Here is a 56012-nt window from a genome sequence, read left to right on the forward strand (position 1 = left end):
GCCCCATTCCGCGCGCAGACGAGCGTAGCGGGCGTCCTCGGCTTCGCCGGCGGCGCGGCGCGCGATATGCAGGCCCAGCCTCAGGCTCCAGAGCCCGATCAGGGCGGCGACCAACCATTGGCGTGCGGAAGGGGCGGCTCCGCTCACAGGGAAGAGGGCGACGCCGACGCCGGCCAGGCCCAGGCCGAAGGACCAGAAGACGTCGGCCCAGCCGCCCTGTCCGGTGCGGCGTTGAACCAGCCAGGCCGCGCTCATCACGGCGATTAAAAAGAGCGCCGCCGCGCCCCAGAGCGGCAGCAAGCCTATCACAGCCGAACGAAGGGCTGCATCAGCCGCCCCAGCCAGCCGTCGAGCTGGATCTCGCCGTCCAAGGCGACGACGCAGAGGCAAGGGATATCCGAGACGACGCGAGGCTGGTGAAGCACTTCCTGATCGGCTTCTTCCAGATCGCCGACGTCAAAACGCTCGGTTTCGGTGGCGTAGGCGCCGGACAGGACGCAGGTCAGCTCGACCCCTGCGTGGGTGTGACGCGGCGTCTCACGACCGGGATCAATCTTCAGCAGGATGACCCGGCAGGCGCCGTCACGCGGCGCGTGGACATCGCGGGCCCGAACGCCGGGACCGATCCAGCGCCAGGGACCGAGGGCGTAGCGCCGCAAGGGCTCGGGCAACTCGGGCATGTCGTTGAGCGGCGCAGGGAGCTTCACCTCGCCAGCGTCGGTCTCGATCCGCGCCAGGGCGTGCGCCAAGGCGTCGTCGGACAGGGCGGCCGGAACGGCTTCTTCGAGGAATTTCCCGCCGACCGTCTGGAGTCGGCGCACCCAGGCTTCGTTGGCCGGGCGCAGCGCCAGATGGGCGGCGACGACCACGGCCTCGGGCGGGCTCAGGGCCCCCGCCGCATAGGCGAGCAGCCGCTCTTCGGAGGGATTGCGGTGCGAGTTCATCGCGGCGCCCCCGCGGAGGCTTCGAGGATGAGGCGGAGCTTGATCATGGCGTTTCGAATGCGGGACTTGACCGTCCCCAGGGGCAGGTCCAGCCGCTGGGCGATTTCGGAATGAGGACTGTCCATGAAGAAGGCGAGGCGCAGCACCTCGACCTGATCCGCCTTGAGGCGGGAAAGGGCGTCGCGCACGCGTTCCGCATCCTGGGAGGCGGCCAGGATGTCGTCCGGTTGGGGCGTCTGGGAATCGATCAAGTCGATTTCCGGCGTCGGCAAGGGCCGGGCGTCGCGGCGCAGCATGTCAAGGCGGCGGTTGCGAGCGATGGTGAAGATCCAGGTCGCGGCCCGAGCCTTACGGGCGTCGAACAGGTCAGCCTTGCGCCAGAGCGTCAGCATGGCGTCCTGGGCGAAATCTTCTGCGGCGGCGGCGGTCGCGCCTGACTTGATCAGCCACGCCTTCAAACGGGGCGCATAATAGTTGAACAGCTCGGCGAAGGCTTCGCGATCGCGCCGCAAGGCGACCGCTTCGATCAGGCGGTCATGCGCAAAAGCGACCGACGTGGGACCTTCGGCGCTCATGCGGGCCAAGACGCGGGCTGAAGATGTGGATGAGGCGGCCTCGACATGCATGAAGCCTAATACGCTTCGGGAAAAAGTCTGGATCATTCGCAATCCGATCATGAGCGGGCTGCGTAATTCGGTCAGCCTGCAAAGCCTCGGCAGGCGTGTTCCGGAGCCGTCATGCCGCATTCCTTCGATCGCCGGTTGAAGATCGCCGTAGTCGGGTCGGGCGTCGCAGCCCTGTCTTCGGCCTGGCTTCTGTCGCAGCGGCACGCGGTGACGCTCTATGAGAAGGCGGATCGCCTCGGGGGCCATTCCAATACGGTGACTGCAGGGACCGCGACCGGCGAGAGGGCGGTGGACACCGGCTTCATCTGTTTCAACGACGCCACCTATCCCAATCTGATCGCCCTGTTCGCGCATCTGGGGGTCCAGACCCGCGCGACCGACATGTCCTTCGCCGTGTCTCTGGACCACGGGCGCTTCGAATATGCGGCGCCTGCCCTTTTCGCCCAGCGGCGCAATGTCCTGCGACCCCGATTTTGGTCCATGCTGGGCGAGATTCTGCGCTTCTACCGCGAAGCTCCGATTGATCTGGCTGGCTTGTCCGATCCCAGTCTGACGCTAGGCGAGTATTTGAAGCGCCAAGGCTTCAGCGAAGCTTTTCGGGACGACCATCTGCTGCCGATGGCCGCGGCGATCTGGTCCTCGCCCGCTCACGCCTTGGTGGACTATCCGGCGGAGGCCTTCATTCGCTTCTGCGGCAACCATGGTCTGCTCCAGCTGGCGGGCCGGCCGCTGTGGCGGACGGTGGAGGGCGGCAGCCGTGTCTATGTCGAGCGTCTGGCGCGCGAGATCGACGACGTGCGGCTGGAGCATGGCGTGACCGCGGTGCGCCGCGTCGAGCGAGGGGTCATGGTCCATGACAGCCAGGGCGGGGTCGAGCGCTTCGACCATGTCGTCATCGGCGCCCATGCGGATCAAGCCCTGGCCATGCTGGCTGAGCCGACCGAAGGGGAAAAGGAGCTTCTGGGGGCCTTCCGCTACAGCCGCAACCTGACAGTGCTGCACGCCGACGCCGGCCTGATGCCGCAACGCCGTCGCGCCTGGGCGAGCTGGAACTACATCGGCGCCGACGACGGCCTATGCGTCACCTACTGGATGAACCGGCTTCAGGGCCTTTCCGGCCAGGACCTGTTCGTCACTCTAAATCCGCCGCGTCCGCCTAGGCCGGACACCCTGCTGCGCAGCGAACTGTATGAGCATCCGATCTTCAACTCGGCCGCCATCCGGGCCCAGAAACAGTTGTGGAGCCTGCAAGGCCAGGGCGGCGTCTGGTTCTGCGGCGCCCACTTCGGCGCGGGTTTCCACGAGGACGGCCTGCAGTCGGGCCTGGCCGTGGCCGAACAACTGGGCGGCGTGCGACGTCCCTGGTCGGTCGAGAACGAGAGCGGGCGCATCCATGTGATGTCGCCCGCGCGCCCTAGGCGCGAGACGGCGTCATGACCCAGGCCTCCGCGCTGTATCGCGGCGAGGTCATGCACCGGCGACTACGACCCAAGGCGCACCGGCTGAACTATCGCGTCTTCTGGTTGTTGCTTGATCTAGCCGAGATAGAAGGTCTGGAGCGCCGACTGCGCCTGTTCTCGCGCAACCGGTTCAACCTGATCTCCTTTCACGACCGGGATCATGGCGACGGATCGGGGGCGGCCCTGCGGCCCCAGATCGAGACCTTCTTGGCTCGCGCAGACCTCGACATCGGCGACGGTCCGATCCGCCTTCTGACCATGCCGCGCGTGCTGGGTTACGTCTTCAATCCGATCAGCCTCTATTATTGCCATCACTCCGACGGACGGCTGGCGGCCATGGTCTATGAGGTGACGAGCACCTTTGGGGTTCGCCACGCCTATGTCGTTCCGGTGTCGGAGCCGGACCAGGCGGCCGGTTTGATCCGCCAGAGCGCCGCCAAGGCCCTCTATGTCTCCCCCTTTATGGGGATGGAGATGGACTATGTCTTTCGCGGCCATGCGCCCGGCGCTCGTCTGGACTTAGCGATCGACGGCGTGGACGCCGAAGGTCTGTTGATCACAGCCGCCATGTCCGGCGAGCGTCGCGCGTTGGAGGACCGGGCGTTATGGTCTGCGACAGCGGCCTTGCCCCTCATGACCCTGAAGGTCATGGCCGCCATCCATTGGGAGGCGTTGAAGCTCTGGATCAAGGGCGTGGGTCTGACCCGTCAGCCGCCGCCGGCATGGGACCCTGTCACCATCCAGCATCGAGCTCATGAAACCCGTCTCGCGCGAACCCCCGGGCCGTCCCGAACAGAAGGCCGACTGACCTCATGACCATCGCCTTTTACAACGAGCGAACCGACCAGTCGCCGGCGTCTCCGATCATGGGGCTGTTTCTGCGCCTTCTCTCGGCCAACTGGACCTGGGGGCGTCTGACCCTCGTCCTGCCCGACGGCGCACGCCATCAGCTGACAGGGCGCTTGCCCGGCCACGCCGCCCTCCTGATCATCCGCGATACCCGCTTCGCCGCCCGTGTGTTGAGGAATGGGGATATCGGCTTCGCCGAAGGCTATATGGCGGGGGAATGGGAAACGTCCGATCTGGCGGTCCTGCTGGAAACCCTGGTCAACAACTACGACCATATCCGGCGGTTGTTCGACGGCAATCCGTTGATGAACCTGATCAACTGGGTCGGCCATCGGTTGAACCGCAACAGCCGTCGGGGATCGCGCCGCAATATTCACGCCCACTATGACCTGGGCAACAGCTTCTACGGGGCCTGGCTAGACCCTTCGATGACCTATTCCTCGGCGCGGTTCGAGGCGCCGGGGCAGGCGCTTGAGGAGGCTCAGCGCGCCAAGTACGCCTCTCTTGCGCGGATGATGGACCTGCAACCAGGACATCGCGTGCTGGAGATCGGATGCGGCTGGGGCGGCTTCGCCGAGTTCGCCGCGCGCGAGATCGGGGCTTGGGTCACTGGCGTCACCATCTCACGCGAACAACATGACTATGCGCGCCGTCGTCTATTTGATGCGGGCCTGGCGGAACGCGTCGATATCCGTCTGATCGACTATCGCGACGTTGAGGGCCGGTTCGACCGTGTCGCCTCGGTCGAGATGTTCGAGGCGGTCGGGCGCGAATATTGGCCGGCCTATTTCCAAAAGGTCCACGACGTGCTGACGCCGGGCGGCCGGGCGGGTCTGCAGATAATCACCATCCAGGACGAGCTGTTCGACGAATACGACGCCCGCACCGATTTTATCCAGAAGTACGTCTTTCCCGGCGGCTCCCTGCCGTCCGAGCCGAAGATGGGGGACGTGATGGCGCAAGCCGGCCTGAGTCCGACCAGCGTCGAGCGTTTCGGCGACGACTACGCCGAAACCCTGGCTGAATGGGCGCGGCGTTTCGAAAGGGCATGGGACGGGATCGTTCGCACGGATGCGAGCTTCGATGACCGCTTCCGTCGTCTCTGGCGCTTCTATCTGGCCTATTGCGAGGCCGGCTTCCGGTCCGGCCGCACCGACGTGATCCAGATGGCGCTGGAGCGCGCCTGATCTTCAATCCTGAACATTCTGATGATCCTGAAACACGCCTCTACTGTCCTTGTCGTTGCAGCGGCTTCTATCTTGGCCCTGTCGGCCTGCGCTGCGCTGCAAGGCGGCCCCGTGGGCAACCCCGCCGTGCCCCAGCCTTCACGGTCGGTCGAGCTGAGTCGGTACGCCGGGCTCTGGTACGAGATCGGCCGCTATGAGAACGGCTTCGAGCGCGGATGCGAGGCGGTGACGGCGGAATACGCCCTGCGCGAGGATGGTTTGGTCAATGTGTTGAACACCTGCCGCCAGGGCGGCGTCGATGGTCCTGTGAAGACGGCCGAGGGGAGGGCCAAGGTGGTCGCAGAAAGCGGCGACGCCAAGCTGAAGGTCTCCTTCTTTGGACCCTTCTATATCGGCGACTACTGGATTTTGGATCATGCCGACGACTATTCCTGGTCCATCGTCGGCGAGCCTTCGGGCCGGTATCTCTGGCTTTTGAGCCGAATGGCGAAACCTTCGGACGCCCTCAGGGCGGCCATCACGTCCCGCACGGCCGCTCTCGGCTATGATCTCGCCCTGGTGCGCGAGACCCGGCATCTGCCCTGAAACTGTTTGTCGAGGTCCTCCATCGCCCCCTTTCGCGAGAGGGAGAGGCAAGGAGGGCGGGCAAGGGGTTTGGCGGTTGGGAACGGCGGCTCTGGTTACGGTCGCGGAGGCCTGCGCCACGAAGCCCTCCGTCGAGCGTCGGCGTTCTGACGCCCTATGAGGCGCGCCGCCGCGTACGGACGGGACATGCGCCTTCGTTTCGCAGCGCCCCGACTTCGCGGCTCGACCGCGGCCGCCCCAAGCGGGACGCCGCAGGGCCGGTTGTTTTAAAGGCGCTCCGACCCCTGGACGAGATTCTTGGGGGGGCTCTATGGAGCTCACCTAGAAGGCTCGCACGACGCCGAAATTCACCTGGGTGTAGTCGTAGGTGTAGCCGCTTGAGATGGGCGTATTGCTGTAGGTGAAGCCTGCGTTGATCGCCCATTCGCGGATCGGCGGGCTTACGACCTGGGCGTTGAAGTAGCGCGCGCTGCGCCAATCGCCGCCAGTCTCTTTCTGGGCTCCGACCCCTCCGGCGACGACATAGCGCCAACCGCCGTAATAGCGACGGACCTGCAGAACCGGCATGATCTCCAGATAGTTCTTGGGCGAGAAGTAGTCGTACTCGCCAGGATCGCTGCTGTGGAAGTAGCGGGTGCGAACCTGCGCTGACAGCCCCCACTCGGGTTTGACCACGTGGATGTAGTTGAGGCGCAGGTGGGTGCGGACGTTGTCGCCGGTGAAGTCCTGCACGCCCGCAACGACGGTGAAGTTGTTGCGGTCGTTGACCGGCAGATCGAAAGCGCCTCCGACGAAGGTGTAGTAGAGGCCTTCATTCAGCCCGCGCCGGGTTTCCAGTATCTCGCGCTCGATGAAATATTCTTGGCGAAAACGCGCGTCGTTGTGGACGCTTGCAGAGCCCAGCACGGTTTCGCCGTCGGTCCCGATCTGGCCCTTCCATGACCAGTCGCCGGTCTTATCGGCGAAGCGCAGATAGACGCGTTGATCCTCCGTCGTCTCCTGACCCAGGGGCTTGAAGCGGGCCGTTTCGACACGCAGGCCCATATAGTCGTCGGGCCCATGATAGCGCCAGTCGAGGTTGATCCCGGCCTTGATGACGTCAGTGTCGTCGGCGTCGGTCGAGGCGAAGACATCCAGGCCGACGGCGTGGGAAGGAAGGAAGCCGGCCGCGGTCGTGTCGGGATGTTCCGCGCGGGCTGTCTGCTGCGCGGTCTCGCCCGTCTGGGCGTGGGCTCCCCCGGCTGCGGCAAGGGCGAGCGATGCGGCAGCGCCGAGGATACGCCTCATTTGGTGTCCCATTTCTTTCTCATGCCCAGTAGTTCAGCGCCGTAGCCCCAGACGCAGACGGGCTGCATCACCAGACTGTAGCCCAGCGCGTAGAAGAGGAAGCCCCCGAAATTGCGGCGCACCTTCAGGCCTTCGCGTCGGAACATGCGACGCTGGATGCGGAAGATGAACATATTCCACAACGCCGCCAACGGCAGGACGGCCAAGGTCAGCGGACCGGCGATCCAGAAGATTCCGAACAGAGCCAAAACCAAACCGGGGATGAAGATGAAGGTGTAGACGAGGTCCAGCGGGAGGAAGCACAGGTTCCACCAGATGAAGATGGTGGTCAGGCGCGGCTTGAACAGCAGGGAGCCGTGCGCCTTGAAGGCTTCGATCAATCCGCGCGACCAGCGTTTGCGCTGCAGGGCGAACTGCCTGAATTTCGTGGGCACGTTTGTGAAGGCGAGGGCGTCCTCGGCATAGCCGATGCGGTGACCCTTTTCGAGCAAGGCCCAAGAGACCACGATGTCCTCGCCCACGCATTCGGGCCAGCCGCCCACTTCTTCCAAGGCTTCGCGGCGATAGAGAGAGAAGGCGCCTTGGGCCACGAGGGTGCCGTGATACATGGACTGCATTCGCTTCACTGCGGCGATGCCGTGGAAGTAGTCCCACTCCTGAGCGCGGGTCAGGAAGTTTTGGCGCGAGTTGCGGACCATGACGGCGCCGGCGACGGCCTGGGTGTTGGCCGGATCAGTCAGCAGGCGCTCTACAATCTGAGCGAGACCGTCGTGCCGCACCCAGGAATCGCCGTCGATCGTGATGATCAGGTCGTGCTTCGCCTCTTTCAGCCCCCGGTTCAAGACCGCTGCCTTGCCTGCGTTGACCGGATAATCAAGCACCCGAACCTCGGCGTTGGCAGGGAAGTTCAGGTCTCGGATCGCCTGTCGGGCCAGTGCGACGGTAGCGTCGGTCGAGCCGTCGTTGAGGACGAGAACCTCGTAGGAACCGGGATAGGTCTGGATGGCGAGGCTGGTCAGGGTGTCCCGAATTGCGGCCGCTTCGTTATAGGCCGCCACCAGGATGCTGACGGAAGGATAGGTTGTCGGGCGAACTCGGGGCAGACGCCGATCGAACAGCAGTGTGCCTAGCAAGAAGGCGTTCATGAAGCCGGGCACATAGGCGATGAAGCCGATGGCGAGCAGGGCGAACGCCCAGTTGGTGAGCGCGGCCAGGTCATTGAGCCAGCGCTGCGACAGCCAAACGCTCAGCGCTGTCCAGGCCACCGCCAGCAACAGGGCGAGCGTGAATTTGGCGGGGACGGTGAGATAGAGGCGGCGATAGCGGCGAGCGATATCGGCAGGCGCGGCTTCAACCGCCTTGATGGCGGGCTGCTCGCGTGTGGTCGTCTGGATCGACATGAGGACCTCGGCGACGATTCAGCGCGTCCGACGAGACGTGGAATCGTCATTTCTTAAGCGGCGAATGACGAATTGCGGCACACTTAGACGAATACACGACCCAATACCCGGTAAGTTTGCGCCAAATTTGTAAACAAATGCATAGCGGCGCGAATAATGAAAATCACTATCGTATTCATCTGGATTGTATCTTGGTGCGCGGCAGGCGCGTGGCGGCTTCTGCGGAGAGGAAATGCCTTTTGGCCTCGTTCGTCGCTGTCACGCATAACGAAGCTCTCAAGCAGGGAGGGAAGCTATGATCCGCCTGACCTTGACGCTTTCGTCCGTCTATCTCGCGGTCGTGGGATTGGCGCTTCTGTTCGTGCCGCTTCAGTTCGGCGTGGGGGCCGTTCCCGCTGACGCTTCGACAGAACTCATCGCTCTGCTCAGGCTATTGGGAGGGCCGTTTCTCGGTATAGCCGTGTTGAATTGGCTTTCGCGCGGAACGCCTTTCGTCGGCTCTTTGCGCAAGATCCTTATCGCCAACGCCGTCGGTTTCGGGGTCGTCGCGCTAAATGACGTCTGGGGCGTTGCGACCGGTGAGGCGCGAGAATCGGCGAGGCTCTTCCTCGGCGTCCACCTAGGGTTCACGCTCGCGTTTCTGATATTTTTGCGCCTCTCTGGGCGGTGATGGAGGCAATTTCCTCTAGGCGGAGGTTTGTCTTCCTCTGTGCAGATAACGCTTCGGGGTCTCCCCGGTCATCTGCCGGAAGAAGACGATAAAGGCGCTGTCGCTGGCGAAGCCGAGTTCGGATGCAATGGGAGTGACGGACAGGCCGGAGGCGAGAAGGTCTACGGCCCGCAAAAGTCTCCAGCTTTGCCGCCATGATTGATAGCCCATTCGGGTTTCGCGTCGAAAGATACGGCTAATGGTCCGCGTGCTCGCGCCGATCTCTTCGGACAGAGCCTCCAACTCTGGCGGAAGCGCCTCAAGATTCAATCCCGCAAGTCGCGGATCAGAGGGAACCGGCAGGAGCATCGGTTCATGCCGCGCAGCCGCCAGTTCATCCATACAGACCGCCAACAAGTTTCGCGCCGCTCCCTTTGACCAGTCGGTATCGAGCGACTGAAAACTGATGCGCTCGAACACCTCTCGCAACAGGGGAGTCATGGTGACGATGGCCGGCGCTGCGAAGGGAGCAGGGATGTGGTTTTGATCGAGATAGATGGACCGGTAATCGACTTCGCTGCGGATGCGGATCCGATGCGGAACGCCCGACGGAATCCACGCCACGCGGATCGGCGGCAACATCGAGATCATTCCCGGCAGCATGATGCGGATCGAGCCTGAGAAGGCGAAAAGCAGCTGACCGCGACCATGAGCGTGCCAGCCTGAATCGTGCTGCACCAGCCGCGAGGCGATACCTGCGACGGGATGAGCCAATTGGTCGACGTCAAATGGGTCAGTGGGCCTCAGCCAGGCCAAGTTAATCCCTCGTTGTCCGATTTTCTATATATTATGTCATTGTGTTTGTAATGGGCAATGCGGCAATCCGATAGAAGGGCGGGATGATTCAATGTCCCAGCCTCATGATCCGTCGTCCTCCCCTAGCCCTTGTCATTCTGCTTCTCAGCTTTCCTCAGGTTGTGGAGACCATCTACAGTCCGACCTTGCCGCTGATCGCGGCGGCCTATCATGCGACGCCCCAGGAGGCGGCGCAGACGCTGTCCTTGTGGTTTGTGGCTTTCGCCTTTGGCGTGGTGATCTGGGGGCGGCTTTGTGATGGGGTCGGTCGTCGTCCTGTGCTGCTTTGCGGATTGGCGCTTTATGCGATCGGCTCCGGCTGGGCGATGGTCGCGGGAGATTTCCCGCAACTTCTCATGGCTCGACTGATCTCGGCTTTCGGCGCCGCCGTCGGCTCCATCGTCGTCCAGACGGCGTTGCGCGACAGCTATCGCGGATCGGATCTTGCTCGCGTCTTCTCATGGCTTGGGGGCGCCCTGGCGGTAAGCCCCGCTATCGGTATGGTTCTGGGTCAGGCGATTGCGTCCTGCGCAGGCCACCAGGGCGTTTTCGGCGGGCTTGGGCTGCTTGCGACGGGTCTTCTGGCTTTGAGCTTTGCGTTCTGGCCTGAAACGCGACCGTCCGAAGTTCGGGCGGCTTCTTTTCTGTCGACCCTGCGCGACATGCTGAGGGATGGCGATATCTGGGGCAACGCCGTGTTGATCGCCGTCTTTAATCTCGCGATCTTCGGCTTCTACCAGCTTGGCCCCTTCTTGTTCGAGCGGTTGGAGACACGCTGGTTCGCGTTCGGACAAAGCGGTCTTGTTCTCGCTGCCGCTTCGCTTCTTGGGGCCTTCATCAATTCGGTGCTGCTGCAGCGTGGCGCGCGTGCCGGACAACTCGTCGAGGCTAGTGTTCTGTTGCTGGGGATCGGGGCCGGAGGCGTGATCCTGCTGGCGTCCAGTCCAGCCTTCATAATCGGCATGGCCATCGTCGCCCTGGCCTATGCCGTGGCCATCCCGAACATCCTGACCGGAGCCTTGCGAAACTACGGGGATCGGCTTGGCGCCGCAGGCGCCGTTCTGAGCATGCTCTACTATGTTCTACTTGGAGCAGGGCTGACGGCGGCAGGCTTTGGTCAGCGGCTGGACATTCTCCTCGCTGCCTGCGCCATCTTCGGGGCTCTCGCTATATATGCGAAACGGCAAGGCTTAGTGCCTAAAGCTGCTTAGCAGGCTGGAGCCGGGGTGAGTTGAGGCTAGATTTCCAAGGACCAAGCGGCGCATGGCTCGTCTTCGCCTTTGAGTTCATCGCCTCCGAGCGTCGGCCTCTATGAGAAAGGGCCGCTTGGCGCGGCCCTTTCAGTGCTCCTAGCGTGGGAGAGTTCAGCGTCGATGATCCCAGCCTTCGCGTGAAGCCCGCGAATGGCCTTCAGGATCGCCGAACCAGCCGCCGTGGCTGCGGCCTCGAGACGAACCGCGATCGTCGTCGTCACGAGAGTGGGAGCGATAGTCTTCGTTCCGACCGCCGCCGCGATGCTCCCAGCCCTCCCTGGAAGCCCGAGAGTGGCCCTGCGAATCCCCGAACCATCCGCCTTGGCCGTGATCGCGGGAACTGTAGCGGCGATCATCATCGTCACGATCATACCGGGATGATCGACTTCCACGATCATCGTCGCGGTCCCGCGCCCCGTAGCCGCGATTATCCCAGCCTTCGCGCGAGGCTCGGGAGTGGCCTTCGGAATCGCCGAACCAGCCGCCGTGGCCGCGATCACGAGAGTCACGCTCGTCGTCGCGCGACCGAGAACGATAGTCCCGATCATCATCGTCTCGGGAACGAGAGCGATAGCCGCCCCGTCCGCGATCATCGTCGTCGCTGACGAACCGTCCCTGGTCGTCGCGATCGCGTTGCTGGGCGGCGTAGGAGCGGCCGGCTCGATCGTCATTGTCGTCGTCTCGGAAGGATCGCCGTTCATAGTCTCGGCCTTCGCGCGAGTTGTACCGGCGGTCGTCATCGCTCATGAACCGTCCTTGCTCGTCGCGAGGTCTGTCTTGTCTAGCCATGTCGTTCTCCTTGCTTTGGCCGCGATCCATGGTCGCGGCATCCTGGATGGACGCCATCCGGGATGGGGTTAGCCGGTCGGCCGAGGCTAGAAGCGCCTCCTTGCGCGATCGGTATTTCTGAGCCAGTTCCGAGTTGTCCAAACCTGCAGCACCGGCCTTAGCCAAGAGGCCTTCGGTCGGGGTTTCAGCCTTGCGGATATGGCGGCGAACCTGCTCGGACAGGACCTTGAACTTGGCGTTCCGGTAGGGGTCGTCTTCCTCGGCATGGGCTAAGAGATCGCGCGCCAACAGCTGGGCGCAGTCATGCTCCACCTGGGCTTCTTTGACCGCGTCTTCGGCGTCGTCCATGCGACGGCAAGCAGCGTAGAAAACGTCTTCCTCGGCTTGCATGTGAGCCAACAGAGCGCTGCAGGTTTCTCCCACGATCCGGGCCTGTTTTGCGGCGGTGCTTTTTTCAAAGGCGTCGAAGCCGATTTCGGCCTGCCGGTGATCTTCTCTCAGAAGCTTGGAAAGCGGATTTGCGGACGCTGGCGGGGTCGTGCTCGGCGGCGAAGTTTCGCCAAGAGCGGCTACGCTGGGCGAGGCCTCGTTGGCCTCCTTCGGGGCTTCGGAATTATCTGTTGGGTCCGGCTTCGCCATGACGGCCTCCTTGCAGATGGCATGGACGACCGAAGGGGCCGCGCCTGGACGGCGCTCATCTCGCCGTGTCCGCCCCGATAACCAGCGGCTGATGCGGCGGTTTCAGCGATGCAATAAATAAACGTTGATCTGAGCTTCTGTTGTTGTCGTGGATCCGTTCATCATGCGAGATGAGCATAACAGTGAAGTTCATTCCTTACGCCAGCGCTTAATATCGGCGACGCTTCACTGTTAACGGAATTATTTTAACCTATGCGTTTGGAACGCGTGCTCGCCCCTTTTCTTCCATTAGGATGGAAAAGGAGCGAGCTATGAGCGACGCGCATAACGATAATATCCGGCGGGAGGGCGAGGATAGCCTACAAGAACAGGCCCGCCAGGAAGCCGTACAGAAGGCGGAGCAAGCCGAAGCGGCGGAGGGTGCGGATTACCTGACCGACGAAAACGGCGTATCGACAAAGATCCGCAGGGATAGGGTTTCCAGAGGAGATCCGGCGGAACTGACCCGCGGGGTGGGGCAACAACAGGTCGGCGAGCAGCAGATCCAACCTGAACGAGATTTGGAGACTGACCCTGGCTCCGCCACGCCGCAGCCCGACGAACATCCGGTCCAACGTAGAAATCTCGAGGAAGCGGCCCGAACCGTCGGCGCCGCGGATCGTGAAGACCGGACGCCTGTTCCGCCATCCCCGCCTATAGCCAATCCAGACTGAAGTGGTTGCGAACCTATGAGCGGAAAAGGCTGGAGCCTCTCTACGCTGCACGGACCGCCAAGGCGAAGTTAGACGGGCGAGCGAGAAACGGCTCGGCTCATGTCATGGGTCAAGAGCCGAGCCGTCCGCCCCTAGAAGAGACGATTGAGCCCTTTGCCCTTCAGGCGGCTCCGCTCTTCATCATGGCGTGGCGAGAACGCCATCGGACAGCACATGCTCCAACTGTCCAATTTCGGACTTCGGGGGCGGGGCGTGGCGGCTTTCCAAGCAGAGCTTGCGGAGCTGCGCCCATGTCGCTCTCCCCTCGAGCGTGAAGACGTCCGACTGAGTATAGCCCTCCTTGAAGAGGGTTTTGCGGACATCGCTTGGAATCCTGAACTGACCCGAGGCGGCCAGTTCAAACGCACGTTCAATAATAGGTTTCCTTTGCAGCATCGTACTCACCCACATCGCACATGATGAAAGCGGCCCGGCGCGCCGCCGCGGTTGGAAGCGGGCTGCACAGCCGGGCCATGCTCTCCTCCCAGAGAACGGGGGGTAAGCGCAGTCTCCGGCGCCCAGGTTCCTTGTGTCGGAAATGCGGCCCAAGGTTCGCGGGGCGAACAAGACGTCGCCCGGCTTCTGTCCTGATTCCGACAGAAGCCGGGCGGCAGGAACGCCATCTGCGCCAAGCGTCTTCCCGAACAGTTTGATCGACAGGAGCCGACGCGATGAAAAAGTACGCCTATGCGTGGATCACCTTGGCCTTCTTCACCATCTCAATCCTGCTGCATTGGGTGTTTGGATGGTTCGCCTACGTGAACGACGCCCAATCTCACGGCGAAGCGGCGCAACTCGGTCCCTATCTGGTCGAAATGGGAAGAGACACCTTCGAGAATTGGCAATCCGAGTTCCTGCAACTCCTGTGGCAGGTCGTGGGCCTGGCCTATTTCCTCTACGTCGGTTCTCCGTCCTCGAAGGAGAACGATGACCGCATGGAGGCCAAGATGGACGCCCTGCTGGAGCTCGTAGGACAAGCGCGTGGTCTGGCCTTGATCGAGGAGATCGACGCAAGTCATCTGCGCCGCCACGGACATGCCTCCATGCACCTCGATCCGCCCTATGGGGAGCGTGGGGCGGGAAACGAGTAGGCGGCGTTTCTGGAATGTCCAGGTAAACTCGATAAGTGGAGAGGCGAGTGATTGCCGCTGCGCCCTGCGCTTGAGTTCAAAAGGCGACGTCCGCAACGTCCTCCTCTCCCTCTCGCTCTGTCTTCTGGAAACGGGAGAAAATCGATGGAAATCACTGTCCGCTACAAGGGCCGAGGCACCGGCATACTGCGCACCGAAAGGATGCGTGTCGCGAACCTGAACACCGCCATCGGCCTGTTGGAACGTCGGCTGCGAAACAGCCGCACCTTTCAGAAGGCCAATGTCTTCGAGGATGGGATTCCGCGTCTCGAGGTGTCGGCGAGCGGCGGCGGCGTCACGACGACCGCCTATGGCTATGCCGGGGAAGCGGCCCATGTCTGACGACAAGAAATCGGAGGATGTGCAGGCGGAAGACGATCCGGCGCGAGCGGCGATGTCGAGCCGCCATGACACATTCGTAGGCTCCGCTGTCGGCTTCGGCAGCGTCGGGTTCAACGATCGGGGGGTTTTTACAAGCGCGGACGGCGCGTCGGACGCGAATGAGGAAGAGGGAGGCAGAGAAGAGGGCGCACGGCCGCCTGAAGAGGTCGAAGAGGCAGCCTCCCAGGCCCGCGGCGAAAGCCGCCTTCCTGAACATACGGACGCGCGAAAGATCGTCGCATTTGCAGAACGGCCGGCGCGAGAAGCATCGGCCGTCGCCATATGAGGTTACGCAGAAGATTTTCCACGGGCGCTTATGGGGTTGCATCTGGATCACTATCGCACGCCTCATCGGCGTTCGCCGCACGCACGGTGCTTCTGGCGCTGTCTCGACTATTGCTGAGGCGCGTTTCAGGGCGGCTGAAATTGCATTGAAGCGGAATCGAGGGGCTTCCGGTATCGCCCATTTCAGATTTTGGAGACTTGACTGTAGGAACTGTTTCGGAAGCCGAAGCTTCTCTTTAGACCAGTGCGGCCATTTTGTCGCATGTCGGCGCGCCGACGTCTTGCTGGTTTACCGTGGAAAACGTAATGGCTGTGCTTAACGGTTGCTTGGTCGATGGCGTTGCGTTGAGGCGTGACTCTGCCGGTTTGTCGGATCATCCGGTTTACTTGGCCTTGCCGCCCGAGGTCCGGGCGCTCTTGGCCGAGACGGCGTGTCGACATGACATGGAAACCGAAGAGGCTCCGCCAGAAGGCGCCTTGTTCTTCCTGCTGAAGGGGGTGTTGGGGTTCTTTCCTCCTCTAGGGCGGGTTTGCGTGGGCGTGGTCGCACCAGGAAGCGTGCTAGGTTGGGAAACGGCGTTGGGCGGCGCACGCGCAAGCGAGGTGCGGGCCCTATTGCCTTGCCAGGGATATGCGGCGCCGCTGGCTCCGGTCATGGAGCATCTGGGCGAGGCCTGGACCTATCGGTTTCTGGCCATGCGCGCGGTGGCCCGGGCTCGAGTTCTGGGTGTGGAAGCGGCCTGCAACGCCCGACATTCGGCTGTTCAACGCGTGGCGAAATGGATCGTGCGCCTTCAGAAGGCGACAAATGATCGGCACGGCGTGCAAATCACTCAAGGACGTCTGGCGGACTTGCTGGGGTTGCAGCGGACGAGCGTGAACGCTGCCTGCCACAAGCTTCAAGACATAGGCGCGCTTCGCCTGCGTCGAGGCCGCATGATCGTGGAGAACCCTGGGTTGCTCGGTCGCTCATCCTGCTCATGCGATCTCAACCTGGCCGATGGAGCCGTGGAGCGCCGTCGTGATCGCCATCTGAATTAGAGTCCGAGGGTAGGCCCGATGGGCGAGCAACTGGCGCGGTCGTCTAGCCGAAGTCTCGAGAGGACGCGGAAGCCTGTAGGGGAACTCGCACTAGAGGCAGAGAGCCCCGTTCCTCCCACGCTCCTCGCCCTGGAACGCGATGTTCAGGAGTGTCGGCGATGTCCGCTTTGGCGGGGCGCGACACAAGGGGTAGGAGGAGAAGGCCCTAGTCACGCGGCCCTGATGGTGGTCGGCGAGCAACCGGGCGATCAAGAGGATCTGTCCGGACGTCCGTTCGTCGGGCCCGCAGGTCGTTTGCTGGATGCGGCCTTGCGGGAAGCGGGTCTTGATCGGCGCGACCTGTACCTGACCAATGCGGTCAAGCACTTCAAGCATGAGATGCGCGGCAAGCGCCGTCTTCACAAGACGCCGAACACCGGCGAGGTGCGAGCCTGCCGGTGGTGGTTGGATCATGAGAGGCGATTGATCAAACCCCGTCTGATCCTTGCGCTGGGCGCTACCGCAGGCTCGACGCTGCTCGGCCGAACGCCTGTCGTGAAGATCGAACGAGGCCGCGTTCAGACGGCGCTGGATGGAAGCCGCATCGTCCTGACGGTCCATCCGTCCTATCTTTTGCGTCTTCGAGACCGGAGCGCACGCGCCTCGGAACGCCGCCGTTTCCTGGCTGATTTGGAAACGGCGGCGGCGAACCAGTGAGGTTCCTCCGAACCTGAGATCTCTCGTCGTCAGGCCGCAGGCTGCAGGGCTTCTGCATTGACCGCCGTATCGGCGATGGCGGTCAGAGCTTCGTCTGTCTGGCTCTCTTCATTCAGGGTTTCGTCGAGGAGGGAGGCGGCGTCCTCAAGACCCAGCACCTGAGCCCAACGTTTCAAGGTGCCGTAGCGGGTGATCTCATAGTGTTCCACCGCCTGGGCGGCCGCCAGGAGGCCAGCGTCGAGAGCGGCCGTTCCCTTGTACTCCTCCATGATCTCGTCGCCCTCGGCGAGGATGCCTTCAATGGCGTCGCAGGTCTTGCCTCGAGCCGGCTTGCCGATGATGTCGAACACCTGCTGCAATCTCTCGATCTGGCCTTCGGTCTCGTCCTTGTGCTTCTCGAAAGCGGCCTTGAGCTCCGCAGCCTGCGCGGCCCGGGCCATCTTGGGCAGGGATTTCAAAATCTTGCGTTCCGCATAATAGATGTCCCGCAGCGTGTCGTGGAACAGGGTCTGCAACGTCTTCTCCGGCATGGGGTCTCTCCGATGAACGGGGGGGGGAGACGAGGTAGCGAGAGGGCGCAGATACCGTTCCAACTGTCCTGATCCGGACAGGAAGGGAGGAGAAGCGCATCCGCCTCTCATGCAGGTCCTGTACGGATTTCTTTCGGGCCTGCCTCAGCGACCGATATCGATGGTGCGCGAAGGTCCAGGAGGGCTGGAAAGCTCAGGGGGCGAGCTTATGATCCTCCACCGCTCTCCGATGGGTCCGGCCGATGAAATCAACTGTCCTCGCTCTGTTCGCCTGCACGCTTGCGTCTTGTTCGGAATCCGAAGCGCCGTACCACCCCATGAACGATGCGTATCTGGTCAATGCATTCTTTGATGCGGGATCTGACGTTCAGGCTGTTGACGTAGGACCGGCGATCATAACTCTCGCGGATCCTATGATTTACATCGCGTCGTCTGAAGACGTCTTCGCCGGTTCACTCAAAGCGACGCCGCAAGGATGGGCGGTGGAACTGCGTCCCCAATGCACGGCGAACTGCGCGGGCGGTAGGGAACGTCTTCAAGCGATGGTTCATGACGGCGCGACCATCACGATCGGCGAGGATGGGATACTGGTGGTGCGAACTGCCGATGGACGCCGCGCTACAGGCGCGCCTACGCCCCGCAGCTTGTTAGACTAGTGGTCCGCAGGTCGGTTCCTCTGCGGCCTCATGAATGCTCTTGAAGTGAACTGGAGGCCGAATCCCAAAGCCCTGACTCCCTATTGCGCGCTGTTCTGCGACTCGGTGGGGGGCGGGAGGGCGTCAATCCGTGGCGGCTGAAGCCTGTCTGAAGAGCGACTTGAGCTGGCGTCGGACGGCTTGCCCCGCCTCGTAGTCAGTCGATGTGGCGACCAGCCCGCCGCATGATCCTATGTCGCTGTAGCGGCGGGCGTCTTGTTCGCATCGTTTGACCCAGGAAGCGGCGCTCGCTTCTCCTCGCTGAAGCAAGGTGCGGGCCTCCTCGCAGACCGTTTCGGCATCGTCCGTGCAGCCCTGCGCGAACGAGAGATAGGCCAGATAGTCTGCGTCAGCCTCACCTTGACGGGTTCGGCCACGCTTCGCGAAAATCGCCTGGCCTAAGAAGTGGCAGCCTTCGCCGTCGATCAGGATGGCGTCGTTGTGCAGAAAACAGGCCTGCGCAAGCGCCCCGATGGCCCGGTTAAGATCACGCTCGACGCCAGTCCCCGTGAGATACATCCAGCCGAGGTATTTGCAGGCATAGGGTCCTTGTCCCGGATCGTCGCTCTCGCAGGTGCGCTCCAAACTTTCCCTTGCGCGTGCGTAGTCGCGCAGTTGCCGGTTCTGGAGATACAGCTTGCCCGCCTCATAACATCCCGCAGTCATGATGCGGGCCGCGCAGGACTTGTCATAGTGTTCGAGCGCGGCGCGCAGATCGCCGCCGCGCGCCGCGCTGACGCCCCGGCTCCAACAGGTGTCCACATTGTTTTCGACCTCGCAGGGCGGTGACTCCCCCGCCGCCATTCGGGGATGAATGGCGTAGTTCGGAAATGAGACGCCGTCCGACGCGCGCTCCCGCCCTATATCGCGCATGCGCGCCAGCAAGCGGTCCGGGGAGCGCTGAATGCTGTCAGGACGGCAGGGCAGCCGGGCGAGTTCTCTGCCGTTGCGACTAACGCTCAGCAGCCCGAAAGGACGAAGGGCTGACGGATCGGGCTGCATTCCGTTACGAAAGCCGGCGGCAAAGCTGTAGGTTGTGTCGCCATTGGCGAAGGTCACGATCTCGTCGACGGTGCCTGCCGCCCCGTTGTTGCGGCGATAGTCGAGATCGACCAGGGAATTCGACAGGCTCAGTTCCGGTTCGCGCTCTGGCGGCCCGAATCGATAGGTCGCGCTGGTTTCGGTAAGGGAGATGGAAGCCTCCTTGGCCTGTCCATCAATACGGCAAGCGAGCACGATCTCTTCTTCGGGGCGGTCCGGGGCGGCGACGGCGTTCGTCGTCCAGGCGCCGGCCATGATCAAACTGCACGCCACGGCGCGCAGCGCCCCCGAGCCCGCCGTCTTCATTCCGAACGCTCGTTTCGTGCTCGCCATCACGCTCGCCTCCGCCCTTATATAAGGTGAGATGCTGCACGCATGAGATGAAAACACCAACCGTCAATAGAGTGCATTGGGCGTCCGATCACCTTAGCTCGCCGCAATATTCTACTGCGCATCGGCTGACCTCCATGCCGGCGAGCCAGGAGGACCCCTGGGACAATGAGGCTCGGCCTCGGCGGCAGTCTTGGTCTGTGAAGGAGGCGTCTTTGCCTTCCAGCCAGAGGATGCGGGAAGGGATGTCCGCTCAACCTTCGGTCAGGGAGCTCGTACGAGGGCTGCGCCGCCGAAGCTTAACTAAATAATCTCGTTATATTTTAACCCTTTTCAGCGAAGGTCTTCGTTTCTGCTTGAAAAGTTCCGTGGATAAGGAGTTCGCGCTTGCGTGAAGCCCATGGGAAGACGCCGGGCTCGACGCCCGGCCTTGGTTTCGACAATGCGCGGAAGAAGGCGCTCTTGAGTTCAACCTGTCGTCACCGCGCCGTCTGGGCTGCGGCGGCTGCGGTCTTGCTGCCCTCCACGCAAGCCTTCGCTCAATGCGTTGATGCGCCGGCGACGCTCAGTATTTCTTCAGGCAGTTGCGTCGATCCGGCGTTCACCGAGCGGGAAAGCGCAGACGCCGTTCCCGTGGTCGAGGTCTCCGGCTCCGGAAGCTACAGCGGCGTTTCCGTCAGTCTTTTCGCCTTCGGCAGCGGCCACGGCGTGCGGGCGACCGGCGACGGTACGATTTCGTTGCTCGGCACGTCGTCGGACGGCGCCGCGGTCAGCACCTATGGCGACGGGGGTCATGGCCTCTATGCGGAGAACGGGGGGCGGATCATCGGCAGCTATACCTCAGTTTATACCAATGGCGTCGGCGCTCATGGTCTCGAGGCGATCAGGTCAGGAAGCAATGTCACATTGATTGACAGCGGGGTGAACACGGCGCTCGACCACGCGCACGGAGCCTACGCGTCGGGGGGCGGAACGATCGCCCTGACCCGGACCAGCGTCACGACTTCCGGCGCGGGGGCCTCCGCCGTTTTTGCGGACGCCGGCGGCTCGATCACGCTCAACGACCTGAGCACCTACACCTCTGGCGACGAGGCTCCCGGCGCGGTCGCCTCAGGCGCTGACAGCAGTCTGACCCTGAACAACACCTACGTAAACGTCTACGGCGACAACAGCGCCGGGCTGCTCGCGGCCGATGGCGGACTGATCACCATGAGCGGCGGCGCGATCGCGGCCGGCGATTATTATGGCGGCACGATCATTGCGGATTCCCCGGGCATGCTGGCCCGCGGCGCCGGCAGCCGAATTCTTGTCGTCAATGGCGCGAGTTCCGCCACCTATGGCGCAAACAGCCTGGGCATATGGGCCGACGCTGGCGGCAGGATCGACTTCGCCGGCTACGGCGTCTTCACCTATCAATCCAATTCCGCCGGCGCAGCCGCGAGCGGGTCGGGCAGCGCGGTCGTCTTGACCGACACCAGGGTCCGCACGTCCGGTCCTGCGAGCGCCGGCCTGCTCGTCACCGCCGGCGGCGCGGTCGCCGCGAGCAACACGGAGATCACCACCGGTTACGGAAGGACCGGAGGCGCTCTTCCGGCTCTCCAGTTTCCGAGATCTGAGATAGGCTTGGAGGCCCACGGTGCGGATGTGGTCGGGATCGGCAGCCGGCTGCAGGCGGAGAACGCCCGCATCACCACAAACGGCGACGGCGCCGTCGGCGTGAAGGTCAGCCAGGGCGCCTCCGCCGTGATCGTGGGCGGATCGATCACGACCAAGGGGGCCGGTACGGCTGCGAGCGGGGGCGCCGACGCCGTCCGGGCGACTGACGACAGCAGCGTCATCTTGTCCGAAACGTCCATCAGCACGACCAACATCAAGGCGGTGGGGCTGCATGCGACGACGGGCGGCGCGATCGCCGCGACGGACGCCAATGTGGCTACGCAGGGGCAAAGCGCCTTCGGCGTGGCTGCACAGGGCGCGGGGAGCAGCACCACCCTGACCCGCACTGCCGTCGCTACGGTGGGCGATGCTGCGTTCGGCGTCCGGGCCGGCGATGCAGGGACGGTGCAGATCACGGGCGGTTCGGCCGAAACCACCGGTAACGCCGCGCATGGCGTCGGAGCCGTCAATGGCGGCCGCCTCGCTGTTTCCGGCGCCAAGGTCGCGGTGAGCGGGGCGGGATCGTCGGCCATCTATCTCGCCGGCGGCGCGTCGAGCGCCGTGTCGATCACCGGCGGAAGCCTGAGCGCCGCCAACGGTGCGATCGTCCTCGCCGAGGGCGGGACGGGGGTGATCTCGATCAGCGGCGGCGCCGTGCTCAATCCCGCCGTCGTCAACGGCCGGCGGCTGTTGGCGCAAGTGACCGACGACGCCGGAGGCGTGGCGAGCGATCTGACGCTGAACATCACCGACGCGCCGTCGCTGACAGGCGACATCGTCGTCGACGCATCGACCCTCGCCTATAACCTGAGCAACAGCAGTTGGACCGGCGATCAGCGCCTGATCGGATCCGGAAGCACGGCCAGCGCCAGCCTGACCGCTTCGCGATGGACGGGCGACCTGCTCGCCGATCCTGGCAATACCGCCGATGTATCTCTGGCGCAGGGCAGCCTGTGGACCGGCCTGGCGCGGAATGCGGCCGATATCGCGATCGACGCCGGCAGCGCCTGGAACCTGACCGGCGATTCCAGCGCGACCGGTGCGATGACCAACTCCGGGCTGATCCAGTTCCTGGCGCGGCCGAATGCCTACAGTACGCTGACGGTCGGCAGCTACACGGGCGGCCCCGGCAGCCGCATCGCCTTCAACACCTATCTCGGCGGCGACGCCTCGCCCACCAACGTGATGGTGATCAATGGCGGCCAGGCCAGCGGCGCAACCACCATCCTGGTCAACAATACCGGTGGTCCAGGGGCGCAAACCGTCGGGGACGGCATTCGCCTGGTGCAGGCTGTCGGCGGGGGCGCGACGACGGCGGACGCTTTCAAGCTGGACCAGCGCGTCGTGGCCGGCGCCTATGAGTACCAACTCTTCCGCGGCGGCGTCGCCGGTCCGAACGACTGGTTCCTCCGGTCTCACGTCGAGAGCACCGATCCGGGCGGGCCCGACATTCCGATCTATCGTCCCGAGACGCCGCTCTATGCGCCCATCCCCGCAATCGCGCGACAGATGGCCCTTTCAACCTTAGGGACGCTGCACGAGCGTGTCGGCGACGAGGAAAACCTGCGGGGTTCGGCGGAGCCGCGAACCTATGTGAACGGGGCCTGGGGGCGACTGTTCGGGACGCAGTTGGACAACCGGTGGGGCGGAACGGCCGAGGCGCGCGCCGAGGGCGATCTGGTTGGGTTCCAGACGGGACTCGACCTCTTCCGGCGGACGACGGACAGCGGCCGTCGCGACCACGTCGGCCTATATGTCGCCTATTCCGAACTCGACACTTCGATGCGCGGCCTTGCGCGCGGGATGCGTGACCTGGAGTTGGGCCGCCTGCAAACGGACGGTTCGTCAGTCGGGGCCTATTGGACGCATTTCGGCCCGAGTGGCTGGTATGTCGATACGGTCCTGCAACAGAGCTGGTACGACGTGGAGGCGACGACCCTTTATGGCTCCGGCGCCTCGACCGAAGCGACTGGATACGCGGCGTCGCTTGAGATCGGCTATCCCATCAGCCTTCAAGAGAACTGGCTGATCGAGCCGCAGGCGCAGATCGTTTACCAGGATGTGCGGGTGGACGGGACGCAGGACCAGTACGCGACTGTGGATTGGGACGAGGGAACCGCCTGGACCGGACGGCTCGGGGCGCGTCTGCAATACACCCGGCGTGACGCCCGCGGGAGGCTTTGGCAGCCCTATGGGCGGGTCAATCTCTGGCACGCCTTCTCCGGCGAGGAAGGCGTGATCTTGGGACAGTCTTCCGCCATCGAGAATCGGTTCGGCCATACGGCGCTGGAAGTCGGCGGCGGCCTTACTGCACGTGTGAGTAAGAACCTGAGCATTTACGGCCAGGCGAGCCATCGCTGGACAATCGACGGCGACCGCAGCCGCCAGACGGCTACCGAAGCCGCCTTGGGTCTTCGTATGAACTGGTGAAACGGCGGAGGCAGGACGACGCCGGGCGACGGGGAGCGTTGGTTGGCACGTGATTCGCAAGCGCCCCGCGAAGGCCCCCAGCGGCTCAGCGGCGTTACCCGGACGGAGAGGGACTATCCGCCGATCGACCTCCGCGCTTGTCATCGTGGACGAGTGGTCGTGCGTGTGCGCCAATCCCAGGTTCCGGCTCGCTGCGAGCGCCAAGCCGCCGGCTCCGGCGACCGGCTCTCCATTTCACGATCCGGCTATTCCGCCGCGGCGGAAAGGCGACGATGACAGCCGCTTGAAACGCTCGACTTGAAGCCTTGCAATGTGATCGTCTAGGCCGACGCAAGGGTGGGGACACGCGTGGCTTCTGTCCAAGGCCCGTCCTGTCCTCGCGAGCGCGGCGCGGAATGAACCATGGTTGAAGCTGAGCCTATTCCATTCGATCCCAGACCTCCGGCTATGAGTCTCGCCGCGTTGTTCTTGCGCTTCCTGAAATTTGGCATGCTCGCTTTCGGCGGGCCTGTCGCTCAGATCGCCTTGCTGCGGCGCGAGTTGGTTGAGGAGGAACGCTGGATCTCCTCGGCTAGGTTCAACCGTTTGCTGGCCGTGATGCAGATCTTGCCGGGGCCGGAGGCTCATGAGTTATGCGTGCACCTGGGCATGAGGGCGCGGGGGCGATTGGGCGGCTTGCTGGCGGGGCTCGGTTTCATGCTGCCGGGCTTTGTGCTGATGCTCGCGCTATCCTGGCTCTACTTCCAACTCGACTTCGACCGGAGCTGGCTCGGAGCCGCATTGTTGGGCGTGCAGGCGGGCGTGGCGGCGTTGATCGTTCGAGCCGTGCACCGCATCGGTGAACATGTGCTGGTAGACGGATGGCTGTGGGCCATCGCCGCGGGGTCTGCGGGGGCGGCTTTGGCCGGCATCAGTTTCTGGCTGGCCCTTTCCGTCGGCGGCGCGGTCTATGCGCTCAAGCGATCAGGAAGACGAGCCATCGCGGTTTGCCTAGCTCTGGCGGGAGCGACCCTTGGTGCTGGGTTGGCCCTGACTATGGAACCGGGCGCGCCTTCGGCCTTCGTGGAGGGCGCAGGCAAGCAGCCCGGCGATGTCGCAGCCTGGATTCTGTTTCTCGCTGGGTTCAAGACGGGCCTGTTGACCTTCGGCGGCGCCTATACCGCCATTCCCTTCCTACGCGCGGACAGCATGCGCCAGGGCTGGATGGGCGACGCTCAATTCCTTGACGGCCTGGCCTTGTCCGGCGTGCTGCCGGCGCCGCTGATCATCTTCTCCACCTTTGTCGGCTATGTCGCGGGCGGGCCATGGGGAGCCGTGGCGATCACGGCTGGGATTTTCCTGCCCGCCTTTGCTTTCTCGCTGATCTTCTATGATCGTCTTGAGGCGGTGCTAGAGAATGTGCGGCTGCACGCCTTGCTGGAAGGCGTGGCTGCGGCGGTCGTCGGGCTTATCGCCGTGACCGCTGCCCAGCTTGCCTGGGGTCTGCTCTCCGATGCGGACCAGCGGCTGGCGGTCGCCGCTATCCTGCTGGCGGCCTTGGGGGCGGTCTATCTGTGGAAGAGCAAGCTGGCCTCGCCGCTGATTCTGCTCGCGGCAGGGGTGGCGGGCGTTCTGGCCTTTTAGCGTCTGCAAGGAGGCGATTTCCATTCCAGCCAAATCCGGGAGACGGCTTCAAACTTGGCGGGCGCCGCCATGTCGAAGGGAAGGGGCGAATTTAGCGTTCAGCCGACTGCTCCTAAAGCTGCGTCTTCAGCACTTCATCCTCACCGCGTCAGACGCGACCTTAGTCCCCGGCTGAAACGCCTCGACTTCAAGTTGGGATTTTCGAGGGAGGGACGAGGCCTGTGTGACAATGTTTTGCAGCGGATGCCCGCAGTCAGGGCTAGATTGCCGTCCGGTCGCCAGGGGGAAGTGCCAGAGGGAAGAGTGTGAAATGGAACGGCTGCCTAGAAGCGAGGATCTGCGGTTGGCCAAGATCTGGCTCTCGCACTTTGGCTCGCCTATGCCGATCTACGGGGCCTCGGCGGTCGCGAGGCGGATCTTGTTGGATCACGGGGCGCAAGAAGCCCTTCGCCGTGCCGATCTTCAGGACGAGGAAGATCTGACCGTTCCGCCAGCCGCGCGGTCTTGGTTATCTTGAGAAGAAGCGCGCAGGCACGCACTGCCGGCGCGCCACTCAAGTAGGACCCAGGAATGGATGCGGACTATCGAGTCGCGCGTCCTGAATGTTCGCCCAGCAGCGGAGGCGGCCCGGCTCAAAGGCTTTCTGACTTGCCCGCCTCTGACGAAGACGCGCTACCCTCCCACGCGCCGGGAACTGTCCTAAGAGGGAACCCTTCCCTTCGTCCGGGAGATCTCCCGTCCAGCAGGTCGCAAATGCGAAGGGCCGCCTGGGCGGAGCGCTGCTCCCAGACCTGAGCATCCACATCCGAAAGGATTTCCTCGCCGAACTTTCGCAGAAAGTCGTCCAACTCCCGGGCGCCGCCGGGATCGCGCCGCGCCAGAGTACGGCCCAAGGCCAGTTCGAGCGCGTCCAGTCGAGCGCTGATGTCTTCTAAAACCTTACCAGCCAAGTCCCGCTCCCCGCCGTAAGATGTTGTCCAGATGGCGCGGAGCATGTCATGGCGAGTTTGCGCGAGGCGGGAGGGACAGGCGAGCTCAACGAGGTTTTTCACAGCATCGCCTACGCTTTCAGCCTCGGCGAGGGCGTCGTCCGACGAGGGTCTGCCGACCCTCGGTCGTCGTGATGCGCGCGACCGTGTCGTCCGCGTGCTCGACTGTTTTCTCCATAGGCGTCGCGCGTCCTCCTCGACTTGGGGGCGTCCTCCGCCGGCCGTGCTAAGGAGAGGAGGACGACGGACGCCTCTTCTAGGAGCTCACCCAAGCAGGAGACCGCACCCGCTGAACCGAGCCGCCTCCGCACTGTTCCTCTACGTCGTTTCATGACGTTTCGGGCGGTGATCCCGTCCCTGTCGGCCGACGAGCCTTCTTGCGTAGAAGGAGGACGCCTGTGAGCCCTCGCCATGACCGAAACCGCCGCCTCGGGCGAAGAACGGCGCAATACGGCAAATCGGAGCGGCTGCGCGCCAAGGCCAAAGCAATGGCTGTTTTCGGATCGCCTTGATGTTGATCGCTGGGCTAGTCTCGCTAGGATTTGGCGCCGGCCTTGGCTGGCGGACGGTGCGTCTCGCCCCCAATTGCGAGGCCGCCGTCGCAACTCGGGGAGGAGGTGCAGGCCCGGAAGCACCGCTTCCAAGGCTCCTCTCAGAGGGCGGTCCGGATGAACTTTCGATCCGGACCGCTGTCGCCTTAGTGTCGTAAAATGACGTTCCGCAACACTGCCTGACGCTATCCGTTTGAGCCCTGTCCTCCGGGGAAGAGGGCACCGGCCCAGCGTGTGCGTCCGCGCCCCCAGCCTCAGCACGCACGCTGGGCCGTCTTTTCGGGGAGGTGGAGACCATGCAGAGCAGAAAGCCGATCATCGAGCGCGCCTTCGAACTCGCTCAGACGGGGCGATATCGGATTCCTGGCGACGTGCGGAAAACCCTCCTTAGCGAAGGCTATAGTCAAGCCGATGCTTTTACGCTTGAGGGGCGGGCGACGTGGAGCAAGTTACGCGCTCTCTGTGCAAAGGCTCAGGCGGATTCCTGCGCGGCTTGAGTGTGCATCGCGCATGGGGAGCACGGCTTTGACGGTCGCGTTTCTCTGAAGAGCGGGGCAAGCCGATGACGCCCCGGCGGGATACGACGTCGCGACTGCAATGCCTCTGCGCGCTGGCCGGGTTTATCACTACGCTTGCCGCCGGCGTCGTGCTTGCACGCGCCGCTTTCTCAGCGCCTTCTCCGCCGGAGTTGATCATTCAGGCCGAGAGCATGCATCCGTCGTCTGCAGGCTGGGTCGTCGAAGTCGTCGTCGTCAACCAGGGTGATCTCGCGGCGGCGGCGGTCGAAATCGAAGGGGAGGCGAGCGGGGAGCGCGCAGGGGCGACCCTCGATTACGTGCCCGGCGGCGGAGAAAAGAAGGCCGGTCTTGTCTTCGCGACGCGGGATCGTCCGGAACCTCGCCTCCGGATTCTGGGGTGGTCCTCGCCCTGATCCTCGCGCCTGAAGTGACGGGTTTCCGACAGCGGACCCTGCCGGCGCGCCGCTGGTTAGCTTGGAACCCGCAACCCAGGAGACCGACATGACCCACAATGACGATGTCTGGCGCGAAGTGTTCGTGAACGGCTTGAAGAACGCCCATGCCGTCGAGCATCAGGCCCTGTCCTTGATGGATCGGCAGATTGATCGCGCTAAGAATTTCATGGAGGTCGCCGAGAAACTCAAGGCGCACCGGCTCGAGACCGAGCAGCAGATATCACGGCTGGAGCAACTCCTATACGGCCTCGACGAGAGCCCATCAGGCTTGAAGGACGCCGCTATGTCCATGAGCGGCAACATGGCCGCCCTGGGGCACGCCTTCGCCGAGGACGAAATACTCAAGAACGCCTTCGCCAACTTCGCCTTCGAGAACTATGAGGTCGCCGCCTACAAGGGGCTCATCATTCTTGCGCAGCACGGCGGCTATTCGGTCGCGCTCGACCCGCTGAACGCCTCATTGGACGAGGAAGCGCGCATGGCGGCTTGGGTGGACCAGAGCCTGCCGGCCCTCACCGAGAAATTCCTCATGCTCAAGCGGGCGGGTGAAAACCCCAGCCGCTGATCTGCGTCGCAAGGAGATGCGAGATGTTCATGCACAACAAGAAGCTGATGTACACGGTGCGGGTTTCCGAGCCCAATCCGGCTCTGGAGACCCTGATGCTCGAGCAGTTCGGCGGACCGCAGGGCGAACTGGCCGCCGCGATGCGTTATTTCACGCAAGGTCTGGCGGATGAGGACCTGGGTCGTCGCGACATGCTGATGGATATCGCCACGGAGGAACTGAGCCACCTGGAGATCATCGGTTCGATCGTCGCCATGCTGAACCGCGGCGCCAAGGGCCGTCTGGCCGAGGCTGCGGAAGAAGAAGCTGACCTTTACGCCAGCCTGAGCTCAGGCGGCGAGAGTCACACCATGTCGATCCCGTACGGCGGCGGCGCCGCCCTGATCAATTCGGCGGGTGTGCCTTGGACAGCGGCCTATGTCGATTCGATCGGCGATCCGGCCTGCGATCTGCGATCCAATATCGCGGCCGAGTCGCGGGCGAAGATCGTCTACGAGCGTCTGATCAACGTTACCGACGATCCTGGGATCAAGGACGCCCTGACCTTCCTGATGACTCGCGAAATCGCCCATCAGAAATCCTTTGAGAAGGCCCTTTACGCCATCCCGGCCAACTTCCCGCCCGGCAAGCTGCCCGGCCATCCCGATTTCACTGACAAATACTACAATATGTCGCAGGGGGAGGGAGACGCCGCCGGACCTTGGAATTCGGGCGATCAATGGGAGGTGGTCGATGATCGCGAGGCCCAGATCGCCGTCGACGGCGGAGACGGTGACGCCGACGTGGTTTTGTCTAAGGGGGAAGAGAGGGCTGTCGAAGCTTTCGCGGACCGCACGCGCTCCGATCCGCAGACCGATCCGCTGACGGGAGCCGACCTCGGCGCTGGACCTGGGGCGGGGCGGACAAGTCGCATTCCCTCAACCGCGCCTGGATAGCCTTACGGGCTATTCAGAAAGGGAGGGCGGGGGTTGCGGAGCGGTGATTGGCAAAAGTCACTCCATCTGCGGCGACGGCCGATGCACAAGCATCGGCCGTCGCCATGTCCAGTGTCATATGGAAATCCTAGGCCGCTAGAGGAATGCGGATCCCCTCCAGAGGGTCTTGTGGGAAGCCGAGGCCGGGGTTCGAGCGTACCTCGACGACACGCTCGCCTTGGTAAAGGCAGAGGGTGTCATACCCGATCCACTGGTCGGCGACCGTGCTCAACGCGGCCCTCGCTTCGTCGTCCGCGTTGGCTTTCAGGACAATGATCTCCCGAGCGTACACGCCGGGAGTGTTGACGATGCAAAAATAACAATCCACGCGAACTCACCCTATTGAGGGCCCTAAACCCTGGAGAAGAAAAGAGGTTCCCGGAAAGGGGGCGGAAGCGAAAGCCGTCTGGGCGCGCGGAGGAACCCAAGGATCGCGGGACGCTTCCTCTCTGAAAAGGAGGCTGCGCGATGAAGACGAAAACCGTGCTGCGTCTGGAAGAGGGTGTAAAACTAGAACGCCTGGAGCGAGGCGGGCGAGCCGACGGATGCGTGGCCTTCCGGGTCAGCGCGCCGTCCCTCCACGTAAAGCGCCTCTACGCTGATGAAGAGGCCGCCCGCCGCGCCTTCGCGCGTTGGCTGGCTGCGCTGATCGAGAAGAGGCGCGCCTCGACGCTTCACGATCGCGTCGTCTGCGACGGTTTCCTGCAGCGCGAAGACCACGCTTCGGCTCTTGAAACGTGAAGCCCGACAGGCTGGGTTGTGAACCGCTGTTGGCGAGGTGCGTTGCGCCTGCATGATCGACACCGCCTGGACGCCCTACTGCGGATCAGCACCTGATCCTGGCGCGTGGATAGAACGCTGGAACAGCGATCCTGTCTTTCTCGCCATCCTTGCGACGACGACGGCGGCCGGGCTGATGGGCTTCGGGAAGGGGGCGGATCGGGGGCGGTTTCTCGCAGCCATGGGCGTGCTGGCGATCGGCTTCGTCTCTCCACTGTGCGCGCTCAGTTCGGCCCTTTTCACGGCCCGTACCCTCCACCATCTGTTGCTGGTCCTCGCGGCTTCCCCCTTGCTGGCGCTATGCCTGCCGCCTCTGCGGCGGCCGCGTGTCTTGGCGGCGACGGCGGTGGCGACAGCCGTCTTCTGGGCGTGGCATGCGCCGGGGCTCTACGCCCGGGCTCTGTCGCATGACGGCGTCTATTGGCTGATGCAGTTGAGCATTCTGACGAGCGCCGTCTGGTTCTGGGCGGCGGTGCGCGCCTCGCGGGCGCACGCCGCCGTTGCCGCACTGCTGGCGGCCATGGTGCTGATGGGCCTCCTGGGCGCCCTCATCGTGTTCTCCGGTGAGCCGCTTTATGCTCCGCACTTCGCCTCCACCATGGCGTGGGGGGTGACGCCGTTGGAAGACCAGCAGGCGGCGGGCCTGATCATGTGGGCGCCGGCCGCAGCCGCCTATCTTCTCGTCGCCTTGTGGCGCATCAATGGTCTGCTGAGGCTGGCGCCCGAGGCTGCGTCATGATCGACCGTCTCATCGCCCAGGCGCTGGAGTGGGCGGCGGGGCACCATGACGAGGGCCGCTATTCCCCGGTCGCTATCTGGTTCCACTGGATCATGGCCGGCCTAGTCTTTTTCCAACTGGGCTGGGGATGGGGAATGGGCAGACTGCCCGTCGGAGGGGATAAGGTCGCTGCCTACGATGTCCATTTCGCGGTCGGCGTCCTGATGCTGCTGCTGGTGATCGGTCGCCTGACCTGGAGATTGACCGCACCCGATCTGATCAACGATGCGGACAAGCCTGGGTGGGAAAGCACGGCCGCCCAAATCACCCATTACGTCTTCTATCTTTGCCTGTTCGGCCTGCCTCTTTCGGGCTGGGCCATCATCTCGGCGACGGCACGCGACACTCAGTTAGCGGCTGCGGGTTTCATTCCCTGGCCCCTGTTGCCGATGCAGGATCTATCGAACCGTCAGCTTTGGGCGATCGAGGCGGCGTCAGAGTGGATGCACTGGGGTCTGATCATGGCCCTTCTGCTGATGATCCCCATTCACGTGGGCGCGGCGCTCAAACATCATTTCGTCGACCGGGACGACGTCTTCCACGCCATGGCGCCGGTCGTCCCGCAACTGCGGCCGCGTCGCACGCGCTGGCAGAGACGATGGCGTGCTCTGGAGAAGAGGATTGCGGGGACCCTGCGACGCCTATGGCGCCGACGCTTCGGGTTCAGGGCCTCCCTGGAGAGCTAGTCGCCGTCGGAGCGGGGAGGGCGGCGGGTTTCGCGCGCACCGGCAGGCTGAGCCGCAGCAGCGATCGAAGCGGCGCTGCTGGCTGAAGCGTGGGTGGGCGCCGAACGCGACCCGCCCGCCGCCAGCCAGGATGCGATGGCGCGAGCCTCTTCGTCCGTCAGGCGTTGAACGGCCGCGGCCATGATGCCGCGCGGGTCGTTGCGCCGCTGGCCCGACTTCCAGCGGTCGATCTGCTCCAGGGTGTAGGCGGCGGGTTGCCCGGCGACGGCCGGCTGACCTTGGCCGGCTCCTTGGCCTTCAACGCCGTGGCAGGCCGCGCAGGCGGTGATTCCGCGGGCCGCGTCTCCGGTCAGCCAGATCGGCGGCGGGGCCGCCGTTGAGTTTTGCTCAGCAGGCGAGGGCAGCCGGGCGTACCAGCCTGATACGGCCCGGCGAGATTGTGAGTCCAAGCTGCGCGCCACCCGGCTCATGACGTCGTCGGCACGCAGGCCGCTGGCGTAGTCCTCCATCTGCTTTTGCAGATAGCCAGGATCTAGTCCGGACAGGCGAGGCGTTGAAACGCCGTCGCCTTCACCCCTCAAGCCATGACAGGTGAAGCAGGCGTCAGCCGCGCCGCTCGCGCCACCGCCCATGGCGATGACCTCGCCGGAAGCCTGAAATGTGCGGTCGGTCGTTCCTGGCGTCGCGTCGCACGCGGCGAGGGCTAGACCGATCAGGAAGAGAAACAGCGCGCGCACTCCGACCCAACACCGGCTACGCGGCGCCGGTTCCGCTTCGGAACTCCCTGCGGCCCGGCGGATTGGTTCTGACGAACGGAAAGGGGCCGGATGCTGTCATGTTGCGACGATGGCGAAGCTAGGGACGATCATTTTGGCCGTTGGCCTGATCGGCCTGAGCGCCTGCGCGGACAAGGCCGAGACGCGGCGCGTCCTGGCGGGCGCCGATTCCGCGGCAGGCTTGAGTCTGATCCGAACCCACGGCTGCGCAGTTTGCCACGCCATCCCCGGCGTGGCCTGGCCCCGAGGCCGAACCGGGGGATCCCTGGAGGGCGTCGGGGCGCGCCCGATGATCGCCGGACGCCTCCCGAACCAGCCTGCCGTGATGGCCGCTTTCGTGCGCGACGCGCCGTCGCTGCTGCCCGACACCGGCATGCCGCCCCTGTCCCTGAGCGAAGCCGAAGCCCGCGACATAGCGGCCTACCTCTATACGCTCGATGACGACTGAAACGCCGGACATGCTCGTCGGTTGGCCGCCCCCGGTGCTGGACCCCGCCGGACCGTTCGCTGGGCCGGTGGCGATCGTCGCCTGGGTGTTGTTCATCATGGGCGCGATTGTGCTGGTCGTCGTCCTGGTCGCTCTCGGTGTCGCCCTGTTCGGGACGAGGAAGTGGAAACGTCGCGTGGGCGGCGAGCGGCTGGTCTGGATCGGCGGCCTGGCCTTTCCGGTGGTCGTGCTCACGGGTCTCCTGATCTACGGTCTCGGCGTCACTGCCCCCGTGTCGGATGCGCCCCGCGACGGCGAGATGCGGGTGCGCGTCACCGGCGAGATGTGGTGGTGGCGCGTGGCCTATCTGGACGACCAAGGTCGCGAAACGGTTCAGGACGCCAATGAGGTTCACATCCCGGTCGGACGCCCGGTCGTGATCGAACTCGAGAGCGCCGACGTCATCCATAGTCTGTGGATCCCCCGTCTGGGCGGTAAGACCGACATGATCCCGGGCCGCCGCAACTTCATGCGCCTGCAGGCTGACAGTCCGGGCGTCTATGCGGGGCAGTGCGCCGAATATTGCGGCGGCCCCCACGCCTTGATGGGCTTCGTCGTCGTCGCCCATGCTGACGGCGACTTCGAGACGTGGCGAGCGAAGCAGGCCGCGCCCGCCGCGCCGTCCGCACTGTCGGGCGCGGCAGTGTTCGGCGCCTCGGGTTGCGGCGCCTGCCATACGATCCGTGGAACAGAGGCCAACGGGCTGGCCGGGCCGGACCTGACCCACGTCGGGTCGCGCCAGACGCTGGGCGCAGGCATCCTTCCCAACAATCAGGGGACGATGGCGGGCTGGATCGCCGACAGCCAGGGGATCAAGCCCGGCAACCGCATGCCGTCCTATCCGGTGCTGACGGGGACGGAGCTGCGCGATTTGGCCGCCTATCTGGACAGCCTGCAATGACGTCGGAAACCGGCTTCGACGTCCGCAAGTACGATCGCTTTCCCACCGAGGAGCCGCGCCCGGAGGGCGAGCTGGAGCAGCTGGAGGCCGCCTGGTGCGGTCCGCGCCGCCCCGGCGAGTGGATCACGGCGATCAACAACAACATCATCGGCGTCTACTATGTCGGCGCGGCCATGCTGTTCTTCGTGCTGGCGGGGGTTCTGGCGCTGCTGATGCGCACCCAGCTGGCCTTGCCGATGAACGGCTTCCTGGCACAGGAGACCTACAACCAGATATTCACCATGCACGGCACGGTGATGATGTTCCTCTTCGCCGTTCCGGCGGTCGAGGCGCTAGGCGTGCTCCTGCTGCCCCAGATGCTCGGGGCCCGTGACCTGCCGTTTCCGCGCCTGGGCGCCTACGCTTTCTGGGCCTATCTGATCGGGGGCCTCGCCTTCTTCTGCTCCCTCTTCTTCGGCCTCGCGCCGGACGGCGGGTGGTTCATGTATCCGCCGCTGACGGGCATGACCTATTCGCCGGGAATTAACGCCGACTTCTGGCTGCTCGGCATAGGCTTCATCGAAATCTCGGCCATCGCCGGGGCCATTGAGATCATCGTCGGCGTCCTGAAGACGCGCGCTCCGGGCATGACCCTGGACAAGCTGCCGGTCTTCGCCTGGGCCATGCTGATCTTTGCCTGCATGATCATCATCGCCTTTCCTTCGGTGATCCTGGCCACCCTGCTGCTGGAGTTGGAACGGGCGCTCGGCTGGCCCTTCTTCGACCCGTTGAAGGGCGGCGATCCCATGCTGTGGCAGCACCTGTTCTGGTTCTTCGGTCACCCGGAGGTCTACATCATCTTCCTGCCGGCGGCCGGGGCCATGTCGACCATCATTCCGGCCATGGCGCGCACGCAACTGGTCGGCCATCCCCTGGTGGTCATGGCCATGCTGGCGACCGGTTTCATCAGTTTCGGCGTGTGGGCGCATCATATGTTCACCACCGGCATGCCGCAGATCAGCATCAACTATTTCAGCGCCGCCTCCATGGCGGTCAGCGTGCCGGCGGGCGTGCAGGTCTTCGCTTGGATCGCCACCATCGCAGCGGGGCGCATGCGCCTCACCGCACCCGGCCTGTTCGCCGTGGGCGGCCTGGTCATCTTCGTCATGGGCGGGCTTAGCGGGGTGATGGTCGCCATGGTCCCCTTCGACTGGCAGGCTCACGACAGCTATTTCATCGTGGCTCATCTCCACTACGTCCTGATCGGCGGCATGGTCTTTCCGATGTTCGCCGCCATCTACTACTGGCTGCCGATGTCCAGCGCCCGCCCGCTGAGCGAGCGAGTGGGCAGGTGGGTCTTCTGGCTGATGTTCGCGGGGCACAACATCGCCTTCCTGCCCATGCACCTGACCGGGCTCATGGGGATGCCGCGGCGGGTCTACACCTACCTGCCGAGCCGGGGGTGGGACCTGCCCAACCTCATCTCCACGGTCGGCGCCTTCCTGTTTGGTCTGGCGGTCCTGCTGTGGGTCGTCGACATGATCCGGAACTTCCGCCCCTTCGGCCCGCGGGAGGCCGGCAATATCCACGGCGGCCCGGGCCTCGAATGGCTGCCGAGCGGCTACTACTCCGTGCGCTCCGTACCGGTTGTGAAGAGCCTCTACCCCCTGTGGGAACAGAAGGGCTTGGCGAAGTCGGTGGAGGAGGGGCACTGGATCCTGCCGGGCGCGCCGGGGGGCGAACGCCAGACACTGGTCACCAGTCCCTTGAACGCCGAGCCGCAGTATGTGCTACGCCTCCCGCGGCCGTCGCCTTGGCACGTCTTCGGGGCCGTTTTTACGGCGGGCTTCTTCCTGATCCTCACCATTCAGGCCTACGCCGCCGCTGTGGTCAGCGGAATCTTGGCCGTCTACTGCATCATGCGTTGGTGCTGGTTCCTAGATGCGCCGCAAGAGCGCAAGACGACCGACATTGGGGCGGGAATCCGCATGCCGAACTACGTCTCCGGGCCGTCCAGCCATGGCTGGTGGGCTATGGTGATCGTGCTGATCGTGGGCGGCATGGTCTGCCTTCTGGCAGGCTTTTCCTATGTCTTCCTTTGGAGCCGGCGGCCGGATCTATGGCAGGCGTCCCCGGGGACGATGTCTATGCTGGCGAACCTGAGCCTCCTGACGGTGGCGGGTTTATGCGCCACGGCGGCCCCCCGCGCGCTGAGACGCGTGCGGCGAGGTGCCGAAACCCTGTCACCCGTGCTGTTGATCCTGGGTGCAGCCGGTGCATTGGCGGCGCTAAGTCTTGAGGTCCGAGCGTGGTCGAACATCGGACTGAAGCCCGACGCGACCAGCCAGGGCGCGTCGGTCTTCGCCCTCTTGGGCTGGGCGGGAACCTTCGCGGGGATTGGGACCCTGATGGGGGGCTATATTCTGCTGAGGCGGATGTTCGGCCGCCTTGCGGCCGAGCGACCCTCGACGGTCGACCTGATCGGTCTGTTCCTTGCCTATACGGCGGCGCAGGGCGCGGCGGTCATTATATTGATCCGCCTATTCCCCGAGGGCGGGGCATGAGGCGCTGGGTCATCATGACGGCGGGCCTGCTGATCTGGGCGGCCCATTTTCTGGGCCTCTACCTGCTGTCGAGCGCGGCCGATGTATGGTCGTCGGCCGACGCGCCTTCCGCTCGGGGAGGGGGGTGGGCCTTCAGTTTTCTTTGCCTGGCTCTGCTCGCCGTTATCGTGACCTTTCTTCTGCGCCGACCTGCGCGGGATGACCCTGGTCGATGGGAGCGATGCGTGGCTTTGGCCGGCGCCCTGGTCGCCGCCGTGGGCATAGTCTGGCAGACAGCGCCGCTGGGCTTTTAGCGGTTTCGCGGGCAGCGGCGACCTCGGATCGCCCTTTCCTTCGTCCCATGAATACCGGATTGAGATTTATGCCGCTCCCGTCTCATCAGGGGCTTCGGAGGGATCGAGATCGGCTGTTCGAAGCTGGCTAGGATTTTAAAGCAATCGAAGATTGCTCGCCGAAGTCTTACCTGTGCGTGCATCGGTGCGGAGATCATAGGCCACAGCTTGGCCGTCCTTTAGATCTGGAAAGCCTGCGCGGGTCACATCGCGGACGTGGACGAAAACATCGACCTGGCCGGTCTTGGGTTGTATGAAACCGAAACCCTTGGCGGGATTAAACCATCTGACCACGCCTTCGCCTGATCCGGAGTAGTGAGAGGTGCTGCGTTCGACGAACAATGGGGGTTTCGGAGAAGGGGGCGGGGCTTCCTTGTGCATCAATCGGATGTCGGTTGCGGAAATGCGTCCGGATCGTGGGTTCTGATCGAGGACGAAGGCGATCTGGTCGCCCTTCGTCACGGCTTCGAGCCCAGCCGCCTGAACGGCGGAAATATGGATGAAAACATCGCTGCCGCCGTCATCCGGGGTAATGAACCCAAAACCCTTTTCCGTATTGAAAAACTTGATAGTGCCTAGCGCCATGTCGTCGGGTCCGGTGGGATATGCCGTTCCTAGCCCAGCATCCGACAGCTTGTTGCGTCAAGACTGTCGCTTCCCGTCGACAGACCGTGGTTTGGGAAACGCGTCGCATACCCGTCGAAGACGGAGCCCTCGCCTCATTTAGTCTTTTTCCAGCTCTATTGCCCAGGTCGACGGCGAGGGTCGGCCGGAACGACCGAAGGGCAGGGCTGCCGTCCGATTCATTTCCGGCCGGACGGCCGTGGCGGAACACCACCCGTTGGGCGGTTGCGATTCCATTCAAGGCCGGACTTGCGGATGGATTAATGCGCTGCTTGTCACGGCCTCCTCCTAGGGCGGACCGAGGTATCGCATAAGCCAGTCGAGAATGCGGGCATGCAGATCTCTCAGGTTGCCGGGGCTGGCGTAGGTGTGGCCCTCGCCGAAATAGGTCACGAGTCCCGCTTCCCGATTGCGACGGTAGAGGGCGCTGAACAGAGTGCTCATGCGCTGGGTGTCCAGGTCGGACTCGATCAGTAGAGCCGGGGTGCGAATAGCTTCGGCCTGGTAGAGAGGGCTGGCTTCGACGTAGGCCTGCGGCCTTTCGGCGAAATCGCCGATAGAGGCCTGCCCGGTTTCACCCCATCCAACCATCTGACCGATGGGCACGCCTTCCTCGGGAGCGACGCGGAAAAAGGGGGGCAACTGCATGGATAGGCTCAGATCGGGATATCCGTTCGAAGCGATGACCGCCCGGAAGCGGTCGCTTTGGACCACGGCGCTGAGAACGCCGTAGCCGCCGAAGCTGTGACCGATGAGGGCGATCCTTTGCGGGTCGACGAGCCCGAGATCGCCCGCGGCGTCGACCGCAACCAGTATGCGGTCCGCAATTCCTGCGGCCGGCCGAGTCTCGCCCGGTGCAAGTGGAAGGCTGACGATGAGAAAGGCGTAGCCCGCCGCCGCGATCACGGCTGGGTTGTTCTGCAACCGGGATCCGCCGGGGAGGAGGGCCGAGGGGGCGGCGCGAGGGGTAGCCCCGGGGTAGACTTCGACCACGACGGGCGGGCGGGCGTCTGGGGCCGATCCGGGGGGCAGGAGAAGCCAGCTCGTCAGAGGTTCGCCGTTGGGCCCCGGGTGGGGCACCGGCACGACGCGTCCCCAGTCGATGTCAGGCCAGTCCTTGTTGAGCTCGATGAGCGGTTTGACGCCCTCGGTCGTCCTCAGTCGGATTTCGCTTGCGCCCTGCTTTGTGTGGCGCGTGACAAGGAAGTCGGCGTTCGGACTGGCCGCGAGGATGGTTTCGTCCTGTTCCATCGGCGTCAGACAGGCGGGGACCGGTCGGGCGAGCCGCGACAGGCAGGCTTGATCGATCAGGGTGCGGGCTCCCATTTCCCGAGGAGAGGGATTCCACCATACGGGATTGCCCAGGTCGGCAGTTTGTCCCTGGTCTCGAAGCTGTCCGCGCGCCAGCAAGGGACCGTCCGGCGCAAAACCATAGACGCCGTCGGCGCGCTGGATGGCGGCGCGACCGTTGAACTCGACAATCCGCTCCGAGGCCTCCTTAACGGGCACAAGGAGCGATGAGGTCGAACGAGGGCGCGCCCAGACCCGGGACCCGTCGGCGGCTCGGGCCTGGATGACAGGCTGGTCGGCGTCCCAACTCGCCAGGGGAACGGCGACGCCGTCCCAGGTGCGCTGCACCCAGGGCGTCAGTCGGCCGAGTTCGAGCGGCTTGGCGCGTCCGTTGGCGGAGACTGTCCAGAAACGGCCGCCCTCGTCGAAGTCGCCCCCAAGCGGGCGGCCGAAAACGATCAGAGCGCTGGAGGCGGGCGACCAGGTCATGAGGTACATGGCCAAGTCTTGCTCGGGCAGGGGGTTGCTGATCGCGCCAGTGTCAAGCGCCACGAGGCTGAGGCGCCGGCGCCGATAGGGATCGCCTACCCGAACCGGACGATCGGGTCTGGGTTGAAGGTCTTCAGCGTCTTCGAGAAGGGCGGCCTGGCTGCCGTCAGGCGAGAGCCTGAGGTCGAACCACTCCCCGCGAGCCAGCAGTCGGGTCGTTCCGGCGAGGACGTCCAGCACGACCAGGGTGGAGGGCTCGGCCCGGGTCCGCGATTGCCGGGCTTGTCCGCTCGGGATGTAGACGGCGCTGGCGCCATGGCCGCTCGCGGCCGTCCGCCATAGCCGCTCCAAACGTTTCTGAACCTTGAAGCCGACCCGCATGGCGACGGGCGGATCGTGACGCGGTCGGGCGACGAAGACCAGTTCGGTCGGCGAGCGCCAGGCGACGGTCTGCCCGAACTGGGACAGCTCCGGCGTGAAAGGAAGCCAGGCTGTCTCACCGGTCGCCAGGGTGAGGACGCCCAGCTGCAGGTCGTCGGCCGTCACACGGAAGACCGCCATGCGGGCGCCGTCAGGCGAGAAGGGGCCCGTCAAATGGCCGGCCTCATGACTGGGCGCAGCGAGGCGGATCGACGCCTCATCCTGATCGACGCGATACAGCTCTAGGTCGGTGAGCAGGGCGTTGGTCATGACGGACAGGTTATAGGATCCTGCCTGGTCATAAGGACGCTGGTGCTCGATCGCGACCCAGGCGCCGTCCGGGCTGATCCGTGTCGTCCCGATGTCCTCGTGACGGAGCAGGTCGTCGATCGAGAAGGGGCGCTGTGTCTGGGCAGAAGCCGGCAAGGCGGCGGATGTCGCCAGGACAAGAGCAAGAAGAGGACGCTGCATCACCAGGCCCTCGTCAGTTGCAGAGAAACAAAGCGCCCGAGCACATTTGCGTTGGCGGCGTCATAGCCCACGCCTTCAGGCGCATCGTAGAAGGGCGGGTCTCGATCAAACAGATTCTGTATCGAAAGGGTGAGGCCCGTCCCTGCGAGAAGGCCTTCTTCCGGGGCGAAGCGAACCGTCAGGTCGGCGGTCGTCCAGGAGCCGATCCGCTTGCCTGCCAGGTCCCGGTAGGCGTTGACGAAGTTGACGGACGGCGAGACAGACCAGGCGCCGCGCGACCAGGATCCCGAGCCCCGGCCCCGCAGGCCGACCGGAAAGTTGGGCCGATCCATCTGGGAGGCCGTCGGCGAGGTCGGCGTCGGCTGGGCGTCGAACCGCTCGAGCCAGGTGAAGTTGAGACCGAGATCGAAGTCGTTTTCGCCCTGCGAGAAATTGTAGCCTGCGTTGAAGTCAGCGCCCTGAACTTGAACCCGGGCCGTGTTGACGTAGCGGGCGTCGACGATGGCCCCGTAGGACGAGGCTGGAAACTGGTCGCGCAGGCCGGTCGTGGGCAGGTCGAGGATGGCCTGAATGGCGGCCAGGTCCTCGCTGTTCGCCGGGTTCAGGGTTCTGACAAAGGGCGTCAGGGCGGGATCGCTCAGGGCTGTGAGAATGCTCTCCAGGGCGGGCTGGCCGATCCGGTTCTCGAAGTCGGTCCGGAAGCCGTTCACCCCCATGCGAAGGCCGGGAAGAGCGTCCGGGCGAACCTCGAAGCCTATGGTCCACGTGTCCGCCTCCTCGGGGCGCAGATCCGGATTGCCGCCATAGAGGATCATCGAGAGAATTTGTTGCGAGCCGCGCGGGAGGATGGAAGGACTGGCGCTCGGCGCGTCATTGACTTCGCGTAGCGCCGGAGCCCGGAATGATCGGCCGTAGTTCGCTTTGAAACGGAGCGCGTCCACGGGATTCCAGACCAGGCCGATCTTGGGGCTGGTCGTCTGACCCACGTCGCCATAGTCCTCGAACCGCGCGGCCAACGAGAGCTCTAGGCGTTCGAAACCTGGGCGTCGGTTGTCGGCGCCGAAGATGGGGATGCGGACTTCGCCGAAGGCCGCCGAGACCTGACGGTCGGTTTCGATCGCTGTGCCGACATTCGGCGCCAAGCCGCTGGTGAAGCCCGTCGCCTGGCGCTTAAACGTCTCGTTGCGGAACGAAAGCCCCGCCGCGAGACGAAGCGGGCCGCCGGGCATCTCCAGAAGGGAGCCGCTGACCTGGAGATTGGCTGAGCCCACCTCCGTCCGGCTATGGGTGCGGGTGTAGCCGGAACTGATGAAGTCGAGGGCGGCGGACGGATTGACTGCGCCGTCGCCGAAGGGGTTGAGGTAGCCGTCTCGCGGCGCGCTGAACGCGGTGGCGGGATTGTCGGGGACAGCGCCGAGCGCCTCGCGCAAATAGGTGGACTGCAGGGCCCCGTCGACGGCGCTGCGGCTCTCCTCCGAGGAATAGGCTAGGTAGGCGTCCATGCGCCAGTCGGCGAACAGGTCCAGGGATCCGCCGATGCTTGCGCCGAGGCTCTCGACCTCGCCGTTGATCCGCGGCGCGGGAATCTCGTCCTGGAAGGAATAGGCGATCGTGTGCGAGCGGGCCCCCGTCGGCGAGGCGAACCAGGGGTTGGCGTTGGTCACCGTCAGGAGGGTGCTGATGGGGAAGGAGATGGTCTCATAGTCGCGCTTGCCGTAGCGGGCGTCGGCGGAAATCTCGAGACGGTCGCCGAAGGCCTGGCGCATCAGGGCGTAGGCGCTGTGACGCGTTTGCCGCGGCAGGACGTTGACGCCTTGCCGGTGGTTCTCGAGATTGACCTGGCTTGGCAAAAAGTCGCCAGGCTGAAGGCCTACGCCGGACTGGCCCTGCGGAATGGCGTAGGCTGGCAAATAGCCGCCGCTCGCGGGATCGAAGACGACGATGTTTCCCGGGTTGCTGTAGAACTGGCGACGGTCGGTCCCGCCGCGCCATCTCAGGTCGGCGTCGCTGGCGAGCCGCCTTTCATATCCGGCGAGGGCTTCGCGATCGTAGTATTCATAGGTGAGCATGGCGTTGCCGGTGGCCCAGCGCCGGCCGAAGGTCTGGCCGAATTGATACTCGCCGCTGGCGCCGTCGCCTGTGTCGCCGGCCCGCACCCGGGTTTCCGCCCCGTCGAAGTCGTCGTGCAGGACGATGTTGACGACGCCGCCCACGGCGTCGGCGCCATAGAGGGCTGAGGCGCCGTCGAGGAGGATGTCGATCCGCTTGATCGCTGAAGTGGGCAGCGTGGAGACGTCTGCGAAATCGCCCTTAGCGCCCGTCCCTGCGAGACGCCGTCCATTGATCAGCACCAGGGTGGCGTCGCTGCCCAGTCCACGCAGGTTGACGCCGTTGGCGTAGGTCGAGTTGGTCCCGGACCGGTCGGCGCCGTTGTTCACCGCCGCCTCATTGGCGGTCCCGCCGAAGTTCTGCGGCAAGGCGGCGAGGAGCTGGGACACCGTGGCGCGGCCTTCCCGATCCATCTGGTCTCGATTGATGCTGACCACGGGCGACGGACCGTCGCCGACGCCGCGGAGCAGGCTTCCGGTGACGACGACGTCGTCCACCACGGTCAGTTGGCCGTCCGCCAGTTCCGCGCGCGCCGCCGGATCGAAGAGGACGTAGACGTTTGGCCGGGTGCGGCGGAAGCGGAGCCCTGTGTCGCTCAGAAGGACGGCTAGACCGGCTTCGGCGCCGTATTCGCCTTGCAAGCCTGGCGAGGTGCGGCCTTCCACCAGAGCCGTCGGATAGAGGATCTGGAGACGACTCTGTTCAATGAAGGCGGTTAGACTTCGAGCGAGGGAACCGGCGGGAGCATCATAGCGTCGCACAGTCTCGGCGCTCTGGCCCCAGGCAGGCGCCACGCATGCGATGAGCGCCGTTGAAAGTGCAGTCGTCCCCAAACCAATACGCATGATCGTCCCCGATTGCTTCCCCGCATGGTGCGGGACGTGCAGAGACGTTGGAGAGGCGCGGACCCCCTAAGTCCGCCGACAGATTATTTCGTCACCTCTTCGGCGCCTCGAGAATTATGGCGCCGTCGTCGCGTCTGACGGCCGTCACCCCGTACAGGTCCGACAGGGCCGCGATGAATGCATCCGTGTCGCCTGCGTCAAAGGCGCCGCTGACCGGGACGTGCGCGATCTCAGAGTCCTTCAATTCGATCCTGTCGTCGCTGTAGCGACTGATTTCGGCGACGGCCTCACGGATAGGCGTCGCGGCGAAGATGAGGCGTCCGCTGGTCCAGCTGATTTCTCGCGAGATATCGACGGTGCGGACCTCGGGACGACGCTGGGCGGTGACCAATTGCTGGCCCGGCGTCAGAGACCAACTCCGTTTTGGCCTATCGAACCTCCCTACGTCGACTCTCCCTTCGATCAGAGTGACCCGCGCGCCTTGGCCTAGTCTCCGGACGTCGAACCGCGTGCCGACGGCGGTGACGACGGTGTCGCCGGCGGTGACGACGAAGGGCCTGGCGGGATCCCCTTCGACGTCGAAGAAAGCTTGACCCGAAACCAGGGTCACGGATCTGCGGTCGGCGCGCAGACGAACCTCCACGCGGCTGTCGGTGTTGAGAATGACCCTCGATCCGTCCGCCAAGCGAAGTGTGTGTTGCTCGCCCACGGCGGTGGCGTAGCTCTGGGGGCGGCTGATCGTCCAGATCCCAACCAGAGCCAGCGCGGCGAGCGCCGCGGCGCCCGCTGCGAGCGGTCTCCAAAGTCTCGACACCATATGGCGGGCCCGAACTGAAGGGCGCGCCTGTCCAAGGGCCTCAGCCGTAAGGACGGCGATGTCGGGATCGTCGCCCAGCGCCCGGCTTGCATTCCAAGCCTTGTCCACACGTTCATAAGCGCGGGCGTTCGCGGGGTCGCTGCGCCAGGCGAAGAAGTCCTGAATGTCCGTCGTGGACACTCGTTGCTGGCCAAGTCGAGCAAACCAGGCCGCAGCTTCTCGCCGCCGACCCCCTCCGTCGTTATCGACCGCCATTCCGCCTACCCGTCCAACTGCTCGACGCAGTGCTGCAACGCCTTCGACATGCGCCACTCGACCGCCTTTACGCTTAGCCCACGAGCGGCGGCGATCTCAGGATAGCTCATACCGGCAAAACGGCTGAGGATGAAAACGTCACGATAGAGCGGGGGCATGGTCAGCACGATCTGCTTCATCATCAGGGCCTCGGCCTGACCGGCCGCTTCGCCTGGATCGAGACTCTCGGCTATCTGTTCGGACGGACCTCTTCTTTTTCGACGACGGCTTTCGTCGCGAACCACGTTCATGGCGATCCGCAACAGGAAGGCTCGGGGATGCCGGATCCGACCCGCAGAATAGGGGGCGGCGCGCAGATAGGTCTCCTGCACCACATCGGCGGCCTGTTCTGGATCCACATGCGTCCGCAGCCGGCCGTCGAGCCAGCGGGCATACTGGCGGTAGAGGGCGTTTAGTCCCTCCAGCGCATCCGCCTTCAGTTCGTTGACGTCACTCACGTCGATCTCCCGCCTCCAGGGGCGGGCCGGGAATCCCGTATGCTGAGTCAGCCGCAATCATCCGCGCGCAAGGTCATCGCCCTGTGCCGCATATGACGACAGTTTCGCGGTTTCCGCGTTTCTGAAATTAAGTCCGTAAAGGGGATTCCAAGCCCCTGCCGACGCTGAGGTCGACGTGCCAGCATGAATCAAACAGAATATGGACGCAAGGCGAGGGGTCGGGCGTTGGAATCCTCGCGGAACGAGACCCGCTAGTTGCCAACGGAGCGCCGCCTTGCCCTTAAGAGGCCCCCGGCTCAAGCTCCGCGCCTGTTTCGCGGCGCCCGACGCGTCAGTCCTAGGCGGACGTCGATCCGAGTTCAACCAGCGACAGGTCGCCTCGATCCGCACGGAAGTTGCGGTCTGACCGCAACTCTAAGGCGTAGAGAATCAGCCCTGCCGACGTGTAGGACGAAGGTGGAAGCTCGTGGAGGGGGAATGGACGCCAACCCGAACAGCCTTGGCGGACGGGACGCCAAACTTGAATTGAGCCCGCGTGAGTTGGAATGCCTTTGCTGGGTCAGCCAAGGCAAAAGTTCCACAGATATCGGCTCCATCCTGGGATTATCCGCTCGCACGGTCGACAGCTACCTTGAGAAGGCGGCCTCAAAGCTGGGGGTTCGCACGCGCATCGAGGCCGTCGCGGTTGGGGTGAGGCGGGGGCTGATAGAGATCGACTAGGGGGAGGGGGCGGGTCAGGAACTTCTTTACGGAAGCCCGGGGTTTCGATCCTTGTCGCCGCCGACGCCTCAGCGTCCCCTGGCTCTAGACAAGGACATATCCGTTCCGGAACCCGCCAGGGTCATCCTAACCGATAGTCTTTCTAGTGCGCCAGCCTCACCCGTAAGCAGCGTTGAACCCGTAGACGTACGCCGTTGAATGTCGGCGCTGCTGGACCTTTGGGAGGCTGCAGGGCTTCGGCGATGACGGCGAGGTCCGGCGCGCCTCCTCACACTGGAAAGAAGTTCTCTTTTTGTTCCTTTTCTGTTAGGTGAGGATTATGGGAGATGCGCCGCTTCGCAAGATCATCCACGTGGACATGGACGCCTTCTTCGCATCGGTGGAGCAGAGGGATGATCCCAGCCTGTTTGGGCGGCCGGTCGCCGTAGGCCATGCCGCGTCTCGGGGCGTGGTCGCCGCCGCGAGCTATGAGGCTCGACGGTTCGGCGTGCGGTCGGCCATGCCGTCGAGCACCGCTCTGAGGAAGTGCCCGGAGCTGATCTTCACGCCGCCGCGCTTTGAGGTCTATCGCGCCGTCTCGGCGCAGATCCACGCCATCTTCGCCGACTACACGACCCTGATCGAGCCGCTCTCGCTGGACGAGGCCTATCTCGACGTCACGGCCAACATTCGGGGACTATCGACGGCCACCGCGACGGCGGACGAAATCCGTGCGCGGATTCTGGAGGAGACCGGCCTGACGGCTTCCGCAGGGATCTCCTACAACAAGTTCCTCGCCAAGTTGGCGTCCGATCAGCGCAAGCCCAACGGCCAGTTCGTGGTGTCGCCTGGACGTGGTGAAGCCTTTGTCGAGGATTTGCCGGTCAAGCGCTTCCACGGCGTCGGTCCTGTCACGGCCGAGAAGATGAACCGACTGGGGATTGAGACCGGCGCGGACCTGAAGCGTCAATCGCTGGCCTTTCTCCAGCATCACTTCGGCAAGTCTGGCGCCTGGTACTACGGGATCGCGAGGGGAGAGGACGAGCGGCCGGTCAATCCCGACCGCGAACGCAAGTCGAGCGGCTCCGAAACCACCTTCGCCAGCGACCTGGTCGAACCCGCCGCCATCGAAGCCGGCGTCGAGGAGATGTCGGACGATGTCTGGGCCTGGTGCGAGAAGACGGGCGTCCTTGGGCGCACGGTGAAGGTGAAGGTGAAATGGGCGGACTTCCGGCAGTCGACCCGGAGCCGGTCCTTCGCCGAGCCCGTCGCCTCGAAGGCGCGGCTGCGGGAGATCGCTCGTTTGCTGATCCGGTCGCTCTATCCGCCAGCTAAAGGCATACGCCTGGTCGGGGTGACGATATCGAACCTGGAAAAGGGGAGTGTCGGCGCGGCGCCCGTCGAACTGGCGCTGTCATGATGGGGGCTCAGGCCGATCTGTTCGGGCACAGGCCTGCGCCGGCCGCCGCGTCAGGCTTCGGTTATTGGTCCGATGTCCTATCCGAGGCCGAGCAGGCCGACCTCGTGGGACGCCTCCAGCATCTCGCTTTCAAGCCCTACGAGCATATGGGCTATCAGGGGTTTCGGCGGATCGCGCCTTTCGGCCGGCGCTACGACGTGGATCGACAGCGGCTCGAAACCGCCGATCCCTGGCCTGATTTCCTGCGAGCGCTGCTGAAGCGCCTGGCGACCGGACTGGACCTGCGCGAAGAGGCGTTCGTCCAGGCGCTGGTCAATGAATATGCGCCCGGCGCCGGGATCGGCTGGCATCGCGACCGGCTCGTATATGGAGAGATCGTGGGCGTGTCGCTCCTGGCGCCCTGCACCATGCGATTGCGCCGGCGCGACGGGGCAGGGTGGCGTCGATCCGGCGCGCCGCTGGAGCCGGGGTCCGTCTACCGGCTTTCCGGGGAGGCAAGGGATGTCTGGGAGCACTCGATCTTGCCGATGACGGCGCTGCGTTACTCGATTACCTTCCGAACCTTGGCCAAAGGATGCGCCTCAGCAATTCCGTAATAGCCATGCTGCTCCAGTTTAATGGCCAAGGTGGGATGACCGCGATCCGGACACGCCTGAATCCAGTCAATTCTGGCAACAAGAGGCGAGAAGTTGGCCAAGTGGAATGCTTGGCACGAACGTCTCTCAGCATGCAGACGAGACGTCGGCTTTTCACGCCGACGCCAATTTTCAACGCGGGCGCTTAACGAACTTCATCGCTGTAGCTTTCGCCGCTAGACAAAGGAACGCCTTGACGCGAAGGGGGAACTGGTCGCGCGTTTCAGCAAAACGGTCCAGTAACTCCACTATGCGCTGGTAGCGACGGGTTGCTACCAGGTCGCCATGTGGTGCATGGGGTGGGGGTCTATTTGAGTTCCTTACACAAGCGCTTACGCAGTCCACGAGTATGTGCTATTTTTCGTTTGTTTATCAAGAACTTGATGCTGGCGTGTGTGACTTAAAATCTGCCGACTTCGGTCTTGCGGGTTCGACCCCCGCCGCTCGCACCATTTCAACCGACGGACCGGGCGAACTGTCTTGGTCTCGTCATGGCCGGGGGGTAGCACCCGGTCCTGTATCTTCAGAGTGTCCGGTGTATCCATGAACCATCGTCGTCTCGCCGCCTCCGTCCTGGCGTTCGCTCTCGCCGCGGGCGCGGTTTCCCCGGTCCTGGCCCAGACGCCGGAGCAGGCGACGTCGGCTGCGGAGGCTCCGGCGGGCCGCGCGGCCCCGTCGCTGATCGTGACCCTGGTGATCGACCAGTTCAGCGCCAACCTGTTCAACCAGTATCGCGGCCAGTTCACCGGCGGTCTGAAGACCCTGGCCGATCAGGGCATGGTCTCGATCAACGGCTATCAGACCCACGGCGTCACCGTGACCTGCGCCGGCCACTCCACCGTCCTGACCGGCATGCATCCGGCGCACAGCGGCATTCCCGCCAACGACTGGATCGACACCACGACGGGGCAGGAAACCTACTGCCTGGCCGCGCCGCAGAACACCCTGGCCCACGGCAAGAACACCGACAACGGCCCGGTGGGCCCGGATCAGTTGAAGGCCACGACCCTCGGCGACTGGCTGAAGGCCGTCAGCCCGCAGAGCCGCGTCTTCGGCATCTCGGGCAAGGACCGCGGGGCCATCAATCTGGCGGGTCATAAGGCCGACGGCGCCTTCTGGCTGACGGACGGCTTCGGCTTCACCACCTATGTCGAGCCGGGCCAGTCGGCCCAGGCCCGCCTGGCGCCCGTGGCGGCGCTGAACGCGCGGATGATCGACCGCTTCTCGCGTCAGGCGCCCGTCTGGACCTATCAGCACGACGCCTGCCGCCGCCTTGAGGGCCAGTGGGTCATCGGCGGCCAGACCTTCAACTCGACCCTGCCGCCGGCCGAGGACACCATCGAGGGTTCGCCCCTGCTGGACGAACTGACCCTGGAAGGCGCCGCCGAGCTGCTGGACAATCAACAACTGGGCCGTCGCGGCGTCACCGACATGCTGGGCGTCAGCCTGTCGGCCACGGACCGCATCGGCCACGGCTACGGCACGCAAGGCCCCGAGATGTGCGAGCAGATGCTGCGTCTCGACGCGGCCCTGGGCGTCTTCCTCGACAAGCTGTCGGCCCTTCCGGGCGGGGCGGTGGTGGTCCTGACCGCCGACCACGGCGGCTCCGACTTCCCCGAGCGGTCCTCGCTCGAGGGCTATCCCGCGGCCGGCCGCGTGGATCGCGCCCTGCTGCCCCGGGTCAACGACGCGCTGAAGGCGCGCTTCAACCTGGGCGCCAATCCCCTGGTCTCCTCGGCGGGCGGCCTGGTCGTGGTCGACGGGGACAAGAAGTCGCTGGCCGAGCCGCTGCGCGGCCAGGTTCTGGCCGCCGCCGTCGAGCTGCTGAACGCCGAACCCCAGGTCGCCCTGGCCGTGTCGCGCGACGAACTGCTGGCCGAGCCGGTTCCCGCCTCGGACAATCCCGAGGAGCTGAGCGTGCGTCAGCGCCTGCGCCTGTCGGCGGTGGCCGAACGCTCGCCGGACATCCTGCGCGCCTATCAGCCGGGCCTGACCGGATCGGGCCGGATCGGCGCAGCCATCTCCAGCCACGGTTCGCCCTGGGACTACGACCGCCGCGTGCCGATCATCTTCTGGTGGCCGGGCGCCGAGGGACAGGAGCGTTTCCTGCCGATGCGCACCATCGACATCGCCCCGACCCTGGCCCACCTGATCGGGGTCAAGCCGACGGACGCGGTGGACGGCCGCTGCATGGACCTGCCGCAGTTCGCGACCGGCCGTTGCGCGGCGCCCTGATCCACGGGCGGGCATAAACTCGTGTTTCGAGCCGGGGGCGCGGCCTTACGCCCCCGGCTTTTCATTGGCACAAGGGTCTGAAAGCCTCCGGAGCGAGGCCATGGCCGTCAGAGCCGCCGAGGAAATGCAATGAAGAGAGCCCGCCGCACGCGCATCGTCGCGACCCTTGGACCCGCCAGCCGCGCCCCCGGCGTGGTCAAGGCGCTGGCCCAGGCCGGGGTGGACGTGTTCCGCCTGAACTTCAGCCACGGCTCGCACGAGGACCATGCGGCGGCGCTGAAGGCCGTGCGCGGGGCGGAGATGGCGCTGAAGCGGCCGCTCGGCGTCCTGGCCGACCTTCAGGGGCCCAAGCTGCGCCTGGGCCGGTTCGCGGACGTTGAGATCGCCATCAGCCCCGGCCATCGGATGCGCTTCGACCTGAACCCGGCCCTGGGCGACGAGACGCGGGTGCAGATGCCGCATCCGGAAATCTTCAAGGCCCTGCGCACCGGCATGCTGCTGCTGATCGACGACGGGCGCATCCGCCTGCGGGTCGGCGAACGCACCGACGAATGGGCCGACGTCACCGTCGAGAGCGGCTCCAAACTGTCGGACCGCAAGGGCGTGGCCGTGCCCGAGGCCGTCATCCCCGTCTCGGCCCTGACCGACAAGGACCGCGAGGACCTGGCCTTCGCCCTGCGTCTCGGCGTCGACTGGGTGGCCCTCAGCTTCGTGCAGAAGGCCGAGGACATGGCCGAGCTGAAGCGCATCGTGGACGGCCGGGCCGCCTGCCTGGCCAAGATCGAGAAGCCCCAGGCCCTGAACGACCTGGAGAGCATCCTGGACTACTGCGACGGCGTCATGGTCGCGCGCGGCGACCTGGGGGTCGAGATGGATCCCGAAGAAGTGCCTGTGGCCCAGAAGAAGATCCTGCGCGCCGCCCGCCAGCGCGGCGTCCCCGCCATCGTCGCCACCCAGATGCTGGAATCCATGACCAGCGCTCCCGCCCCGACGCGGGCCGAGGCCTCCGACGTCGCCAACGCCGTCTATGAAGGGGCGGACGCCCTGATGCTGTCGGCCGAGACCGCCTCCGGCGCCTATCCGCTGGAGGCCGTGACCATCATGAGCCGGATCATGGAGCGGGTGGAGCGCGATCCCCTGTGGCCCGGCCTGATGGACGCCGAGCACGCGGGCATGGACATAGAGGACGTCGACGCCCTGGTGGCGGCGGCGCGCAAGGCGGCGGAGGCGGCCTCGACCGCCTGCATGGTGGTCTTCACCACCCTGGGCGGCACGGCGCGGCGCATGTCGCGCGAACGGCCGCTGCAGCCGGTCCTGGCCCTGACGCCCAAGCCGGAGACGGCGCGGCGTCTGGCCCTGGTCTGGGGGCTGGAGCCGCGCCTGGGCGAGCAGCCGTCCTCGCTGGAAGGCCTGACCGACGACGCGGTCGAGGCGGCCATGGCCTATGACCTGGCGGAGGCCGGACAGCGCATCCTGATCCTGGCCGGAACGCCTTTCGGGGCGCCGGGCGCCGCGAATCTGTTGCGTCTGGCCCATGCTCCGGCCCATCTTCCGACCCGGGCGAAGCGCGCCCGGAAGACCTGACGGGGCGGCATGATCAAATACATCGGCTCAAAGCGCGCGCTTCTGGGCCATGTGACGGGCGCGGTGCGGGCGGCCTTGCCGGACGGCGGGACGGTCTGCGACCTCTTCTCCGGCTCGGCCCGCGTCGGGCATGCGCTGAAGAAGCAGGGCTTTCGCGTCTGGTCGAACGATCACAACGCCTACGCCCACATGCTGGCTACGGCCTATGTCCAGGCCGACCGCGAGCGCTGGGCCGAAAAGGCCGAAGCCGTCCTGGCCGAACTGCGCGGCGTGACGCCCCAGGCCGGCTGGTTCACTCAGGCCTTCTGCGAGAAGGCCCGCTTCTTCCATCCCGACAACGGCGCCCGCATCGACGCCATGCGCGAGCGGATCGAGGCCATGGCTCTGGAGCCCGAGCTGAGGGCCGTGGTCCTGGTCGCCCTGATGGAGGCGGCGGACCGGGTGGATTCCACGGCGGGCCTGCAGATGGCCTATATGAAGCAGTGGGCGCCGCGCGCCTTGAAGCCGCTGGCGCTGCGCCTGCCCGACCTGCTGCCCGGGGTGGCGGCCGGCCCCTGCCGCGCGACCCAGGGCGACGCGGTCGAGGTCGCGGATCAGGTCGAGGCCGACCTCGTCTACCTGGACCCGCCCTATAACCAGCACTCCTACCTGGCCAACTACCACTGCTGGGAAAGCCTGGTCCTGTGGGACAAGCCCGAGACCTACGGCGTGGCCAACAAGCGGGTGGACGTGAAGACCCGCAAGAGCCCGTTCAACAGCCGCCCCGGCATCGGCCCGGCCCTGCAGTCCGTGGTCGAACGGCTGAAGGCGCCCAATCTGATCGTCAGCTTCAACGACGAGGGCTATCTGTCCCGCGACGACCTGACGGCCATGCTGTCGGCGCGCGGCCATGTCCAGGTGGTCGAGATCCCGCGCCCCCGCTACGTCGGCGCCCGCATCGGCATCCACAACCTGAAGGGCGAGAAGGTCGGCGCCGTCGGGCGGCTGCGCAATCTGGAGCTGCTGTTCGTCGTGACGGAAAAACCGCTCAGTCTGCCCGTCGCAGCCTGATCACGTCTCCGGCCGGAACGATCCGGCGGCGGAGGGATTAGCCTGACATGCCCGCGCCTGTCTCCCGTTCCGATCATCCGCGCCGACGCGCTTCCGAAGGCCTGCCCGCCTGGGCCATCGGTCTGGCCGTCGCGGCCGTGGTGGTGGTCATCGGCCTGCTGGTCGGCGGCGCCCTGGCGACGTCCTAGGCCCGGTCGAGCGCTCTAGACGTTCAACAGGGCCTTGATCGGCGCCCAGCTGCGCCGGTGGGCGGGGCAGGGACCGTGGTCGTTCAGGGCCTGCTGATGGATCGGGGCGTTATACCCCTTGTGCCGGGCGAAGCCGTAGGCCGGATAGACGGCGTCCAGTTCGATCATCAGCCGGTCCCGCGCCGTCTTGGCCAGGATGGAGGCCGCCGCGATGGACAGGGATCGGCTGTCGCCCTTGACCACCGGGGTCACGCCGCACTGCAGCTTGAAGCGGTAGTTGCCGTCCACCAGGGCGTGGACCGGCGGATGGGCCAGGGCCTCGACCGCCCGCCGCATGGCCAGGCCGGTGGCGTGCAGGATGTTCAGTTCGTCGATCTCCTCGACCGAGGCGAAGCCGACGCCCCAGGCCAGGGCGCGGGCCTTGATCTCGACCTCCAGCACGGCGCGGCGCTTCTCGGTCAGGGCCTTGGAGTCGTCGATCCCCGCCGGCAGGTCGTCGGAATTCAGGATCACCGCCGCCGCCGACACCGGCCCGGCCCACGGCCCGCGCCCCGCCTCGTCCACCCCGCAGATCAGGCCGTTCCACGCCGCGCCCGCCTCCAGCTCCAGCATCAGGGTGGGGAAGGAACGGTCGGTCCTGGGGACGGCTTTGGACGGCTTCATCACGCGTCAGTGCCACGAACCCCGACGCGGGGGAAGAGAAGCGCCGCGCCTCCAAACTCCTCCCCCGCCTGCGGGGGAGGGGGATTACCGCAGGTGCTGGAGGGGGCGACCACGGCCGCAACGCCTACCCTCTTCGCACCGCCTGTCCCGCCCAAACCCGGAAACCGCAGCCCGATCTTTCGCCCCCTCCACCCCGCTTCGCGCGGTCCCCCTCCCCCGCTGCGCAGGGGGGGGGAGAGGAGGCGGCGCAAGCCGCCCCTACCGGCCTCAGTCCTCCAGCGGTTCCAGCCATGTCCCTTGGCCGGTGTGGTCGACCAGGACGCGCATCTGCTTCAGCACGGGCATGCCGACATTGGGGTGCCCGCCCTCGTTGAAGACGACCATCGGGGACTGGAGGACGACGGAGCCGATCCGGACCTCGCCCAGGACCTGGGCCTGATAGGCGGCCTGCTGTCCCCCGGCGGAATAGGTGGTGCCGAACCGCACGGGCGGCGCCTTCAGCGGCAGGCGCTCGGCCATCGACAGCGGCAGGGTGAGCGGCGAGTCGTTTCCGGTATCCACCAGGGCCGGAATCTCGACGCCGGGCAGCGCCACCATCACGGCCGGCAGGTCGTCCAGGTGAGGAACCGGGGGCGTCGACGGCCGGTTCTCCGCGGTGTCGGGCAGGATGCGGATTCGGCCGTGGGCGAAGTCGATCTCCGTCAGGCGGCCGGGAAAGCTGTTCGGGCCGATAATCCCCACCGAATCCCGCGCCTTGTAGTCTATGACGGTGGCCGGGCCGTCCTCGATCGCCACTCCGGCGATCTTCAGGCCGGTGATCCGGGTGGTGAAGCCGGGAATGGGCCGGCCCGTGGCCCCGTCCACCGACTTGGACGGGCCGACCTCGGGCAGGCCGATCTGTTCGGCGTAGGCGATGTCGACGATATTGCCGTTGGTCCCGGTGTCGAAGACCAGGGGCACGGGGACGGCGTCGCCGAAGCGGGCGACCACGATGCTGCGGTTATGGGTGCTGAACAGGGGGAAGGTCGGAATGGTCGGTGCGACGGGCGCCTGGGCCGCGGCGAAGGGGGCGACGCCGCAGGCCAGGGCGAAAGACAAGGCGGCGACGGCGCGGCGGCGAGAGCGGGGCATGGGGGCGTCCTGGAAAAGATGACTAATAGTACTATTAGGACTATTAAGGCGGGCGAGGTCAAATGAACAATCGGCAAGACTCCCTCACAGAACTGGAAGGCGCGATCCTGTCGGAGGTCCACCACCGGGGCCGATCGACCGCATTCCAGGTGCGCAAGGCCTTTCAGGTCTCGCCGTCGCTGGAGTGGAGCGGCAGCGCGGGCGCCGTCTATCCCGCCATCGCCAAGCTGACCGCGTCGGGGTCGATCCGGTCGGAAAAGACGGACTCGGGACGCAAGACCAGCCTGCTGAGCCTGACGCTGGAGGGGGAGACGCGCCTGAACGACTGGATCTGCGATCCCGCCCGGGCCGCGAGCGTCGGCCTGGACCCCTTCCGCCTGCGCGCCGGCATGTGGAGCGCCCTGCCGGCTCAGACGCGCCGCGCCGCCTTCGACGCCCTGCATCGCCGCATCGGGGATGAGATCGAAGGGTTGAAGGCCCGCCTGACGGACCTGGACGCGGTGGAGCGCGAACGGATCGAACTGGCCGTCCTGCTGCAACAGGCCCGGCTCGACTGGCTGAACCTACGCTTGGCCGAGGACTGAGGTCTCGACGGGGAGCAGGGCTCAAACGCCTCCCTCGTTTGCTGGGGAGGGGAGGAGGCGGTGCGGGCGGGGCGCCCTGCGATGTCACTGCCAAGGGCTGTGAAGCGAGGTTCCCCTAAAAGGCGATTCTCCAATCTCACGCAGCATGTCGCGATCGTCTCCGGGCCAGCACTGCGCTCGCCAGATCAAGGATCAGAACCGCTGGAGCACCGAAAATCGTCGGCAAGCCCAAAGGCGAATAGAAGGATAGCCAGTAGCCCCACGCGCGCCGAAGGCCGCTGGGCCCCATCTCTTGCACATAGCCGCTTAGGATCAGGATCGCCCACCCGGTTAGGGGCAGAATAAACCACATCCCGTAGGAAGCCGGCTGAGCCATGCGACCCAGCGGAGCCCGAAACAGGCGTGTAAAGGCCAACCGCACGCCTAATGCGCAGGCGAACGCCCATCCGAGCCAAAGGACAGCATGAAGCGAGAATTCCATATGGGCAGCTTAGCAGTATCCTTGGCCTCGGCTATGGGGCCTAAACCGAAGTTCGGCGCCCCTTCAAACTCTTCCCCGCCTGCGGGGGAGGGGACCACGGCCGCAACGCCCACGCTCTTCGCACCGTCTGTCCCGCCAAGACTGGAAGCTCCGGCCCGCCTACGAAGAAGAGGCGGTGCATTTGGCGGGCTTAAGAAACGTCATCCGAGGGTAGGAAACGGACACCTTCAGCGATACGGTTTCCGCTGATTGGGAGGCGGCCATGGCACGGACTTTTTCAGTCTTGGCGTTTTCGTACTGGCGGCCTGCGCCGGGGCGACACCGAGCCGGAGCCAATCCGCCTGCACGCTTCCAACGACGAACGAGTGGCTCAAACAAGCGCCCGCGACAGATGGGACAGGCTTTACGGAGCTTGACGCCTCGCTGGTGCAGCCGGTGTCAAACGACATTCCTTCTGCTGTCGCATTGTTGGCGCATGAAGACGCGGTTTCGCTCTCCCCCGAACAGGTGCAGCGGTTTGCGGAGCGATCAACGGGAGGTGCGCCGCCGGGCGTCGCGGCCTACCTGGTCCGCGCCGTCTTTCCGACGAGACGCCCCAGGGTCAGCGTGGGCTGGTTCCAAGACGATTTACACGTCTTCGCGGGAGGTCTTGGCTGCGCTCGATACGAGAAGCGCCCGGTCGTCGTCTATCTCGACCGACGCCCCGACAGGGTCTTCGTGTCGGCATCTGCTGCGCTTTAGGGGGAAATCCTAGGGCGCGACGTTTCAAACAGATCTCGGCGCTAGCGTCTTGAGCAAGGCCTGGGCTTGCTCGCGTTCGTATTCGGTAATGTCATCCGATCCCGCCGCGACGGCGAGGTGGCGCAAGGCCAATTGCAGGTTTTTCCGAACGCCCGATCCGTCGAGATAGCACTTCGCCATGTCGAGGTGTCCGCCGCCGTCTCCCGCTTCCGCTGTTCTCCGAAACCAGCGAAACATCGCTCGGAAGCGGCCCTTGTCCCTGTAGAGAATGGCGATGTTGTTTGCCGCGGCGGCGTCCTTGTCGCGCCGCCACGCCCTTTGATACAGGCGCATCGC

General features: G+C 64.9%; 53 protein-coding genes (2 of these 53 only partly in view). 33 read left to right on the plus strand and 20 right to left on the minus strand.

Annotated elements, in window-relative coordinates; all coding sequences use genetic code 11:
• The 3 genes in view from ABIE19_RS02870 to ABIE19_RS02880 are tightly spaced (at most 50 nt apart) and all read right to left on the minus strand, a layout consistent with a single transcriptional unit that may run on beyond the window.
• Positions 1 to 255: the 5' end (the start) of a DUF1295 domain-containing protein gene (locus tag ABIE19_RS02870; RefSeq protein WP_354087611.1), read on the minus strand. The gene continues 495 nt to the left of window position 1, outside the view; only the first 255 of its 750 coding nucleotides appear in the window; it begins with the start codon at positions 253 to 255; its stop codon lies beyond the left edge, outside the window.
• 50 nt (positions 256 to 305) lie between these two features.
• Entirely contained in the window at positions 306 to 944 is a 639-nt protein-coding gene (chrR, locus tag ABIE19_RS02875) for a cadmium/peroxide/UV radiation responsive anti-sigma factor ChrR (RefSeq protein WP_354087612.1), read from the minus strand.
• Positions 941 to 1606, minus strand: coding sequence for a sigma-70 family RNA polymerase sigma factor (locus ABIE19_RS02880; protein ID WP_354087613.1), 666 nt, complete (start codon positions 1604 to 1606; stop codon positions 941 to 943). Before ABIE19_RS02880 ends, chrR begins: the two co-directional genes overlap by 4 nt.
• A 75-nt stretch (positions 1607 to 1681) precedes the next feature.
• On the opposite strand from ABIE19_RS02880, the gene ABIE19_RS02885 reads away from it, so the two are divergent.
• Genes ABIE19_RS02885 through ABIE19_RS02900 form a run of 4 tightly spaced genes read left to right on the plus strand, consistent with a single transcriptional unit; the run spans position 1682 to position 5651 of the window.
• A complete protein-coding gene (locus ABIE19_RS02885) occupies positions 1682 to 3007 on the plus strand; it encodes an NAD(P)/FAD-dependent oxidoreductase (RefSeq protein WP_354087614.1) in 1326 nt (441 codons plus the stop codon).
• Entirely contained in the window at positions 3004 to 3846 is an 843-nt protein-coding gene (locus ABIE19_RS02890; RefSeq protein WP_354087615.1) for a DUF1365 domain-containing protein, read from the plus strand. Before ABIE19_RS02885 ends, ABIE19_RS02890 begins: the two co-directional genes overlap by 4 nt.
• Positions 3843 to 5066 (plus strand): class I SAM-dependent methyltransferase, encoded by a 1224-nt coding sequence (locus ABIE19_RS02895; protein ID WP_354087616.1) that lies wholly within the window; start codon positions 3843 to 3845, stop codon positions 5064 to 5066. The genes ABIE19_RS02890 and ABIE19_RS02895 overlap by 4 nt, the downstream gene beginning before the upstream one ends.
• 21 nt (positions 5067 to 5087) lie before the next feature.
• Entirely contained in the window at positions 5088 to 5651 is a 564-nt protein-coding gene (locus ABIE19_RS02900; protein WP_354087617.1) for a lipocalin family protein, read from the plus strand.
• 321 nt (positions 5652 to 5972) lie between these two features.
• Here the strand turns inward: ABIE19_RS02900 and ABIE19_RS02905 are convergent, their stop codons facing one another.
• Together ABIE19_RS02905 and ABIE19_RS02910 are read right to left on the minus strand one after the other, a co-directional pair.
• Positions 5973 to 6938, minus strand: a complete 966-nt coding sequence (locus ABIE19_RS02905; protein ID WP_354087619.1) for a hypothetical protein — start codon at positions 6936 to 6938, stop codon at positions 5973 to 5975.
• Positions 6935 to 8338 (minus strand): glycosyltransferase family 2 protein, encoded by a 1404-nt coding sequence (locus tag ABIE19_RS02910; protein ID WP_354087620.1) that lies wholly within the window; start codon positions 8336 to 8338, stop codon positions 6935 to 6937. The genes ABIE19_RS02905 and ABIE19_RS02910 overlap by 4 nt, the downstream gene beginning before the upstream one ends.
• A 295-nt stretch (positions 8339 to 8633) precedes the next feature.
• Between ABIE19_RS02910 and ABIE19_RS02915 the strand changes: the two genes are divergently transcribed.
• On the plus strand, positions 8634 to 9008 hold the full coding sequence (locus ABIE19_RS02915; protein ID WP_354087621.1) for a hypothetical protein: 375 nt from the start codon (positions 8634 to 8636) through the stop codon (positions 9006 to 9008).
• Positions 9009 to 9023: 15 nt separating this feature from the next.
• On the opposite strand, the gene ABIE19_RS02920 is transcribed toward ABIE19_RS02915, so the two are convergent.
• On the minus strand, positions 9024 to 9803 hold the full coding sequence (locus tag ABIE19_RS02920) for an AraC family transcriptional regulator (protein ID WP_354087622.1): 780 nt from the start codon (positions 9801 to 9803) through the stop codon (positions 9024 to 9026).
• Between the two features lie 83 nt (positions 9804 to 9886).
• Between ABIE19_RS02920 and ABIE19_RS02925 the strand changes: the two genes are divergently transcribed.
• Entirely contained in the window at positions 9887 to 11053 is a 1167-nt protein-coding gene (locus ABIE19_RS02925) for an MFS transporter (protein ID WP_354087623.1), read from the plus strand.
• Positions 11054 to 11206: 153 nt separating this feature from the next.
• On the opposite strand, the gene ABIE19_RS02930 is transcribed toward ABIE19_RS02925, so the two are convergent.
• Complete coding sequence (locus tag ABIE19_RS02930) at positions 11207 to 12523, minus strand: hemerythrin domain-containing protein (protein WP_354087624.1); 1317 nt, start codon at positions 12521 to 12523, stop codon at positions 11207 to 11209.
• A gap of 311 nt (positions 12524 to 12834) precedes the next feature.
• Between ABIE19_RS02930 and ABIE19_RS02935 the strand changes: the two genes are divergently transcribed.
• Entirely contained in the window at positions 12835 to 13236 is a 402-nt protein-coding gene (locus tag ABIE19_RS02935; protein ID WP_354087625.1) for a hypothetical protein, read from the plus strand.
• A 180-nt stretch (positions 13237 to 13416) separates the two neighbouring features.
• Here the strand turns inward: ABIE19_RS02935 and ABIE19_RS02940 are convergent, their stop codons facing one another.
• Positions 13417 to 13680, minus strand: coding sequence for a hypothetical protein (locus tag ABIE19_RS02940; protein WP_354087626.1), 264 nt, complete (start codon positions 13678 to 13680; stop codon positions 13417 to 13419).
• Between the two features lie 266 nt (positions 13681 to 13946).
• On the opposite strand from ABIE19_RS02940, the gene ABIE19_RS02945 reads away from it, so the two are divergent.
• From ABIE19_RS02945 to ABIE19_RS02965, 5 genes are all read left to right on the plus strand, one after another.
• Entirely contained in the window at positions 13947 to 14366 is a 420-nt protein-coding gene (locus ABIE19_RS02945) for a DUF6766 family protein (RefSeq protein WP_354087627.1), read from the plus strand.
• Between the two features lie 144 nt (positions 14367 to 14510).
• Positions 14511 to 14747: a hypothetical protein gene (locus ABIE19_RS02950; protein WP_354087628.1), complete on the plus strand. Its 237-nt coding sequence runs from the start codon at positions 14511 to 14513 to the stop codon at positions 14745 to 14747.
• Positions 14740 to 15072 (plus strand): hypothetical protein, encoded by a 333-nt coding sequence (locus ABIE19_RS02955; RefSeq protein ID WP_354087629.1) that lies wholly within the window; start codon positions 14740 to 14742, stop codon positions 15070 to 15072. The genes ABIE19_RS02950 and ABIE19_RS02955 overlap by 8 nt, the downstream gene beginning before the upstream one ends.
• 305 nt (positions 15073 to 15377) lie before the next feature.
• The gene (locus ABIE19_RS02960) at positions 15378 to 16112 is read left to right on the plus strand and encodes a Crp/Fnr family transcriptional regulator (RefSeq protein WP_354087630.1); all 735 of its coding nucleotides are present in this window, start codon (positions 15378 to 15380) and stop codon (positions 16110 to 16112) included.
• Positions 16113 to 16130: 18 nt separating this feature from the next.
• On the plus strand, positions 16131 to 16808 hold the full coding sequence (locus ABIE19_RS02965; protein WP_354087631.1) for a UdgX family uracil-DNA binding protein: 678 nt from the start codon (positions 16131 to 16133) through the stop codon (positions 16806 to 16808).
• Positions 16809 to 16837: 29 nt separating this feature from the next.
• Here ABIE19_RS02965 and ABIE19_RS02970 read toward each other — a convergent pair whose 3' ends face one another.
• The gene (locus ABIE19_RS02970) at positions 16838 to 17338 is read right to left on the minus strand and encodes a YciE/YciF ferroxidase family protein (protein WP_354087632.1); all 501 of its coding nucleotides are present in this window, start codon (positions 17336 to 17338) and stop codon (positions 16838 to 16840) included.
• Positions 17339 to 17580: 242 nt separating this feature from the next.
• On the opposite strand from ABIE19_RS02970, the gene ABIE19_RS02975 reads away from it, so the two are divergent.
• Positions 17581 to 17994 (plus strand): hypothetical protein, encoded by a 414-nt coding sequence (locus ABIE19_RS02975; protein WP_354087633.1) that lies wholly within the window; start codon positions 17581 to 17583, stop codon positions 17992 to 17994.
• A 123-nt stretch (positions 17995 to 18117) separates the two neighbouring features.
• Here ABIE19_RS02975 and ABIE19_RS02980 read toward each other — a convergent pair whose 3' ends face one another.
• Complete coding sequence (locus tag ABIE19_RS02980) at positions 18118 to 19407, minus strand: tetratricopeptide repeat protein (protein ID WP_354087634.1); 1290 nt, start codon at positions 19405 to 19407, stop codon at positions 18118 to 18120.
• 384 nt (positions 19408 to 19791) lie between these two features.
• Here ABIE19_RS02980 and ABIE19_RS02985 point away from each other — a divergent pair, with 384 nt between their 5' ends.
• Together ABIE19_RS02985 and chrA are read left to right on the plus strand one after the other, a co-directional pair.
• Positions 19792 to 23490, plus strand: coding sequence for an autotransporter outer membrane beta-barrel domain-containing protein (locus ABIE19_RS02985; protein ID WP_354087635.1), 3699 nt, complete (start codon positions 19792 to 19794; stop codon positions 23488 to 23490).
• A 447-nt stretch (positions 23491 to 23937) separates the two neighbouring features.
• Positions 23938 to 25113 (plus strand): chromate efflux transporter, encoded by a 1176-nt coding sequence (gene chrA / locus ABIE19_RS02990; RefSeq protein ID WP_354087636.1) that lies wholly within the window; start codon positions 23938 to 23940, stop codon positions 25111 to 25113.
• A 632-nt stretch (positions 25114 to 25745) separates the two neighbouring features.
• On the opposite strand, the gene ABIE19_RS02995 is transcribed toward chrA, so the two are convergent.
• Complete coding sequence (locus ABIE19_RS02995; RefSeq protein ID WP_354087637.1) at positions 25746 to 26063, minus strand: hypothetical protein; 318 nt, start codon at positions 26061 to 26063, stop codon at positions 25746 to 25748.
• 1152 nt (positions 26064 to 27215) lie between these two features.
• Here ABIE19_RS02995 and ABIE19_RS03000 point away from each other — a divergent pair.
• The 6 genes from ABIE19_RS03000 (at position 27216) to ABIE19_RS03025 (ending at position 31409) form a co-directional block, all read left to right on the plus strand.
• The gene (locus ABIE19_RS03000) at positions 27216 to 27584 is read left to right on the plus strand and encodes a hypothetical protein (RefSeq protein ID WP_354087638.1); all 369 of its coding nucleotides are present in this window, start codon (positions 27216 to 27218) and stop codon (positions 27582 to 27584) included.
• Positions 27585 to 27672: 88 nt separating this feature from the next.
• The gene (locus ABIE19_RS03005) at positions 27673 to 28191 is read left to right on the plus strand and encodes a ferritin-like domain-containing protein (protein WP_354087639.1); all 519 of its coding nucleotides are present in this window, start codon (positions 27673 to 27675) and stop codon (positions 28189 to 28191) included.
• A 23-nt stretch (positions 28192 to 28214) separates the two neighbouring features.
• On the plus strand, positions 28215 to 29126 hold the full coding sequence (locus ABIE19_RS03010; RefSeq protein WP_354087640.1) for a manganese catalase family protein: 912 nt from the start codon (positions 28215 to 28217) through the stop codon (positions 29124 to 29126).
• A gap of 507 nt (positions 29127 to 29633) precedes the next feature.
• A complete protein-coding gene (locus ABIE19_RS03015; protein ID WP_354087641.1) occupies positions 29634 to 29906 on the plus strand; it encodes a hypothetical protein in 273 nt (90 codons plus the stop codon).
• Between the two features lie 52 nt (positions 29907 to 29958).
• Complete coding sequence (locus ABIE19_RS03020) at positions 29959 to 30684, plus strand: cytochrome c oxidase assembly protein (RefSeq protein ID WP_354087642.1); 726 nt, start codon at positions 29959 to 29961, stop codon at positions 30682 to 30684.
• Positions 30681 to 31409 (plus strand): cytochrome b, encoded by a 729-nt coding sequence (locus tag ABIE19_RS03025; RefSeq protein ID WP_354087643.1) that lies wholly within the window; start codon positions 30681 to 30683, stop codon positions 31407 to 31409. Before ABIE19_RS03020 ends, ABIE19_RS03025 begins: the two co-directional genes overlap by 4 nt.
• Here the strand turns inward: ABIE19_RS03025 and ABIE19_RS03030 are convergent.
• Positions 31406 to 32146 carry a c-type cytochrome gene (locus ABIE19_RS03030; protein WP_354087644.1) on the minus strand — a complete coding sequence of 247 codons (741 nt, stop codon included), beginning with the start codon at positions 32144 to 32146 and terminating at the stop codon, positions 31406 to 31408. The genes ABIE19_RS03025 and ABIE19_RS03030 overlap by 4 nt on opposite strands.
• A 133-nt stretch (positions 32147 to 32279) precedes the next feature.
• Here ABIE19_RS03030 and ABIE19_RS03035 point away from each other — a divergent pair, with 133 nt between their 5' ends.
• From ABIE19_RS03035 to ABIE19_RS03050, 4 genes are read left to right on the plus strand one after another with little or no spacing between them, the layout of a single operon-like run.
• Positions 32280 to 32633, plus strand: coding sequence for a c-type cytochrome (locus ABIE19_RS03035; RefSeq protein WP_354087645.1), 354 nt, complete (start codon positions 32280 to 32282; stop codon positions 32631 to 32633).
• A gap of 10 nt (positions 32634 to 32643) precedes the next feature.
• Positions 32644 to 33573: a cytochrome c oxidase subunit II gene (gene coxB / locus ABIE19_RS03040; RefSeq protein ID WP_354087646.1), complete on the plus strand. Its 930-nt coding sequence runs from the start codon at positions 32644 to 32646 to the stop codon at positions 33571 to 33573.
• Positions 33570 to 36116, plus strand: coding sequence for a cbb3-type cytochrome c oxidase subunit I (locus ABIE19_RS03045; protein ID WP_354087647.1), 2547 nt, complete (start codon positions 33570 to 33572; stop codon positions 36114 to 36116). The genes coxB and ABIE19_RS03045 overlap by 4 nt, the downstream gene beginning before the upstream one ends.
• Positions 36113 to 36409: a hypothetical protein gene (locus tag ABIE19_RS03050; protein WP_354087648.1), complete on the plus strand. Its 297-nt coding sequence runs from the start codon at positions 36113 to 36115 to the stop codon at positions 36407 to 36409. Before ABIE19_RS03045 ends, ABIE19_RS03050 begins: the two co-directional genes overlap by 4 nt.
• A 135-nt stretch (positions 36410 to 36544) precedes the next feature.
• On the opposite strand, the gene ABIE19_RS03055 is transcribed toward ABIE19_RS03050, so the two are convergent.
• The 5 genes from ABIE19_RS03055 to ABIE19_RS03075 form a co-directional block, all read right to left on the minus strand.
• A complete protein-coding gene (locus ABIE19_RS03055; protein WP_354087649.1) occupies positions 36545 to 37033 on the minus strand; it encodes a cold-shock protein in 489 nt (162 codons plus the stop codon).
• A gap of 327 nt (positions 37034 to 37360) precedes the next feature.
• Positions 37361 to 39742 carry a S9 family peptidase gene (locus tag ABIE19_RS03060; protein WP_354087650.1) on the minus strand — a complete coding sequence of 794 codons (2382 nt, stop codon included), beginning with the start codon at positions 39740 to 39742 and terminating at the stop codon, positions 37361 to 37363.
• Entirely contained in the window at positions 39742 to 42645 is a 2904-nt protein-coding gene (locus ABIE19_RS03065) for a TonB-dependent receptor domain-containing protein (RefSeq protein WP_354087651.1), read from the minus strand. Before ABIE19_RS03065 ends, ABIE19_RS03060 begins: the two co-directional genes overlap by 1 nt.
• Positions 42646 to 42787: 142 nt before the next feature.
• Complete coding sequence (locus ABIE19_RS03070; protein WP_354087652.1) at positions 42788 to 43768, minus strand: FecR family protein; 981 nt, start codon at positions 43766 to 43768, stop codon at positions 42788 to 42790.
• Between the two features lie 5 nt (positions 43769 to 43773).
• Positions 43774 to 44265 (minus strand): RNA polymerase sigma factor, encoded by a 492-nt coding sequence (locus ABIE19_RS03075; RefSeq protein WP_354087653.1) that lies wholly within the window; start codon positions 44263 to 44265, stop codon positions 43774 to 43776.
• 477 nt (positions 44266 to 44742) lie between these two features.
• On the opposite strand from ABIE19_RS03075, the gene ABIE19_RS03080 reads away from it, so the two are divergent.
• The 7 genes from ABIE19_RS03080 to ABIE19_RS03110 all read left to right on the plus strand — a co-directional run bounded on the left by ABIE19_RS03080 (position 44743) and on the right by ABIE19_RS03110 (position 52076).
• Entirely contained in the window at positions 44743 to 44985 is a 243-nt protein-coding gene (locus ABIE19_RS03080) for a response regulator transcription factor (protein ID WP_354087654.1), read from the plus strand.
• A gap of 319 nt (positions 44986 to 45304) precedes the next feature.
• Positions 45305 to 46384, plus strand: a complete 1080-nt coding sequence (gene dinB / locus ABIE19_RS03085) for a DNA polymerase IV (RefSeq protein ID WP_354087655.1) — start codon at positions 45305 to 45307, stop codon at positions 46382 to 46384.
• Positions 46381 to 46980: an alpha-ketoglutarate-dependent dioxygenase AlkB gene (locus ABIE19_RS03090; protein ID WP_354087656.1), complete on the plus strand. Its 600-nt coding sequence runs from the start codon at positions 46381 to 46383 to the stop codon at positions 46978 to 46980. The genes dinB and ABIE19_RS03090 overlap by 4 nt, the downstream gene beginning before the upstream one ends.
• 582 nt (positions 46981 to 47562) lie before the next feature.
• Entirely contained in the window at positions 47563 to 49254 is a 1692-nt protein-coding gene (locus tag ABIE19_RS03095; protein ID WP_354087657.1) for an alkaline phosphatase family protein, read from the plus strand.
• Between the two features lie 129 nt (positions 49255 to 49383).
• Complete coding sequence (pyk, locus tag ABIE19_RS03100) at positions 49384 to 50838, plus strand: pyruvate kinase (protein WP_354087658.1); 1455 nt, start codon at positions 49384 to 49386, stop codon at positions 50836 to 50838.
• Between the two features lie 9 nt (positions 50839 to 50847).
• Positions 50848 to 51888 carry a DNA adenine methylase gene (locus ABIE19_RS03105; protein WP_354087659.1) on the plus strand — a complete coding sequence of 347 codons (1041 nt, stop codon included), beginning with the start codon at positions 50848 to 50850 and terminating at the stop codon, positions 51886 to 51888.
• A gap of 47 nt (positions 51889 to 51935) precedes the next feature.
• Entirely contained in the window at positions 51936 to 52076 is a 141-nt protein-coding gene (locus ABIE19_RS03110; RefSeq protein WP_354087660.1) for a hypothetical protein, read from the plus strand.
• Positions 52077 to 52091: 15 nt separating this feature from the next.
• Here the strand turns inward: ABIE19_RS03110 and rnhB are convergent, their stop codons facing one another.
• Both rnhB and ABIE19_RS03120 read right to left on the minus strand, forming a co-directional pair.
• Positions 52092 to 52739, minus strand: coding sequence for a ribonuclease HII (gene rnhB, locus ABIE19_RS03115; protein ID WP_435521125.1), 648 nt, complete (start codon positions 52737 to 52739; stop codon positions 52092 to 52094).
• A 267-nt stretch (positions 52740 to 53006) separates the two neighbouring features.
• Positions 53007 to 53870, minus strand: a complete 864-nt coding sequence (locus ABIE19_RS03120) for an aspartyl protease family protein (protein ID WP_354087661.1) — start codon at positions 53868 to 53870, stop codon at positions 53007 to 53009.
• A 62-nt stretch (positions 53871 to 53932) separates the two neighbouring features.
• Between ABIE19_RS03120 and ABIE19_RS03125 the strand changes: the two genes are divergently transcribed.
• Complete coding sequence (locus ABIE19_RS03125) at positions 53933 to 54454, plus strand: hypothetical protein (RefSeq protein WP_354087662.1); 522 nt, start codon at positions 53933 to 53935, stop codon at positions 54452 to 54454.
• 1246 nt (positions 54455 to 55700) lie between these two features.
• Here ABIE19_RS03125 and ABIE19_RS03130 read toward each other — a convergent pair.
• Positions 55701 to 56012: the 3' portion of a tetratricopeptide repeat protein gene (locus ABIE19_RS03130; protein ID WP_354087663.1), read on the minus strand. The gene runs 174 nt beyond the window's last position; only the last 312 of its 486 coding nucleotides appear in the window; its start codon lies beyond the right edge, outside the window; its stop codon occupies positions 55701 to 55703.

Origin of the sequence: Brevundimonas faecalis (genome assembly GCF_040549405.1) — a bacterium.
Classification (GTDB): domain Bacteria; phylum Pseudomonadota; class Alphaproteobacteria; order Caulobacterales; family Caulobacteraceae; genus Brevundimonas; species Brevundimonas faecalis.

Excerpts from the sequence above, each read along its gene's own strand:
- chrR (WP_354087612.1), bottom strand. The coding sequence starts at position 944 with ATGAACTCGCACCGCAATCCCTCCGAAGAGCGGCTGCTCGCCTATGCG.
- ABIE19_RS02880 (WP_354087613.1), bottom strand. The coding sequence starts at position 1,606 with ATGATCCAGACTTTTTCCCGAAGCGTATTAGGCTTCATGCATGTCGAG.
- ABIE19_RS02885 (WP_354087614.1), top strand. The coding sequence starts at position 1,682 with ATGCCGCATTCCTTCGATCGCCGGTTGAAGATCGCCGTAGTCGGGTCG.
- ABIE19_RS02890 (WP_354087615.1), top strand. The coding sequence starts at position 3,004 with ATGACCCAGGCCTCCGCGCTGTATCGCGGCGAGGTCATGCACCGGCGA.
- ABIE19_RS02895 (WP_354087616.1), top strand. The coding sequence starts at position 3,843 with ATGACCATCGCCTTTTACAACGAGCGAACCGACCAGTCGCCGGCGTCT.
- ABIE19_RS02900 (WP_354087617.1), top strand. The coding sequence starts at position 5,088 with ATGATCCTGAAACACGCCTCTACTGTCCTTGTCGTTGCAGCGGCTTCT.
- ABIE19_RS02905 (WP_354087619.1), bottom strand. The coding sequence starts at position 6,938 with ATGAGGCGTATCCTCGGCGCTGCCGCATCGCTCGCCCTTGCCGCAGCC.
- ABIE19_RS02910 (WP_354087620.1), bottom strand. The coding sequence starts at position 8,338 with ATGTCGATCCAGACGACCACACGCGAGCAGCCCGCCATCAAGGCGGTT.
- ABIE19_RS02915 (WP_354087621.1), top strand. The coding sequence starts at position 8,634 with ATGATCCGCCTGACCTTGACGCTTTCGTCCGTCTATCTCGCGGTCGTG.
- ABIE19_RS02925 (WP_354087623.1), top strand. The coding sequence starts at position 9,887 with ATGATTCAATGTCCCAGCCTCATGATCCGTCGTCCTCCCCTAGCCCTT.
- ABIE19_RS02930 (WP_354087624.1), bottom strand. The coding sequence starts at position 12,523 with ATGGCGAAGCCGGACCCAACAGATAATTCCGAAGCCCCGAAGGAGGCC.
- ABIE19_RS02935 (WP_354087625.1), top strand. The coding sequence starts at position 12,835 with ATGAGCGACGCGCATAACGATAATATCCGGCGGGAGGGCGAGGATAGC.
- ABIE19_RS02945 (WP_354087627.1), top strand. The coding sequence starts at position 13,947 with ATGAAAAAGTACGCCTATGCGTGGATCACCTTGGCCTTCTTCACCATC.
- ABIE19_RS02950 (WP_354087628.1), top strand. The coding sequence starts at position 14,511 with ATGGAAATCACTGTCCGCTACAAGGGCCGAGGCACCGGCATACTGCGC.
- ABIE19_RS02955 (WP_354087629.1), top strand. The coding sequence starts at position 14,740 with ATGTCTGACGACAAGAAATCGGAGGATGTGCAGGCGGAAGACGATCCG.
- ABIE19_RS02960 (WP_354087630.1), top strand. The coding sequence starts at position 15,378 with ATGGCTGTGCTTAACGGTTGCTTGGTCGATGGCGTTGCGTTGAGGCGT.
- ABIE19_RS02965 (WP_354087631.1), top strand. The coding sequence starts at position 16,131 with ATGGGCGAGCAACTGGCGCGGTCGTCTAGCCGAAGTCTCGAGAGGACG.
- ABIE19_RS02970 (WP_354087632.1), bottom strand. The coding sequence starts at position 17,338 with ATGCCGGAGAAGACGTTGCAGACCCTGTTCCACGACACGCTGCGGGAC.
- ABIE19_RS02975 (WP_354087633.1), top strand. The coding sequence starts at position 17,581 with ATGAAATCAACTGTCCTCGCTCTGTTCGCCTGCACGCTTGCGTCTTGT.
- ABIE19_RS02980 (WP_354087634.1), bottom strand. The coding sequence starts at position 19,407 with ATGGCGAGCACGAAACGAGCGTTCGGAATGAAGACGGCGGGCTCGGGG.
- chrA (WP_354087636.1), top strand. The coding sequence starts at position 23,938 with ATGAGTCTCGCCGCGTTGTTCTTGCGCTTCCTGAAATTTGGCATGCTC.
- ABIE19_RS03000 (WP_354087638.1), top strand. The coding sequence starts at position 27,216 with ATGACGCCCCGGCGGGATACGACGTCGCGACTGCAATGCCTCTGCGCG.
- ABIE19_RS03005 (WP_354087639.1), top strand. The coding sequence starts at position 27,673 with ATGACCCACAATGACGATGTCTGGCGCGAAGTGTTCGTGAACGGCTTG.
- ABIE19_RS03010 (WP_354087640.1), top strand. The coding sequence starts at position 28,215 with ATGTTCATGCACAACAAGAAGCTGATGTACACGGTGCGGGTTTCCGAG.
- ABIE19_RS03015 (WP_354087641.1), top strand. The coding sequence starts at position 29,634 with ATGAAGACGAAAACCGTGCTGCGTCTGGAAGAGGGTGTAAAACTAGAA.
- ABIE19_RS03020 (WP_354087642.1), top strand. The coding sequence starts at position 29,959 with ATGATCGACACCGCCTGGACGCCCTACTGCGGATCAGCACCTGATCCT.
- ABIE19_RS03025 (WP_354087643.1), top strand. The coding sequence starts at position 30,681 with ATGATCGACCGTCTCATCGCCCAGGCGCTGGAGTGGGCGGCGGGGCAC.
- coxB (WP_354087646.1), top strand. The coding sequence starts at position 32,644 with ATGCTCGTCGGTTGGCCGCCCCCGGTGCTGGACCCCGCCGGACCGTTC.
- ABIE19_RS03045 (WP_354087647.1), top strand. The coding sequence starts at position 33,570 with ATGACGTCGGAAACCGGCTTCGACGTCCGCAAGTACGATCGCTTTCCC.
- ABIE19_RS03050 (WP_354087648.1), top strand. The coding sequence starts at position 36,113 with ATGAGGCGCTGGGTCATCATGACGGCGGGCCTGCTGATCTGGGCGGCC.
- ABIE19_RS03055 (WP_354087649.1), bottom strand. The coding sequence starts at position 37,033 with ATGGCGCTAGGCACTATCAAGTTTTTCAATACGGAAAAGGGTTTTGGG.
- ABIE19_RS03060 (WP_354087650.1), bottom strand. The coding sequence starts at position 39,742 with ATGCAGCGTCCTCTTCTTGCTCTTGTCCTGGCGACATCCGCCGCCTTG.
- ABIE19_RS03070 (WP_354087652.1), bottom strand. The coding sequence starts at position 43,768 with ATGGCGGTCGATAACGACGGAGGGGGTCGGCGGCGAGAAGCTGCGGCC.
- ABIE19_RS03080 (WP_354087654.1), top strand. The coding sequence starts at position 44,743 with ATGGACGCCAACCCGAACAGCCTTGGCGGACGGGACGCCAAACTTGAA.
- dinB (WP_354087655.1), top strand. The coding sequence starts at position 45,305 with ATGGGAGATGCGCCGCTTCGCAAGATCATCCACGTGGACATGGACGCC.
- ABIE19_RS03090 (WP_354087656.1), top strand. The coding sequence starts at position 46,381 with ATGATGGGGGCTCAGGCCGATCTGTTCGGGCACAGGCCTGCGCCGGCC.
- ABIE19_RS03095 (WP_354087657.1), top strand. The coding sequence starts at position 47,563 with ATGAACCATCGTCGTCTCGCCGCCTCCGTCCTGGCGTTCGCTCTCGCC.
- pyk (WP_354087658.1), top strand. The coding sequence starts at position 49,384 with ATGAAGAGAGCCCGCCGCACGCGCATCGTCGCGACCCTTGGACCCGCC.
- ABIE19_RS03105 (WP_354087659.1), top strand. The coding sequence starts at position 50,848 with ATGATCAAATACATCGGCTCAAAGCGCGCGCTTCTGGGCCATGTGACG.
- ABIE19_RS03110 (WP_354087660.1), top strand. The coding sequence starts at position 51,936 with ATGCCCGCGCCTGTCTCCCGTTCCGATCATCCGCGCCGACGCGCTTCC.
- rnhB (WP_435521125.1), bottom strand. The coding sequence starts at position 52,739 with ATGAAGCCGTCCAAAGCCGTCCCCAGGACCGACCGTTCCTTCCCCACC.
- ABIE19_RS03120 (WP_354087661.1), bottom strand. The coding sequence starts at position 53,870 with ATGCCCCGCTCTCGCCGCCGCGCCGTCGCCGCCTTGTCTTTCGCCCTG.
- ABIE19_RS03125 (WP_354087662.1), top strand. The coding sequence starts at position 53,933 with ATGAACAATCGGCAAGACTCCCTCACAGAACTGGAAGGCGCGATCCTG.